Source organism: Enterococcus sp. HY326 (assembly GCF_026157065.1).
Classification (GTDB): domain Bacteria; phylum Bacillota; class Bacilli; order Lactobacillales; family Enterococcaceae; genus HY326.
The window spans coordinates 402,941-460,611 of record NZ_JANLGQ010000001.1 but is presented as its reverse complement, the minus strand read 5'-3'; the positions used below and the strand labels follow the sequence as shown (position 1 = coordinate 460,611).

At 40.4% G+C, this 57,671-nt stretch carries 51 protein-coding genes, 1 tRNA gene and 1 pseudogene (2 of these 53 running past the window's edge); 38 read left to right on the top strand and 15 right to left on the bottom strand.

Annotation, left to right across the window (positions count from 1 at the left end; all coding sequences use genetic code 11):
* Together ORH16_RS02240 and ORH16_RS02235 are read right to left on the bottom strand one after the other, a co-directional pair.
* Nucleotides 1-54 carry the 5' end (the start) of a toxic anion resistance protein gene (locus ORH16_RS02240; RefSeq protein ID WP_265455841.1) on the bottom strand. It extends 1,137 nt beyond the left edge of the window, so only the first 54 of its 1,191 coding nucleotides appear in the window; its start codon is at nt 52-54; its stop codon lies off the left edge, out of view.
* A gap of 120 nt (nt 55-174) precedes the next feature.
* The gene (locus ORH16_RS02235) at nt 175-819 is read right to left on the bottom strand and encodes a 5-bromo-4-chloroindolyl phosphate hydrolysis family protein (protein WP_265456653.1); all 645 of its coding nucleotides are present in this window, start codon (nt 817-819) and stop codon (nt 175-177) included.
* A gap of 261 nt (nt 820-1,080) precedes the next feature.
* On the opposite strand from ORH16_RS02235, the gene ORH16_RS02230 reads away from it, so the two are divergent.
* The 7 genes from ORH16_RS02230 (at nt 1,081) to lepB (ORH16_RS02200) (ending at nt 6,061) form a co-directional block, all read left to right on the top strand.
* The gene (locus tag ORH16_RS02230; RefSeq protein ID WP_265455839.1) at nt 1,081-1,653 is read left to right on the top strand and encodes an NUDIX domain-containing protein; all 573 of its coding nucleotides are present in this window, start codon (nt 1,081-1,083) and stop codon (nt 1,651-1,653) included.
* 24 nt (nt 1,654-1,677) lie between these two features.
* Entirely contained in the window at nt 1,678-1,995 is a 318-nt protein-coding gene (macP, locus tag ORH16_RS02225; protein ID WP_265455838.1) for a cell wall synthase accessory phosphoprotein MacP, read from the top strand.
* Between the two features lie 50 nt (nt 1,996-2,045).
* The gene (locus ORH16_RS02220; protein ID WP_265455836.1) at nt 2,046-2,738 is read left to right on the top strand and encodes a 5'-methylthioadenosine/adenosylhomocysteine nucleosidase; all 693 of its coding nucleotides are present in this window, start codon (nt 2,046-2,048) and stop codon (nt 2,736-2,738) included.
* A gap of 54 nt (nt 2,739-2,792) precedes the next feature.
* On the top strand, nt 2,793-3,332 hold the full coding sequence (locus ORH16_RS02215) for a cysteine hydrolase family protein (RefSeq protein ID WP_265455834.1): 540 nt from the start codon (nt 2,793-2,795) through the stop codon (nt 3,330-3,332).
* Nucleotides 3,333-3,445: 113 nt separating this feature from the next.
* Nucleotides 3,446-4,186, top strand: coding sequence for an HAD family hydrolase (locus ORH16_RS02210; protein ID WP_265455832.1), 741 nt, complete (start codon nt 3,446-3,448; stop codon nt 4,184-4,186).
* Nucleotides 4,187-4,240: 54 nt separating this feature from the next.
* On the top strand, nt 4,241-4,852 hold the full coding sequence (locus ORH16_RS02205) for a hypothetical protein (RefSeq protein WP_265455830.1): 612 nt from the start codon (nt 4,241-4,243) through the stop codon (nt 4,850-4,852).
* 285 nt (nt 4,853-5,137) lie between these two features.
* Nucleotides 5,138-6,061 (top strand): signal peptidase I, encoded by a 924-nt coding sequence (lepB, locus tag ORH16_RS02200; RefSeq protein ID WP_265455829.1) that lies wholly within the window; start codon nt 5,138-5,140, stop codon nt 6,059-6,061.
* 99 nt (nt 6,062-6,160) lie between these two features.
* Here the strand turns inward: lepB (ORH16_RS02200) and ORH16_RS02195 are convergent, their stop codons facing one another.
* Complete coding sequence (locus tag ORH16_RS02195; protein WP_265455828.1) at nt 6,161-7,687, bottom strand: helix-turn-helix domain-containing protein; 1,527 nt, start codon at nt 7,685-7,687, stop codon at nt 6,161-6,163.
* A gap of 1,179 nt (nt 7,688-8,866) precedes the next feature.
* Here ORH16_RS02195 and ORH16_RS02190 point away from each other — a divergent pair.
* The 10 genes from ORH16_RS02190 (at nt 8,867) to ORH16_RS02145 (ending at nt 19,747) form a co-directional block, all read left to right on the top strand.
* The gene (locus ORH16_RS02190) at nt 8,867-9,631 is read left to right on the top strand and encodes a winged helix-turn-helix domain-containing protein (protein WP_265455827.1); all 765 of its coding nucleotides are present in this window, start codon (nt 8,867-8,869) and stop codon (nt 9,629-9,631) included.
* A 34-nt stretch (nt 9,632-9,665) separates the two neighbouring features.
* The gene (locus ORH16_RS02185) at nt 9,666-13,604 is read left to right on the top strand and encodes a pectate lyase-like adhesive domain-containing protein (protein ID WP_322597284.1); all 3,939 of its coding nucleotides are present in this window, start codon (nt 9,666-9,668) and stop codon (nt 13,602-13,604) included.
* Nucleotides 13,605-13,617: 13 nt separating this feature from the next.
* Nucleotides 13,618-13,872, top strand: coding sequence for an LPXTG cell wall anchor domain-containing protein (locus ORH16_RS02180; RefSeq protein ID WP_265455823.1), 255 nt, complete (start codon nt 13,618-13,620; stop codon nt 13,870-13,872).
* Nucleotides 13,872-14,582: a WxL domain-containing protein gene (locus tag ORH16_RS02175; protein WP_265455821.1), complete on the top strand. Its 711-nt coding sequence runs from the start codon at nt 13,872-13,874 to the stop codon at nt 14,580-14,582. The genes ORH16_RS02180 and ORH16_RS02175 overlap by 1 nt, the downstream gene beginning before the upstream one ends.
* A 29-nt stretch (nt 14,583-14,611) precedes the next feature.
* A complete protein-coding gene (locus ORH16_RS02170; protein WP_265455819.1) occupies nt 14,612-15,415 on the top strand; it encodes a WxL domain-containing protein in 804 nt (267 codons plus the stop codon).
* An 87-nt stretch (nt 15,416-15,502) separates the two neighbouring features.
* A complete protein-coding gene (locus ORH16_RS02165) occupies nt 15,503-16,324 on the top strand; it encodes a WxL domain-containing protein (protein WP_265455817.1) in 822 nt (273 codons plus the stop codon).
* An 18-nt stretch (nt 16,325-16,342) separates the two neighbouring features.
* Entirely contained in the window at nt 16,343-17,149 is an 807-nt protein-coding gene (locus ORH16_RS02160; RefSeq protein WP_265455815.1) for a WxL domain-containing protein, read from the top strand.
* A 305-nt stretch (nt 17,150-17,454) separates the two neighbouring features.
* Nucleotides 17,455-18,624: a DUF916 and DUF3324 domain-containing protein gene (locus tag ORH16_RS02155; RefSeq protein ID WP_265455813.1), complete on the top strand. Its 1,170-nt coding sequence runs from the start codon at nt 17,455-17,457 to the stop codon at nt 18,622-18,624.
* Nucleotides 18,625-18,636: 12 nt separating this feature from the next.
* Complete coding sequence (locus tag ORH16_RS02150) at nt 18,637-19,395, top strand: hypothetical protein (RefSeq protein WP_265455811.1); 759 nt, start codon at nt 18,637-18,639, stop codon at nt 19,393-19,395.
* A gap of 121 nt (nt 19,396-19,516) precedes the next feature.
* A complete protein-coding gene (locus tag ORH16_RS02145; RefSeq protein WP_265455809.1) occupies nt 19,517-19,747 on the top strand; it encodes a hypothetical protein in 231 nt (76 codons plus the stop codon).
* A 260-nt stretch (nt 19,748-20,007) separates the two neighbouring features.
* On the opposite strand, the gene ORH16_RS02140 is transcribed toward ORH16_RS02145, so the two are convergent.
* Genes ORH16_RS02140 through ORH16_RS02130 form a run of 3 tightly spaced genes read right to left on the bottom strand, consistent with a single transcriptional unit; the run spans nt 20,008 to nt 24,162 of the window.
* Nucleotides 20,008-20,859, bottom strand: a complete 852-nt coding sequence (locus tag ORH16_RS02140; protein WP_265455807.1) for a PRD domain-containing protein — start codon at nt 20,857-20,859, stop codon at nt 20,008-20,010.
* A 16-nt stretch (nt 20,860-20,875) separates the two neighbouring features.
* Nucleotides 20,876-22,276, bottom strand: a complete 1,401-nt coding sequence (locus ORH16_RS02135) for a glycoside hydrolase family 1 protein (RefSeq protein ID WP_265455806.1) — start codon at nt 22,274-22,276, stop codon at nt 20,876-20,878.
* A gap of 11 nt (nt 22,277-22,287) precedes the next feature.
* Nucleotides 22,288-24,162 carry a beta-glucoside-specific PTS transporter subunit IIABC gene (locus ORH16_RS02130; protein ID WP_265455804.1) on the bottom strand — a complete coding sequence of 625 codons (1,875 nt, stop codon included), beginning with the start codon at nt 24,160-24,162 and terminating at the stop codon, nt 22,288-22,290.
* A gap of 517 nt (nt 24,163-24,679) precedes the next feature.
* On the opposite strand from ORH16_RS02130, the gene ORH16_RS02125 reads away from it, so the two are divergent.
* From ORH16_RS02125 to ORH16_RS02100, 6 genes are all read left to right on the top strand, one after another.
* Entirely contained in the window at nt 24,680-25,855 is a 1,176-nt protein-coding gene (locus ORH16_RS02125) for an MFS transporter (RefSeq protein ID WP_265455802.1), read from the top strand.
* Nucleotides 25,856-26,257: 402 nt separating this feature from the next.
* Nucleotides 26,258-27,190 carry an NPCBM/NEW2 domain-containing protein gene (locus tag ORH16_RS02120; protein ID WP_265455800.1) on the top strand — a complete coding sequence of 311 codons (933 nt, stop codon included), beginning with the start codon at nt 26,258-26,260 and terminating at the stop codon, nt 27,188-27,190.
* 426 nt (nt 27,191-27,616) lie between these two features.
* Nucleotides 27,617-28,273, top strand: coding sequence for a hypothetical protein (locus ORH16_RS02115; RefSeq protein ID WP_265455798.1), 657 nt, complete (start codon nt 27,617-27,619; stop codon nt 28,271-28,273).
* 31 nt (nt 28,274-28,304) lie between these two features.
* Entirely contained in the window at nt 28,305-29,369 is a 1,065-nt protein-coding gene (locus tag ORH16_RS02110) for a hypothetical protein (RefSeq protein WP_265455796.1), read from the top strand.
* Complete coding sequence (locus ORH16_RS02105) at nt 29,366-30,625, top strand: hypothetical protein (protein ID WP_265455794.1); 1,260 nt, start codon at nt 29,366-29,368, stop codon at nt 30,623-30,625. The genes ORH16_RS02110 and ORH16_RS02105 overlap by 4 nt, the downstream gene beginning before the upstream one ends.
* Nucleotides 30,622-31,308 carry an ABC transporter ATP-binding protein gene (locus tag ORH16_RS02100; protein ID WP_265455792.1) on the top strand — a complete coding sequence of 229 codons (687 nt, stop codon included), beginning with the start codon at nt 30,622-30,624 and terminating at the stop codon, nt 31,306-31,308. Before ORH16_RS02105 ends, ORH16_RS02100 begins: the two co-directional genes overlap by 4 nt.
* 147 nt (nt 31,309-31,455) lie before the next feature.
* Here the strand turns inward: ORH16_RS02100 and ORH16_RS02095 are convergent, their stop codons facing one another.
* Together ORH16_RS02095 and ORH16_RS02090 are read right to left on the bottom strand one after the other, a co-directional pair.
* Nucleotides 31,456-31,938, bottom strand: a complete 483-nt coding sequence (locus ORH16_RS02095; RefSeq protein WP_265455790.1) for a DNA-deoxyinosine glycosylase — start codon at nt 31,936-31,938, stop codon at nt 31,456-31,458.
* Nucleotides 31,939-31,948: 10 nt separating this feature from the next.
* Entirely contained in the window at nt 31,949-33,289 is a 1,341-nt protein-coding gene (locus ORH16_RS02090; protein WP_265455788.1) for a sigma-54 interaction domain-containing protein, read from the bottom strand.
* Between the two features lie 223 nt (nt 33,290-33,512).
* On the opposite strand from ORH16_RS02090, the gene ORH16_RS02085 reads away from it, so the two are divergent.
* The 6 genes and pseudogenes from ORH16_RS02085 (at nt 33,513) to ORH16_RS02060 (ending at nt 39,030) form a co-directional block, all read left to right on the top strand.
* Nucleotides 33,513-34,868 carry an acyclic terpene utilization AtuA family protein gene (locus ORH16_RS02085; protein WP_265455787.1) on the top strand — a complete coding sequence of 452 codons (1,356 nt, stop codon included), beginning with the start codon at nt 33,513-33,515 and terminating at the stop codon, nt 34,866-34,868.
* A gap of 2 nt (nt 34,869-34,870) precedes the next feature.
* The gene (locus ORH16_RS02080) at nt 34,871-35,170 is read left to right on the top strand and encodes a hypothetical protein (RefSeq protein WP_265455785.1); all 300 of its coding nucleotides are present in this window, start codon (nt 34,871-34,873) and stop codon (nt 35,168-35,170) included.
* A gap of 10 nt (nt 35,171-35,180) precedes the next feature.
* On the top strand, nt 35,181-36,473 hold the full coding sequence (locus ORH16_RS02075; RefSeq protein WP_265455783.1) for a CitMHS family transporter: 1,293 nt from the start codon (nt 35,181-35,183) through the stop codon (nt 36,471-36,473).
* 24 nt (nt 36,474-36,497) lie between these two features.
* Nucleotides 36,498-37,676, top strand: coding sequence for an acetyl-CoA C-acetyltransferase (locus ORH16_RS02070; RefSeq protein ID WP_265455781.1), 1,179 nt, complete (start codon nt 36,498-36,500; stop codon nt 37,674-37,676).
* A gap of 9 nt (nt 37,677-37,685) precedes the next feature.
* A complete protein-coding gene (locus tag ORH16_RS02065; RefSeq protein ID WP_265455779.1) occupies nt 37,686-38,369 on the top strand; it encodes a CoA transferase subunit A in 684 nt (227 codons plus the stop codon).
* Nucleotides 38,370-39,030: pseudogene (locus ORH16_RS02060) on the top strand (3-oxoacid CoA-transferase subunit B).
* Nucleotides 39,031-39,103: 73 nt separating this feature from the next.
* Here ORH16_RS02060 and ORH16_RS02055 read toward each other — a convergent pair.
* The 3 genes from ORH16_RS02055 to ppdK all read right to left on the bottom strand — a co-directional run bounded on the left by ORH16_RS02055 (nt 39,104) and on the right by ppdK (nt 43,785).
* Nucleotides 39,104-40,309, bottom strand: a complete 1,206-nt coding sequence (locus ORH16_RS02055) for an MFS transporter (protein ID WP_265455777.1) — start codon at nt 40,307-40,309, stop codon at nt 39,104-39,106.
* 95 nt (nt 40,310-40,404) lie between these two features.
* Entirely contained in the window at nt 40,405-40,947 is a 543-nt protein-coding gene (locus tag ORH16_RS02050; RefSeq protein WP_265455776.1) for an NUDIX hydrolase, read from the bottom strand.
* A 231-nt stretch (nt 40,948-41,178) separates the two neighbouring features.
* The gene (ppdK, locus tag ORH16_RS02045; RefSeq protein WP_265455774.1) at nt 41,179-43,785 is read right to left on the bottom strand and encodes a pyruvate, phosphate dikinase; all 2,607 of its coding nucleotides are present in this window, start codon (nt 43,783-43,785) and stop codon (nt 41,179-41,181) included.
* Nucleotides 43,786-44,097: 312 nt separating this feature from the next.
* On the opposite strand from ppdK, the gene ORH16_RS02040 reads away from it, so the two are divergent.
* The 3 genes from ORH16_RS02040 to ORH16_RS02030 are packed head-to-tail and all read left to right on the top strand — an operon-like array spanning nt 44,098 to nt 47,910.
* Nucleotides 44,098-45,630, top strand: coding sequence for an ABC transporter permease/substrate-binding protein (locus ORH16_RS02040; RefSeq protein WP_265455773.1), 1,533 nt, complete (start codon nt 44,098-44,100; stop codon nt 45,628-45,630).
* 2 nt (nt 45,631-45,632) lie between these two features.
* Nucleotides 45,633-46,613, top strand: a complete 981-nt coding sequence (locus ORH16_RS02035; protein WP_265455772.1) for an ABC transporter ATP-binding protein — start codon at nt 45,633-45,635, stop codon at nt 46,611-46,613.
* Nucleotides 46,600-47,910 (top strand): dihydrolipoyl dehydrogenase family protein, encoded by a 1,311-nt coding sequence (locus ORH16_RS02030; protein ID WP_265455770.1) that lies wholly within the window; start codon nt 46,600-46,602, stop codon nt 47,908-47,910. The genes ORH16_RS02035 and ORH16_RS02030 overlap by 14 nt, the downstream gene beginning before the upstream one ends.
* Nucleotides 47,911-48,029: 119 nt before the next feature.
* Here ORH16_RS02030 and ORH16_RS02025 read toward each other — a convergent pair whose 3' ends face one another.
* Nucleotides 48,030-48,893: an aldo/keto reductase gene (locus ORH16_RS02025; protein WP_265455768.1), complete on the bottom strand. Its 864-nt coding sequence runs from the start codon at nt 48,891-48,893 to the stop codon at nt 48,030-48,032.
* Between the two features lie 141 nt (nt 48,894-49,034).
* Between ORH16_RS02025 and ORH16_RS02020 the strand changes: the two genes are divergently transcribed.
* Entirely contained in the window at nt 49,035-49,286 is a 252-nt protein-coding gene (locus ORH16_RS02020; protein WP_265455767.1) for a hypothetical protein, read from the top strand.
* 303 nt (nt 49,287-49,589) lie between these two features.
* Here the strand turns inward: ORH16_RS02020 and ORH16_RS02015 are convergent.
* A tRNA-Leu gene (locus ORH16_RS02015) sits at nt 49,590-49,671 on the bottom strand.
* 529 nt (nt 49,672-50,200) lie between these two features.
* Between ORH16_RS02015 and ORH16_RS02010 the strand changes: the two genes are divergently transcribed.
* Genes ORH16_RS02010 through ORH16_RS01990 form a run of 5 tightly spaced genes read left to right on the top strand, consistent with a single transcriptional unit; the run spans nt 50,201 to nt 55,088 of the window.
* Nucleotides 50,201-51,439: a hypothetical protein gene (locus tag ORH16_RS02010; protein WP_265455765.1), complete on the top strand. Its 1,239-nt coding sequence runs from the start codon at nt 50,201-50,203 to the stop codon at nt 51,437-51,439.
* A gap of 42 nt (nt 51,440-51,481) precedes the next feature.
* Nucleotides 51,482-52,798, top strand: a complete 1,317-nt coding sequence (locus tag ORH16_RS02005) for a hypothetical protein (RefSeq protein ID WP_265455763.1) — start codon at nt 51,482-51,484, stop codon at nt 52,796-52,798.
* 12 nt (nt 52,799-52,810) lie between these two features.
* A complete protein-coding gene (lepB, locus tag ORH16_RS02000) occupies nt 52,811-53,308 on the top strand; it encodes a signal peptidase I (protein ID WP_322597278.1) in 498 nt (165 codons plus the stop codon).
* A 3-nt stretch (nt 53,309-53,311) separates the two neighbouring features.
* Nucleotides 53,312-53,686 carry a hypothetical protein gene (locus ORH16_RS01995; RefSeq protein WP_265455761.1) on the top strand — a complete coding sequence of 125 codons (375 nt, stop codon included), beginning with the start codon at nt 53,312-53,314 and terminating at the stop codon, nt 53,684-53,686.
* 52 nt (nt 53,687-53,738) lie between these two features.
* A complete protein-coding gene (locus ORH16_RS01990; protein ID WP_265455759.1) occupies nt 53,739-55,088 on the top strand; it encodes a glucosaminidase domain-containing protein in 1,350 nt (449 codons plus the stop codon).
* A 185-nt stretch (nt 55,089-55,273) separates the two neighbouring features.
* Here the strand turns inward: ORH16_RS01990 and ORH16_RS01985 are convergent, their stop codons facing one another.
* Both ORH16_RS01985 and ORH16_RS01980 read right to left on the bottom strand, forming a co-directional pair.
* The gene (locus ORH16_RS01985; RefSeq protein ID WP_265455757.1) at nt 55,274-56,689 is read right to left on the bottom strand and encodes a glycoside hydrolase family 1 protein; all 1,416 of its coding nucleotides are present in this window, start codon (nt 56,687-56,689) and stop codon (nt 55,274-55,276) included.
* 42 nt (nt 56,690-56,731) lie between these two features.
* On the bottom strand, nt 56,732-57,671 hold the 3' portion of the coding sequence (locus ORH16_RS01980) for a PTS sugar transporter subunit IIC (protein ID WP_265455755.1). It continues 374 nt past the right edge of the window; only the last 940 of its 1,314 coding nucleotides appear in the window; its start codon lies off the right edge, out of view; its stop codon occupies nt 56,732-56,734.

Sequence of the window (57,671 nt, the reverse complement as noted above, 5' to 3'; positions counted from 1 at the left end):
TAAATCCTCTAGGGTATTTGTCGGTTGCGATGTTGGTAACTTGTCATCTGCCATATCATTTTCCTCCGTGTTTCTTCAATTTATATTTAAGTTGGTGCAGGTTGCTTTTGAAAATCAAGCCTGATTGAAAGAAAAAGCTAGCTTCGAAAAGCTAGCTTAATTATTTCAGCAGGTCTACTTTAACTCGCTCTTCAACTTATTATCCCTGTTTAGACTTTGTTTTGCAATGGAAATTTCAACATCTAGCTCTTCTAAATCATCAGCGACAAATTGTTGATAGTCCTGAACGATTAACAGCGACAGTTGATCAATCACTTGGGCACTTTCTTCAAGTTTTGCAAAGGCCTCTTTACTTTTGACTTCATGCTGATTGATTTCCAAATACTTGTCAGTCAAATCTGCCATGTTTGGCAAATGGGTATAAAGGAAATGACTGGCATCATGCAGGCGTGTTGGTTCCTTCACCAATTCTTTAAATAGAGCTTTGGCGGCTTTAACCGTGTCATGACGCAAATCAATGGCTTTTAATTTCGACGACTGGGCGGTGTTTCTTTGAACCCGATCAATTTGTCCTTTGGCAACGTTCATCGTTGACCGGAACAATTCGATTTCGCTAGTGGTCATGCCTAATTGTTCATAGCGATCTTCTTTTTCCTTGGTCATGATGGGCATTTCCTCTGGTTTTCGTTTTCCTTTATTGCCAATCCGGGTACCAATCCAGTATAAAACAGCTAAGACTAAGACACCGGAAAAGATGAGTCCTAACAATTCATCTTGGAAGATAGCCACTAGTGGCACAAAGACGATTAATATTAGAATGAGCCTGAAAGTTCCAAATTTTTTCAATAGAATCCCCTCCTTTATTCTGCCTGTGGGAATCGTAAATCATCTTTTATTTCACATAATTGTCATGAGAAATTCATGGCAATGATTCCCTTTAATGATTATATTTTAGCATAGATAGCTTAAGAAATAGTATCAGTCTAAAGGTTGATTTTTGGTATTTAGGAAATTTATAACAATTTTCTGTGGTAAACTATGGTCAATAAGAAAAGATTTGAAAAGGACAGGTGACAGCTTGTGTTAAACTATCAGGATTTTGAAGAAAAGACGCTGGAACGAAAAGAAATTTATCACGGAGCGATTATTGATTTATACTTAGATACAGTCAAGGTACCCAACGGGGATACTGCAAAACGGGAGCTGGTGTTCCATCCCGGCGGTGTTGCCGTGATTCCCATTTTAGAAGATGGTCGCATGCTCTTAGTGCGCCAGTTCCGTAAGCCCTTAGAACGGATTATGCTGGAAATTCCAGCTGGAAAAATTGAGAAGGATGAAGGTCGTCATCCCGATGAGACGGCTAAAAGGGAATTGGAAGAGGAAACTGGTTTTCGGGCCCACAGTTGGCAAAAGTTAGCGGAAATGGCTTTGTCGCCAGGCTTTGCGAATGAAGTCTTACATATCTATTTAGCAGAAGACTTGGTTAAAGTAGAAAATCCACTACCCCAAGATGAAGATGAAGTGATTGAATTAGTGGCGATGACGCTAGCAGAGTTAAAAGCCGCTGTAAAAAGCGGCGCCATCTATGACGCCAAAACGATTTATGCGGTCACTTATTATGAACTGCAATTATTAAAAAAGCAGCACGCTTAAACTATCAATGAAGGAGGTCTGGCTGTGGCCAAAGAACCACTTATTACCCGCAGTGAACTGCGCAAGCGGCGGGAGTTAGAACAACAGGCGGCCGAAGCACGTCAGCAGGCCGCGCAACAACAACAGCAGCAGGTTCGCAAAACGGCGGCTAAAGAATATCAGCGGGAAGAAAAGCAGATTAAAAAGTTTTACCGCAAGGAAAGCAAAAAAAATCAACCCATCACGAAAACCCGCAGCGGTGAGAAAGCCAAATCCCGTGAACGCAATCATTTTTTAAATAAAGCGATTGTCATCGTCTTTATTTTATTGGTGATTGTTATGGCCTTTGTCTTTTTGGTTTAGGTTGACTATTTAGTTGAAAAAAACGATTTATAAGAGATAGGAGAGTCACGATGAAAATAGGAATTATCTGTGCGATGGAAGAAGAAATTAAAGTATTGCGAGAAAATATTGAACGGCCGATTTCATGGGAAAGAGGCGGAGCCTTGTTTATTTCCGGCTCAATTGGTCAGCATGAAGTAATTGTGGTCCGCTCGGGCATCGGCAAGGTGCTGGCGGCGGTCACCACCGTTTTATTGATTCAGCAATACGGCGTCAATATGGTGATTAATTCCGGTTCGGCTGGTGGCATCGGTCAGGGCCTTGCCGTTGGCGACCTAGTGATTTCAGATAAAGTTGCCTATTATGATGTTGATGTCACCGGCTTTGGTTATCAAAAAGGACAGTTGCCGGGGATGCCTTTATATTATGAAGCTAGCAAGTATTTAATAGAAGAAATGACGAAGGCTGCTAATGCGACTCAGCTAAATGTCAAAACAGGTCTGATTGTGACGGGGGATAGTTTTATCGATGATACTGCTAAAATTGAACAGATTTTAGCTGACTTTCCTGATGCGCTAGCCTGTGAGATGGAGGGGGCGGCGATTGCTCAAGCGGCCGCTCAATTTAAGATTCCCTTTTTAGTGCTGCGGGCGATTTCTGATACGGCCGACCAAGCAGCCACGCAAAGCTTTGATGAGTTTATTTTAGAGGCCGGTAAGCGCTCGGCGGAAATGGTCCTAAAATTTGTCCACACGATTGTCTAAAGGCATTCACTTGATTGTTAAATTTTATTAGACTTATAATTAGGAGGATTTTTTATGAAGGGTTTAGTAGTCATTGATTATACCTATGATTTTGTTGCTGACGATGGCGCTTTGACCACCGGAGTGGCGGGACAAGCGATAGAACCGGCACTTGTTAAAGTAACCGAAGATTTTATCGCTCAAGGTGATTTTGTGGTGATGGCGGTCGACCGACATGATATCGGTGATTCCTACCATCCTGAGATGAAATTATTTCCACCCCATAACCTAGCTGGTACCAAGGGACGGGAACTGTTCGGTCGATTGCAGGAGCTTTATAATGAGCAGCAAGATAAAATTTATTGGACAGACAAGCGTCACTACTCGGCTTTTAGCGGAACCGACTTGGATATTCGCCTGCGGGAGCGGGGGATTACCGAGTTGCATTTAGTTGGTGTTTGCACAGATATTTGCGTGCTCCATACGGCAGTTGATGCCTATAATTTAGGCTATCAGCTTGTGATTCATCAAGATGCTGTGGCTAGTTTTGATCCGGTTGGCCATGAGTGGGCATTGAAACATTTCAAAGGAACGCTTGGAGCAGACTTAGTTTAATAAAAATAAAAAATAGAGACTGCAGCATAAATAATAGCTCCCGCAAAAAAAAGATTGTGGGGCTATTAGAAATGACGCAGTCTCTATCTATTTCACAATAGAAGGATGTTTAGATGAGCTTAAATTTAGTTTTTGATATTGATGATACAGCCTACGACCAGCTGGACCCTTTTCGTTTGGCCTTTGAGAAAAATTTTCCAGCATTGGCAGCGCAAACGGATAATGCCAGCTTAGAAGAATTGTATAAGCTGCATCGACATTTTAGTGATGTCGTCTTTGAAGACTTTGAAAAAGGTCGACTAGGTCTCTGGGAGATGCGGGTCTATCGCATCACAGAAACAATGGCTGCAATTCAGCAGTCGATTTCTGAAAAGCAGGCGTTGGCCTTTGAACAAAGCTACAGCCAATTTTTACAGCATATCCAATTAGCACCGACAATTCGCCAAGTCTTACAATTGGGCAAAGATCGGCAGTTGACCATGGGGGTAATTACCAATGGCCCCAGTGAACGGCAACAGGCTAAAATAAAACAGCTGAAACTGACTCGCTATATTCCGGCAAAAAATTGTTTCATTTCCGGTGAAGTCAAACTGGCCAAGCCTGACCGGCGGATTTTCATATACGCCGAAGCGAAATTAAACATTCGAGCTGCTGAAACGATTTACATCGGCGATTCATTTGATAATGATGTCATCGGCGCCAAGGCTGCTGGTTGGCGGGTGATTTGGCTCAATCACCGCCGGCGGCAAGCGGCAACTCAAGAGGTTTCAGCCGATTTTACTCTGACAGATGTCGCAGACTTGCTGCCTCTTATCAAAGAATTATTAGCGAAGGAATCGCTAAAGCACAAATAGTCGTAAAAAATGCCAAAGTAACTTATAATTATCGAAATGAAAGGGGTTCAGAAGATGAACGCAGTTGATGAATTAGAAGTAATTGGCGAAAATTTAGCCACCCAATATGCAGAAGAAATCTATACCCGCCCGGAAATTATGCAGCCTTTAGCTCAGGCGATTGCCAAAGATACGCAGGCAATTCCTGAAAAATATCCAAGCGCCGAAGCGCAGCTGGATTATGTCAGTAAAGAACTTTTGAGCGTTATGAATGGTGGCGTGATTTTAATTAACCGTTTTGTGCAACGAATAAAAGATGGTCAATATGATGAGGTCAGCGAACAATTTTTACTGGAGGAGCTGGATCATTTTACGGTGGATGAAAAAGCGACAGCGCCAGTTTTAGCTGGCATGAAACAAACCCTTGGCGAAGTGGTCAAGCAGGGTTTGCCGATTCAAGTGTTGTTATATGATAATTATTTAAGCGAATATGCTGCCAATTTGATGGTGATACATGTTTTATCCCGTGTCAGCCAACGGCAGGAATTGTTAGCAAAAATTCACACTGAAATTCAAGAAACAACTCTTGAAAAACAGCTCTATCAAAATTTCAAACAGCTGACTGAGCAATTCAAAAAAAGCTTAAACCTGCAGCCTTATCAGTATGAAGCGATGCTGAAGGACTAGTTAGCTTTTGGGTAAGAAAATCAAAATAAATTGCAGCGGCCTCAAAAGTTAGACAACTCTACTAACTTTTGAGGCCGATTTTTTATTAAGTAATAGCTAAATTTTTCGTATCAATTTTCAAAAAGCAATAAATAAGAAACTTTTTTGGTTTAAACCCTCTGCTATATTATAGATTCCAGCAAAGGTGGCTGTTTTGAACTTTAAGGTGGGCTTGCCAATTTTCCTTCATCTAGGGCATAATGAGAGTAAGAATAAATCTATGCAGATAGAAAAGGCGGCAAATGGATGTCTGAAAATCAATCAACGAAAAAAAAGCGCCCAGCTGCTAACAAGGCTGAGCCTAAAGAAAAAAAAGCGGGTCAAAAGCCAAATGCTTCAAAAAAGAAAAAACCGAATTCAAAAAAAGGTTCCGGAAATAAGACCAGCAGCCAATCAGGCAGACCTGTAACGGCTAAACCCAAAAAACGGCCAACTTCAACCGCTGTTGAACCGCAGTCTTCAAAAAAACCTAAAAAACCCAACGCTAAAAAATCAGCTAGAGACCAAAATATTAAGAAAAAACCAAGAAAAACTAACAAACAGCGACTAGCTCCTCGAAAAAAACGCCGCAGCTGGTGGAAAATTATTTTATCGATTTTCTCTACTCTGTTCTTTTTGGTTTTGATTGCTGGTTCAATTATCTTTATGATTTTCTTTGGCCGTGGTGAAATCGCCGGTGATGATATGAATCCGACTTTGAATAATCAAGAGTCGATTATCTACCGCAAACTAACCGCTGATGAAACAGAGGAGACGAACAGCTTAGGCCTAGAGCGCTTTGATATTGTCCTTTTGCAAAGTCCAGAAGATACCTCACAGATTGGTATGAAGCGGGTGATTGGGCTGCCGGGAGAAACCGTCCGCTACGAAAATGGTCGGCTCTACGTTGACAATCAGTGGGTAACAGAGGATTTCTACGAAGACGTGAACAGTAGTTTTTATCTAGCGCCGGAAAATAATTTCACGATGAGTGAGATTATTGAAGCGACACCAAGTTTAGCTAATAGCAACGCTGCGGAGATTATCCCAGCCAATTACTATTTAGTTTTAGGCGATAACCGCACGATGGCTGTCGACAGCCGCCAATTTGGTCTAGTTCCTGCTGACAACATTGTCGGCAAAGTGGAATGGATTTTATTCCCCTTTGACCGCTTTGGGAAAATCGAATAATAAGACTGAGATTCTACACATCAGAAAAGTCCTCCACAGGTTAACTTGTGGAGGACTTTTCTAAATCGTATCTGAATCTCAGTCTTTTTTTGTCTCAATTTACATCTCACCATAACCTAGTGCTAAGTAGCGCTTATTATGCTCTTCAATCAAGATTTCATAGAGCCATTCGCAGATTTTTTCAGTATCTGGCATGGTGTTTTGAATATCAATGATAAAGCTATCTTTAAATTTATGGCGATTTTCCTCTGCAAAGAGGGCATCATTCGTAACAAGATAATCACAGGAGTGCTCCTCTTGTAATAAATTATAAAACTGCAATCCTGGATTTATTTTCAAGCGTTTTTTCAAAAAGTTGAAGATTACTTGGGCGTAATAAATGTCTCTGCCAAAAAATAAGCCAACATTAATTTGAGTATTGGTATACATGTCCGCTTGGAAAATTAGAATCCCCAATTTTTCCCGTAAATACAGCAAATTAATCGGATGGAGCCCTTTACTGGCAACAAATTGATTAATTTGGTGAATGCTGACGGTTAAAAACTTCATCAGTGGCAAAGCTCCGTTATCTTGGATATCCTCTAGTGTCCCTTCGATATTGTTTTGTACCGTCAGTTTACTGGAAAATAAAAGCCCCGTATTGAGAATGCTAAAGAGCATATTATGGAGCCGTTTGCGGTACTCAACGTCTGTCACTGTTTGAAAAAGTGGTGCCAATATCTTTAAAGAATATTGGTAGACCTGATAAATCAAGGTGTCTTTATGGGATTGATGACGGACAAATTTTTGATACAGTCGCCCATCATGGGAAACTAGCGGTAGGCAAAAAGTAAACTGCAAGAGCAAGCCCAATTCGTGCTGCGTCATCAATTTCGCTGGAAACTTATCCTTATTTGCCAATAAAATTTTCCGTAAATAAGGCGAGTGCTCTGGATAAGGCAAGTCAACAATCTCTTGATAATCCTGTTCCTCTTTTTGTTGGAAAAAGGAACGGTAATAGGAGATATATAAAATTAACTCCAAACGATATTGATTGTAGGTGCTTAATTTCATTTTATCCTGGCGTTCAGATAATTCCGCAATCCCTTGGCGAAAATTCACGACCTGCTGGTTATATGGGAAAATCGTGGCTGTCGGACTATAAATTTCTTCAAGATAAGCCAGATAGAATAAGCGAATTTGTAACTCCGGTCCGACAATTTTCAAATGCTTTAAGGATAATTTATAGTCTGCTAACAAGCCTCTAAGCTTCGTCAAGCGTCGGTTAATACTGGAGGTGCTCAAAAAAAGCTGCTGATTTAATTTTTCAATCGTCAGTTTAGGATCCAGCAGCATCGCCAGTAAAATTTGATGGCTGACGGAATGTTGGAAAATTTTTTGTTTTAAGGCTAAAAAAGAAGAGTCAGGCTGATAAAGAACCTGCAGTTCCTGCAATTGATTGACACAGATAATATCGCCATTGAAATCCTCTTGAATCATCTGAATCAAGTTGCGCAAGCTCTTAGTTGAAATATTTAGGGCCTCACAGACATCCTTTTTCTTCACAGCACCATCCTGCTGCTCCAAATATTCCAATAAGCGCATCAACTCAAAGTCACGCACCTTTAAAATTTGCGTTAACTCCATTGGAATCCCTCCCAAAAAGAATTTTTTGATTACCTGACTGCTTTTAGTAAAAGTACTCAGTAGGATAGTCTACCCCTCCCTCCGTAAAAAGACTAGCCATTCAATTGGTGGAATGGCTATAAGTTGACAAAAAATTTATCAATTTTCTGCTCTCCTTAAAATAAAGTTGGCGACTGCTTATTATTTGTTAGAAGAAAATGCCAAATCCTCATTTTTAAAGAATTTCTCGTAGATAATTAGTAAATTTTCAGCTACTTTCCATAATAAGTTAGGTAAGGCACCTTATTTCTTCCATTTAAGGTCAGCTAATCTGCCCTTTTATGAAAAAAATTCAGAAAAAATTCAATTAGAATAAAAATAGACGGAAGAAGTTAATAAAATTAAAAAATAAGGGATGGGATTTTTTAGTTTGTGCATAAAGTTAACAATTTTTTTCTGATATTAGTTTTTTTATTTTGAGCGAAATAAGAAATGCCGCAAAGTTTAAGTAGCTAAAAAAGAGTTTAATTTCTATTTTCATGAAATTTCAAAAAAACGTATTTACTTTCGAAATTAAATGAATAAAAAAAGCTGAATTTTTACATAATTATTTTTTGACTTGAAAGGAGGGGAGTTGTTGGATTATAGGCTGTGTCGTCAGAATTATTACAGATAAAACTTTGCGATTAGAGGAATACTTCAAGGATGCGATAATTTATCGTCCTACAGCTGCAGTATTCCACTTTGCTTGCTGCATATTACTCACGAAGTTTGCTTCTGTTTCAATTTTTAGACACAACCTCCTATTTAAAATAGGAAAAGCGAGGTGTTCCTCAAAAAGAGCATTAATTTGCTGGCTAAAAACTTTTTTCGGCAGCGACTAATGAAAACTATTTGTTTAATTTCCCGTTTTTCAATTTTTTATCATGACTTTTGCACACCCATCACGCTCACAATAGAAATTCTGAGGCTATGCCATTAGTTAAGACAGAACCGAAATTTACGAACCGTATCTAATAAGAACTACAAAATATTGTCAATTTGAAATAAGGACCGACTGGACTGTTGAAGCACAGCTTTTTCTGTCCTGCGGAACTCCTAGACCACAGCGACATATGCAAGATAGTTCGGGATTTCATCTGTTGAATAGACAAATGTCACAGTCTCACCAATAAATTACAGAACAGGTGGCGTTAACGAGTGAAACAAATAATAATTTTGACGCAAAATTACATGATCAACCAAGAATTGCGGGAAAATTTGACGACTTTGGGTTACGAGGTGCTGTGTTCGACCGATATCTTACATCAAATCCTCTATCAAAATGATTTTCGTTTTTTAAATCTCGTCAATTTAGTTTTCTTCAGTGAATCAATTGCAGATGAAACATTAAGTGCTGCGTTGGCTCATCGGGAAGTTGCTGGAAAAGTAATTTTTCGGATTGATTCTGAGGTTCCTTCAGAAGAAACGACACGTTATTGGCAAGAAAGAGGCGTTGATGCTTGGCTAAAACCTGACAGTTCTTTAAAGGAATTGCGGGAAGCCTTGTCTGAAACCTTAAAGGCACAGCGTTGCTCGCCGGAGCTGTCAGGAATTAATGGACAGAATGATTTGTCTCAAGGGGCGACTCTTGAAACGTCAATCGAGGCCATCCAAGACAGTCTTTCTAGTCGTGAACGAAAACTTTTCAAATTGCTGTATCAAGAAAAAGGTCAGTTTCTGACACGGAAGGAAGTCGCCGCTCGTCTATGGCAAAGCGGTCCGACCGAATCACATTTAGCCCAGCTATCCCAATTAGTGAGCCGGATTCGCCTAAAAATCCATGCAGCCGGATTTCCTAGCGGTTGTATTGAAACTCATTGGAAAAAAGGCTATCGGATTTCCGATGAAATGTTGGGGTATTTAAGCCAAAACAATCAAGCAGCACCAAATAGCGGCAGCAACTATTTGGAAATATTTCCCTAATGCTGTGTTTTAAAAGGAGGGAAGAGTGAATGAAATGAAGAATAAAAATAAGAAAGCTTTTCTGTTAGTCAAATTGCTGGCGCTAATGTCAATTGTCTCCGTCATCGGCTATCAATTAGCCTTTGGAATTAGTGGGATTTTTGCCCAAGAGCAGTCATTATCTTTAACGACTGAGTTTGATTCTGAGGAGTTAGCTGCCGATGAGCAATTTACAGTAAAAATTAGCGATCAGCGGTCAATCAGTGAGATTGTAACCACTGAAAATACCGACCTTCCGTATGTTGATCAATCTCAGGTTTTAACAGAAACCAGCTCAAGCGAGGTTTCCATTAAGCGGGAATATACGATGGTTTTACCAGAAGGTATCAGTTTTGATCAAACCATTCAAAATGATTGGCAGACTGGAACTGATTACACCGGGGCATTGCCAGAATTTTCCTTTGATGAAGACAGCCGTGAGCTGAAAATTTCCGTTGATGCCTCAGCAACAGAAGTCGGCGTTCGTTTAACAGCTACGGCAGCTGGCAGCTATCAACTGCAGGTCAAAGATGCTAATTTGACTGAAAGTTCAGAAGCGGTGACTGTTGAGGTAGGTGAGGCGAAGGTAGACGGACAAGCTTCAGAAGAAAGTACAGAAAGTGATGAAGAAAGCACTAGCAGACTTAGATCCGCATCAGTTTTGGCAGACACAGGAACCAATGTGACAAATTGGCAAGAGTTTGTGACTGCGTTGGCTACACCTTCTGTTAGCCAGATTAATTTGGCAAATGATATTAGTTTATCAGGGACACTAGCCAATTACAGTAGCTTGTTCAGTGTTGATTCGATTAATCTTGATTCTGCGCAAAATAGTTACTTGTATGTTAGCAAAAATGGTGTCGCTCGAAAATTAGCCATTAATGGTAATGGTTATACCTTTGATTTTGGTAATTTAGCAATTGGCTTTTTGAATTCCTCTAGTTATGTTTCCGGATCTTCAGGGACAATAGCTGGCTATTGGAATTTGTCATTTGCGAATATCAATTTTGTCTCTTCAAATTATTCTGGACCGTTTAGTCTCACATCCCATACGGGAGCAGAAGTTGCGGCAGAAGGATTGACAGGAGCGCCAAGAACGAATGCGGCGATTTCGTATGATAAAACTTCAACAACAAATACGAGATTAGTTTCTGATTTCTTAGGATATTCGATTGCGATTAATGATTTTTCTGTTAGTAACGTCCGTTTGACTAGTGATTTAATTGCTTCCACTACCACGTACTCTTCAAACTACTATATCTATTCACCGTATACAAAGGCGGCAGCAAATGTTTCTAATGCAACCTCATACGGGAATACTAGCGGTGGTGAAACGCATGTGTATTTCTATCTACAAGGAAATGCCAGAACAGTTGCCATTGATGGGCAAGGCTATACGATTGATTTTGGTGCTATCTGTTTTGATTTTACTGCTTACAATAATTATGGCAGTGTCAATTGGGACCTAACTTATAGCAATATGAATGTCTATCATGGAAATTATTACGGCACGATGATTTTCAGTAATGGTGCAAATGGTGGAACGATGCGTTTTGACAATTATGTAGGTATTGGAAATCAATTTTTAGAGTCTACAAATGCAAATGTTGTTATGAAGAACACTGTTTCAATGACCCAACAAAATAATTGGACATCAAAGAAAAAAGATGGTACTTCCATTCGGACTTGGGCATTGAATAACCAGTATCAACAAAACCTGAATGTATCTAACGTCACCATTGAAGACAACGCTAATGTTCACATCGAGTCACGGGGAACGAATGTTATTACAGTAAATAATGGTGGTAATTTTACGGTTGGTGAAAATGCAACAGTCGATATAATTCGTGGTTCTGAGATTAATACCACTGAAGGATATGCCGTTAACTTAGATATTCGGGGTGCAGTAACAGTTGGCAAGAGTTCAACGGTTAATTTAACCAACCATAGTGGAACTTATGGAGCGGCTCTACAGCTATATTCATCGACTGCCAAACTAACAGTGGCAGAAGACGCGAATTTAAATGTGGTTGTCGATAATTATAGCGGCTCAACGAATGGTACCTTGCAATATAATCCAGTTTATCTATATGGCGGGTCGATAAATGTTTCCGGTAACTTTTCAATAAAAGGAACGAATATGGGAGCCTCTGCAACGAGTCTACTATATGGAAATAATAATGTGTCATTTGTTATTGCGTCCGGTGGCTCATTTGATGTCCAGAGTGACAGTACTTCAACTTCACAATATTTGTTGTATATGTCAGGCTCTGGATCCACTTTCCAATTTACTGATGCAAAGAGAGTTAATTTGCAAAGAACGGCAACTATGACGTCAGCCACTGCTACAAACAATGGATTAATTTATTCTGGTGGTAACTTAGGTGTTTCTGTTCAAAATGTTTATCAGTGGGCCTTTGGTAATAAAGCCAGCGGCACAACAGGTGATGGCGGCTACACTTATGGCTATGAGCCAATGTCCAGTATGAATTTATCTTATTCTGGGATTACACCAACGATTACCGCAGCCAACTCAATGACAACGGCAACGTTAAATAGTTTTAAAGCTAACTTTACAACTAGAGGACAGCAGCGGGTCTTATTTACACGGATTTTAGATCCTAGCGTAGCTATTCACAATGAACCAAATGATAATCCGACTAGTGCTGATTCTCATACGGTGAGCGGTTATGCACTTCCAGGAACGTATATCAGAGTGTGGGAAGAAGCCTTAAATGGTACCACGTCAGCGAAAGCTAATGGGACTGCTGATAATGTTGCTTCTCCGGTTGAAGATACGACAATGCCAGCTACAACTAGAGCAAATTATACGACTATCGCTGACTCAAACGGAGATTGGTCTGTTGATTTGACGACGTTGGGCATTGATAAAACCTTCACTGCGGAGAATGTGATTCATGTCTATGCTTTTAGCAATTTGAAATCAGAAGAAAAAACGGTAACCGTCCTAGACAAGACGCCACCGACTGGAACAGTTTCAGCGCAAACCACTTACAATGATGTACCTATTGCAGCGTCAGCCTTTGTCGATTCAGCTTCGATAGCAGATACGAATCCAACATTAACCTTGCCGACTGACATAACGATTAGTTTTGACCAGGCAACTACTAATGCGGATGCATACACTTGGTTGACCAATGCGACTGGCACCTTAACAAAAGGAGAATACGCTGTCGGAATTAATTTGACAGACCCGGCTGGGAATACAACCACCTATGCAACGACGTTAACGGTTAAAAATTATTCCAAAGACATCGTGATTTCGATGGTTAATGAAGCGGGCGCGACAATTAATGCAGATTTAGTACCAAATCAAGCAACAACCTACACAGCTACTGTACCAGAGGATGACACATCTCTGACCATTAGCGACGATGCAGATTTGGTGAGTTTTATCCAAGCGATTATTGCCACCGGTTATTATCAGTTAGCCGACGAAAATTGGCAGGCGGGGACCATTAATTTTACGGATTTAACAGCAACGTTTGCCTTCCAAGGAGTCTTGAAATTTGGTGATGTGACATCTGCCTTGAAATTTGAAGATACTCGCATCTCCTTTATCGATCAGACGGTTTTACCAGAGGATGATTTTGATATGGGGATTGTCGATACCCGTGCAGCGGGAACGACCGCACAAGGTGGCAATTGGAGTATCACGGCCAAAATGTCCAGCGACTTTACCAATGGCACCAATACCTTGAAAAATATTTTGTATTATCAAGGGGCTTCTGGCAGTCCAATAGCGATTGATAGCACGAATGATACAACGATTTTCACCCAGACGAATCCTTCTGAAGGTACTGTACCGGTGACGACAGCGATTAATTGGTCGGCTAGTGGCGCAATTGGCCTACGGTTACTATTACCAACTGGCACGACAACAACCGGTGATTATCAAGGAACAATTCAATGGGGCTTGAACGATACTTATTAAAGGGGGAGTGTAAATGAAAAAGCGGTTTGCTAAATTAATGGCTTTGGCAACAATCTTTTGTGGCATTTTCCAATTGCCGCTAACTGCCAGCGCCACAAGTATGGACAGCAATATCGGCATTACTTTTACCTCTCCTGGAAAAGTATTGCCAGGCACCGGTGGTAAATTGCCGAATACTGGAGAAGTCACCTTATCATTATTATTTTTGATTGGAATAGCTTTGGTTGCCTTTGTCTTGTACCGCTGGTGGAAGAGGAGGAGTGCATGATGAAAAAAAGATATCTAGTGCTTTCTCTAACTGCGGGACTGCCATTTTTAGTGGCAGCCACACCAGCACCGGCTACTAATGAAACAACGACTGACGGATTTATCGAATTTACGACTGGAGCAACTGACAATGTGACAGCTGTTGATCCGCTCTTTCCAGATTTGCCGATTCAAACTGACAAAGCAGCAACCAGCGGCGATTACAGCATTATTTATGCCAGCGATTTTCAATTCGGTAGTCATGAAATTGCCTCAGGTGATGCGACTTATTATGCCAAAAATCCAACGGTCACTCGAGTAGATGGCACAACCAATGAAGTACCGAATTTTGTAGAAGTTTTAGACCGCAGCGGCAGCAAAAATGGCTGGCATTTAACAGCCAAGTTTAGCCAGTCGCTTGCTAGTCAAAGCGGCAATAAAATTGCGGGTGCTACGATGACCTTCAAAAATATCCAAGCCAATTCTACGGGAGGCTTTAGCGAAGAGGCGATTACTTTAGGACAGCAAGTGACCATTGCTGCTGACACCCAAGAAAGTGCCACGATTGCTAAAGATGCCGAAGGAAAAACGGCCGGTTTTTGGATTATTACCTTTGGTAGGTCTGTTTCAGAGGCAGCTCAAAGTGTCAGCTTATTCATTCCAAATACGGATAAAATTCAAGCGGGCAGCTATTCGACAAGTTTAACTTGGAATTTTGAAGCAGCTTTATAAGAGTTTAGAAAAGTTAAGGGGAGATTTACATGAAGAAAAAAGTTTTAGGCGGGCTTGCTGTAGTGAGTCTTTTGACATTAGCTGGTGGCGTGAATGCCTCAGCTGCAGCAGCAGGTAGTACAACAACAAATGGTTTTGTTGAATTCAATGCAGATACTAGTGGCGGCGGTGGCGGCACCACTGAACCTGGTGACCCCGGCGATGGCGATGGCGGTAGTGAAAAACCAGTTGACCCAGGTAACCCTGGCGGCGGCGATGGCGGTTCAACAACCGGTGCTTTGCGTTTAGCTTATGTGCCAGATTTTGATTTTGGTAGCCACACGATTAGCTATAGCAGTGCAGGTAACACTTACTACGCTAAATACCAAACAGTGACAGAACAAGATGCAAGTGGTGCTAATACTACAGTCACTCACACTCGTCCAAGTTTCTTTGTAGTGCGTGATTTGCGTGGGGGCACACAAGGTTGGAATGTGACTGTTTCTAACAATCAAAAATTAACCAATGCAGCAAATAGTGCTGACCAATTAAACGTGGTCTTTTCCATCCAAAACATGTTTGTGACTAACACTGAAGGCTTCAGCACATCAGCAATCACTTTAGCTAATACAGGAACAACTGCTTATACAGATTTGACTAGCTCAGCAACAACTTTAGTTAGTGCACCTTCTGGTAGCGGGGCAGGTAGCTATAACGTTCTTTTAGGAACTTATGCAAACAAAAATACGGATGAAACTAATCCAGGAGTTAAATTGTTTATCCCAGCTAACCAAGTTATTTCGAATGGTAAATATGAAACCACTTTGAACTGGGCAATTAACGACACGCTTTAATCGGCGTTAATCAGGGCGGCTAAATTTCTAGGTAACACAGGAAGTTTAGCTCTCCTGTCTAACAATAAATCAAACGGAGGAAGAAAAATGAAGATCAAACATTGGGTTACTGCTTCAGCTGCTTTATTGATGGCAGTTAGCTTTGCCTTACCAGCTGCAGCTGCAGAAGTTGGCAAGACAACGACAGAAGGCGACGTTACTTTTAAAGGCGCCGATAGCGGTACAGAAGGGGGCAATCCAACTGCTCCAGACGATAAAGATGGCGGCAATACAGTTACACCAGATCCTGGTGAAAACAGTCATACAAATGGACCATTGAGAATTGAATCTGTGCCGACATTACATTTTGGTACACAAGACGTCAGCACAAAGGATAAATATTACAATTCACTTTGGAATACTGGAACCGTTGACGGTGGAACAAGCACCAACATTCCTGTCTTTGCCCAAGTCAGAGATGAAACGGCCCAAGCAACCAACAGCTGGACCTTATCATTACAACAAACGACTGCTTTTTCACCATCTGATACAGCAAGTACAGCACCAGACTTAGCAAACACTCGCGTACAAATTTACGCAGCAACGGCTTATAACTCATTAAAAGCTAACACGAGTTCAACAGCAACGGCAACAGCTTTAACAATTGGTTCAACAGGTTACACAACTGTCTCAGCTACTTTGGGAGAAGATTTAACTATCATGACAGGCGCTAACACAAACGGTTCTGACTCTAGTTTAGTTTTTTCAAGTACGTCACAGTACAATCCAAATGACACGACAGCTACAAATCCATATGCTGTTACAGGCGCAGACAATGAAGGCTTGAAACTATTTGTTCCAGGAACAGATGTGGCCTACGCTGAAGAATACACAGCAACCTTCACATGGACATTAGCAGACGCATTATAAAAAAGGGGAAATGAAAAAATGAAAGCAAATAAAATTATGACAGGCTTAACTTTAGGTGTACTGGGCGTTGTCGCTTTTGCACCAAGCGCTTTGGCTGCTTCAGCTGATAGCCAAACAACAGACGGTAAAGTGACCATCACTGCCGGTACTGACCCAACTTTTGAGGGCTTTATTAAACCAGGAACCTACAATGATAAAATCGGGATGGACGCAACTTACGGTAAAAATGGTTCCACTACAGCGACTTTACGCTTTAACTGGGTGCCAAATTTTGATTTTGGCACAGTTGCTGCAACAGCCTATGACCAAGTAATTGATTCAAAAATTCACGCTTATACTTACGATGACACTTCTGTTGGTACCGGCGGAAATATTTATCAATTTGTGCAAGTTCAAGATATGACTGGTAACGCAAGCAGTAACTTTAAAGTGAACTTATCTGCGACAACTTTTGCAGATGATCCAACTTCACCGACCACATCTTTGACAAACACACGGATTCGTCTATCTGGCTTCACAACAACAAATAACCAACAATACAATACAACTGCAACTAACGGCAGTCTATTGTCAGCTTTGGCTATTTCTGGTGACTACGTAGAATTAACACCAGGCAGCTCTTATGAATTAATGAAGACCACAACTTCTACTGGCAATACGTCAAACGGTTCTGTTTCTTCATTAGTATTCAATAACGCCTATGCAGCTGCGACTGATACTACAGCGACAACAAATGACCAAGTTCAATTGTTCGTGCCTTCAAATGAAATGATTGCCGGCAATTACAGCTCAACGCTGACTTGGAGTTTAGACGATACTTTATAAAAACAGATAGAAGATAAGTTTTCCGCTGAGATTTTAATCTAGCAATGGAATAAACAGTCTCTCTCACTTATTTTTAAAAATCTGCGAAATGGGATTGCCGCTATGAGTCAGTGCTTTCCATCAGATAAGTAACTAAATTTTCTTGAGCTGAAAAGCATTTTTTCCTTTGACAGAAAAAATGAGGCTGAGTTATTAGTTAAAACAGAACTGAAATATTATCTGTAAAAAAACAAATGACACAGTCTCATCTGACTCAAGTGCAATCTCTTTGTACATACTAGTGATTAACTTAAGGAGCATTCTACATGAACAGCAAAATTTTTAAGGCCTTTGCAGGAATTTTCTTTTTGGTGCTGCTTTTTGTCAGCTGGCCGCAATTAGCCCAAGCAGCATCTGATAACTTACAAGTTTCAGTAAAAGCAATTCTGCCGGAAAATCAAGCATCAGATGTCACCTATTATGATTTGCGGATGACACCAGGACAGCAGCAGGATTTAGAGCTGCAATTAACCAATAGCTCAGATCAGGAGCAGACGGTTTCTTTGACGATTACCAATGCTACGACTAATTCGACCGGTTCGATTGATTACTCCTTGCGGGGAGAGGAATATGAACGGGACAATACTTTGCAGATCGGAATGAGCGATTTGGTAACGGTACCTGAGACGGTTACCGTGCCTGCTAACAGCACGGTCTCAACCCAATTGTCAGTCAAAATGCCGGAAGAGTCTTTTGATGGTATGATTTTAGGCGCAGTGCGGGTCTCTTTGCCAGAAGATGAAGAAAGCGAAACGGCTGATTCAGGTTCGGGTGTCTCCATAAAAAATCAAATTGCTTATACTGTTGGCTTGAAATTACAAGAAACAGATACTGAGGTACCGGCAGAATTGGATTTACTCAATGTAGCAGCCGGCCAGACTTCTGGGAGAAATGCAGTTTTGGTGACTTTGCAAAATAATCAAGCCAATGTTTTAGAAGACATTACTTATTCTGCGCAGGTTTACCGTGATGGCAGTGATGAAGTGTTACATGAAGCCAATGTTACTGGATATCGCTTTGCACCTAATTCACATTTTGATTACGTGATAAGCTGGGAAGGCCAACGTTTCCAAGCGGGAACTTACCGCTTGCGGATGACGGCCGATTCAGAAGCAACCGGCCAGCACTGGGAATGGGATCAGACCTTTGAAATTACAGCAGATGAAGCTAAAAAATTAAATGAATCAGCGATTGATTTGGATGAAGACAATACGCTATTGTACATTATTATCGGATTGTCCATCTTAGGCTTAGTAATTCTTTTGATTGTTTTATTAGTTTACTTGAAAAAACGTAAAGATCGTCGTCGCCGGGAAGAAGCGTTGCGGAGACGCAAGCTGCGGGAACGCAAAAAACGTCAACAAATACAGGGGAAAAAAGGACCGCAGAAAAAGCCGAATTCCTCAAAAAAACGCCCCCCAAGAAATGATGTCTAGGAGGGCTGACAAATGAAAAATGACGAAAACAAATCATTAGAAGAATTAGCAAAAGACCAGCAAAAACAAGCAGAACTTTTGCAAGAGGAAAAGACAGCTGCAATCGATTCTACAAAGTCTGATGAAACAACAGCTGAAAATGACAGCCCGCTAGATACAGAAGTAGTCGAAGAAATATCAGAAGATGAAGAACTTATCTCTGATGAGAACTTGGCTAAGCTACCGACTGTTTCAAAAAAAGTCTATCGCTTGATTTATGGGGCGATTGCCGTGATGCTATTGCTCTTGGCGTTTGGCATCTATCGTTTTTATCCCTTTCATAACAAAATCATGGGAACGTGGACTGCATCTGATAATCCGACTTATCAGCTAGATGTTAAAGAGGAGCAAACTAGCTTTACCATCAAAAATGTTCAAAATACCGATTATATCAATATGGTTTTTGAAGGTGATTTGAAGGCAACTGGAACGAATCGTTATCGTTTAGAAAATGTTTCGGTCTATCTAGACGTGGACAAAGAAGGACTTTCAGAAGATGAGCTGACAACTGTTAAGGAACAGGAAAATTTATATACGGTTGTCGCAGAAGATGATGAGACCTTGAAGCTGCAATACACAGATGAAGCCCTTGCCTCAGCTTTTACCAACGATTTAGAGCGGATGTTTTATTTCACCTTAGAAGATTTCAAATATCAGCTGTTTCCACAGGACTTGCGGGTCCGCAGTGAAGCTTTATCACAAACAAGTTTTATTTTGGAACGTCAGACTTAGATTGTAGAAAAAAACATTTTAAAATAGTCTGTTTATCATAAAAGAATCATATTATTTAACACATCTACACAGAAGCGTTATACTATTTTGTGTAGGATAACCAATTTGAGGAGGCTTTATCATGACAAATTATGATGCAAAAGAAGAAAAAGCTTTAGAAAAAATTGCCGATACAATCGACAAATTGGATGTTACTTTAGAAAAATTCGAAGACACTGACAGCAGAATCAAAGCTTGGGCTGAACAACGCAAAGCGATTTACGAAATCAAAAAGATTTTACATGAAGCTGGTAAATTCGAAAAATATGATCAAAAAGAATACGATGATTTTATGGATGAATTTTTTGGTTAACCATATGTAGCGGTTTTGGTGTTGCATGAAGGAAATAAAAAGGTTGAACAGCCACTTAAAAGCAGGTCAGGTTACTGATTAAGGCTTTTGAGTGGTTTTTTTTTTTGTGTTTATCGAAGTTTTAGCAAACGGGGGATTGGGAGAAGGCATCTTCAATATTAATTAAACAAAAAACTCAGCAGTTCTTTCAAGATGGTCAGCAAACTATTCGGCTAGTTTGCTAATGTGTCTGAAAGATGCTGCTGAGACTGTTTATTTATTCAAGTATGGCTATTGGCTTCACTGACAAGCCGGTGTAAATGAACTAGTAGATAGATTTTTTCTTGCTGGGAAAGCTCTTGGTGATATTTGGTTAAGATAAACTGCTGAATATTTTGAATGGCGACGCTTTCTTGAGGCATATTTTCCTGCAAAGACTTAAAAAGGACTTCGGATTCTTTATCTTCAAAAAGTTTTTCTTCGTAGACTCGTTCGGCAAAATAAGTCAGATGAGTTAAGAATCGGGAATAAGAAAAACTATCTTTGTCAAACTCAAGATTTAAGGAGCGGGCGACAAGCCGTTCGATATTTTTTACGAGGGCGGCAACCTCCTGCTCTTTTTGGAAAGCCGATGAGTTGAGCTTGGCATTGACAAAATGAAGACCGATGGCTGTAGCTTCACTTTCCGGAAGCTGAATGTTCAATTCTTGATTGATTAATTGAACGGCATACTTACCAATCAGATATTCTTCTCGATGATGATTGATTACTTCGATATAAGTAAAGTTTTCGCCGATATTTCCGTTTTCCAAGCGACTGACCACAAAGGCAATGTGATCAGACAAGGAGAGGTAGAGATAGTCCATGACTTCCATCCTAAAAGTGTCATGGGCATAAGCGACAATCTTTTGCACCAGCTGAAAATAAATGTCATCTAATTCACTGGCTAGCTGAACAAAATTCAGCAGGACTTTTTTATCTTTTAATAGGAAGACTTTTTCTATCTTCTCATCGTCAACGGGATTGCCGATGGACTGCTTAAAGCCAATGCCTTTACCCATTAAGACACATTCAGTACCGGTCTCATCGAGGGCGAGGACTAAAGAATTATTCATAACCTTCAGTATTTGCATCGCGTGTTCTCCATTTTTATTCTAAGCCGTTGTGTTTGATTACCTCTTGATACCAATAGAAGCTATCTTTTTTGATGCGAGCCAAGTCCTTCAAATCATGGTCTTCTCGATTGACAAAAATGAAACCGTACCGTTTTTTGAAACCTTGATGGGAACTGAGTAAATCCATAACAGACCAAGGACAATAGCCAAAGAGTTCAACGCCATCTTGAATGGCATCATAACAAGCAGCAATATGGTCACGAATATAGTCAATGCGATAATCGTCGTGGATTTTTCCATCTTCTGTTAAGACGTCAGGAGTGCCTAAGCCATTTTCAGTAATAATCAATGGTAAACGGTATTGACGATAATATTCATTTAAGACTAGGCGCAGACCCATCGGATCGATTTGGGCACCGTATTTTGAAGATGCCAAATGTTCGTTGCGTTCCACTTTAAAGAAACCATACAAATCAAAATCGATATCTTTTTCTTTTGTGCCATAGGGATGCTGTTCATCGACAGGCAGATAGCTGGCAACAAGCGTCCGATAATAATTTAAGGCAATAAAATCCGGTTTGGCCGCTTTTAAAATAGCGGCGTCCTCTGGTTGTGTTTTCGGATAGATACCACATTTAGTTAGATACTCTTTATAATATCCGGGATAGTCCCCAAAGCAATACATCTCTAAACCGTAATTGGTTTTGAAATTATCGTTCATTTTTGCAGCCCAGACATCCTCAGGTCGATTGGAACTAGGATAGGTCATTGTTGAGGAAACAGCTGGTCCAATTTTACCATTTTCCACCAGTTTGTGACAGTCGTTGGTGGCTAAGGCGTGGGCGACAAACATATGATAATCCATCTGCGCTCGAACTCTTTCAGCGTCTTCCGGGGCTACATCATACATGTTCATCCGCTCGTTGACCCGAATCATTAAATTCTGTTCATTATTGACCTGCCAGTCCTTCACCCGGTCACCAAAAGCTTGATAACAAACCTGAGCGTAACGTTGAAAAGCTTCCACACAGCGACGATCTTCCCAGCCATTGTATTTTTCAACTAATGCAAAGGGTAAATCAAAATGATACAGGGTAATGAAAGGCAAAATATCTGCTGCTAATAAAGCATCAATCACCTGATTATAAAAGTCAATCCCTGCTTGGTTGACTTCACCATCACCATCAGGAATAATGCGGGCCCATGAAAGGGAAAAACGGTAAGTCTTCAAACCCATTTCTTTCATTAACTTAATATCTTCTTGATAGTGATGATAAAAATCACTGGCTACTTTACTATCTGCTTGAACAGCAGAGCGTTGGAAAGAATTATAGTCGGCAACGCTCATCCCTTTGCCATCAGCGTCCCAGCCGCCTTCAATTTGAAAAGCGGAGGACGAGGCACCCCATAAAAAATTATCTGCAAAACGTTTCATCTTAAAATCTCCTATTCTCGAATAAATAATAAGTCTTCATCAAAATCAATGGTTGCCTGCTGGCTTGAGCCAACTGCTTGATACTGCGCTGTATTGGTGACAATAATAGAAGTTGTCGGATCATAGCCGGCCGCTTTGATTTTATCAAGATCAAAGCTGACAATTTTAGTTCCTTTGGAAATGTGGTCACCCGCTTTAACAAAGCCTTCAAAAAATTGCCCGTTAAGCTCAACGGTGTCAATGCCAACATGAATCAACATTTCAATACCATTATCTAATTTCAACCCAATAGCGTGCAAACTTGGATAAAGGACTGAGACTTCGCAATCCATCGGAGCTAAAACTTCACCGATTTCTGGATAGACGGCAATTCCTTGACCCATTGCACCAGAGGCAAAGACTTCATCTTTAACTTCAGTTAAAGGAATTGTCATCCCTTTAACAGGTGACAAGGTTTTTAAATCTGTATCTGAAATAGTATACTCTGAAGTTGCTTCTGTTACGGTTGCCGCTTTTTTCTTTTCGTCTTCTGGTAAATCTTTAAAGCCTAAAATAACTGTTAAAGCACAAGCACCGAAAAAGGCAATTGCTGAGCCTAGTAGGTAACAAACAAAAGCTTTCGTTCCCGCATCTGCATAAACCGGAATGGTTAAAATTCCTTGATTAGCAAAGGCTGTTCCATATGAACCACCCCAGCCCATCAAAGCTCCACCTAAAGCCCCGCTGATTACTGCGTAAATCATTGGTTTTTTCAAACGCAGGTTGGCTCCATAAATCGCTGGCTCGGTAATTCCAAAGAGGGCGGTGACTGTTGCAGAGGCTGCGACAGTTTTCAAGCCTTTATTTTTTGTTTTCAAAAAAACTCCTAAGGCTGCACCAGCTTGTGAGAAGTTCGCAGCACCAGCAAAAGCCAAAAGATTTTGGCGACCAGTTTGGGCCACATCATTAATCCCGATTGGAATAATCGCCCGGTGAGCACCAAAGATAACCAAGACACACCAGATACCACCGATAAAGGCGCCTAATAAAATCGGGCTAAGTCCCATAATATAATAGTAGATAAAGTTGATAAATTCACCGATGTAAATGCCAATCGGTCCAAACATCAACAGCGTGGCTGGAATCATAACTAATAGTGAGAAGGTCGGCACCATGATAATTTTTAAAACTTCAGGAATAATGCGATCCAAAAAGCGTTGGACATAGGACAAAATAAATACTGCAATAATAATCGGAATCACTGAAGAAGTGTAGCTTGCTTGTGTCACGGGCAAGCCGAATAATGTGACGGCCGCATCGCCAGTCATTAGCGCAACAATCGCTGGATAACAAAGAGTTGCTCCGACAATCATGGCAATGTATTCGTTACACTTGAAGACTTTTGAAGCCGAGTAGCCTAAGATAACTGGCATAAAATAAAAGAGGGCATCAGACGTCGCATTTAAAATCGTATAGGTTGAAAAAGTCGTGATATCCGTCTGATAAAAATTATTGGCAATAATCACCGCTACCGATAAAATCCCTTTTAACATCCCTGAAGCGGCAATCGCTGGGACAGTCGGTGTAAAAATCGCCGCCACCGCATTTAAAATGCGGGTGCCGAAACCGACTTTTTCTTCCGTCGCCGGCATCTGGTCTAAATCACCTAAAAGAGGTTCTAATTCCTGATAGACTTTTTCGACTTTATTGCCTAAGACCACTTGATATTGACCGCTGCTTTCGACAACTGAGATAACACCTTCGATATTGGAAATCTGTTCCTTATCAGGAATTGATTTATCCTTCAAATTAAACCGTAAACGGGTAAAACAATGGGTCAGGCCGCTGACATTTTCCTTGCCGCCAACTTGCTGTAAAATTGTTTGAGCTGTTTCTTTGTAGTTCATTTGGGTTCCTCCTTGTTTTCAGAGACACTATTTGTAAAAACATGAACTGTTTTCTTTTTAGACTGCTTGAATAAGTAAAACATTGCTGAGATGCTTTCGAGTATAGCATTTGCTGAAATTGGTAAGCCTTCTCAAAGATTGCTACAACTTCTGTTGCTGCAAAATAGTAAGCGCTTTTGTTAAATAAAAGCAAAACAACATTTTTCTAAAAAAATAAAATCAGGTTTGCTCCGTTGGCCAGCGGAAATGATGTCAGCTAACAAAAAAAGATCAAACATACTTAAATAACACCATTGGTCGCCCATGGATATCATTCAGGTACATTCGATCTTGCCTGCTTTACCAGTAACATGTCAAACTGCATCTTGTTTTATTTGATTCAAAATTAACACGCTTACAAAAAATAGTCAAGATTTTTCCGAAAAAATTTTTTCGTGAATTTTTCCCTAAAAAAAGATTTGCAAATTCTTTTTCTGACCGTTAAGATAGTCACTAGTTTATTGAGGAGGAATTTGTTGTGAAAATCACAAGTCAAAAACAGCCCAAATTAATTTTGTTGATAGTTATTTTATTCTGGTTTGCCCAGTATGTTTATATTCCTTATCAAACCCCATACTTAGCAGCTATCAATGTGTCGACAAATTTTGTCGGTATGATTGTTGGCGCTTACGGAATTTCGCAATTATTATTACGTTTACCCGTCGGAGTTATGGCTGATTTGCGGGGCAATCATAAGTTCTTCATCACGATAGGTGTTTTATTGGCGGGATTTGCATCACTAATCCGAATAATTAGTCCAGACGGTGTCGGTTTTTTAGTGGCAAATATTTTATCTGGATTTGCCAGCGCTACTTGGATTTCATTTATGGTTTTATATCTGAGTTATTTTTCTAAGCTGCAGCAAACGAGTGCAACAAGTAAAATCATTATGGCGAATAATCTAGGCATGTTGTTAGGTTTCATTACCAGCACATTGTTATTTAACATGTTGGGGATGCAAATCATCTGTCTCTTTAGTTTACTAGCCGGTCTCATCGGTTTTGGCTTTTCACTTTTTATTATCAATCAAAAAAGTCAACCTTCGGCTATCAAATTAAGGGAATTATTGCAGATTGGCAAAAATCGCCGTTTGTTATTGTTTTCTTTATTGGCACTTATCCAACAAGGGATTCAGATGTCAACGACAATGTCTTTTACCAATCAGATTATTCAAACATTGAGTGGTTCAAGTCTTCTAGTGGGAATATCTTCAATAATTTACATGGTTGCCGCCGTCTTTTTTGCCCGCTTAGCATCGACTGATTTCATCAACAGATTACCAAAGAAAAATTGGATTATTCTCAGTTTCATTTTGTTAGCGGTTTATTGCGTTGCCGTTCCTTTAAGCCCCTCGGTTGGCTTGATTTATGTTTTACAGTTGATTCCAGGTATGGCTACCGGTATTTTATTCTCACTCTTGACTTCCGAGGCCATGATGGAGGTTCCAGCTGAAAAGAAATCAACGGCAATGGGATTTTTCCAAGCCATTTACGCCATTGGCATGACCTTGTTTCCCATCATTGCGGGTACGTTAAATGATTCCTTTTCCATGACAACTGCTTATTTCTTTTTAGGATTTATGGCCTTACTGGCGGGCAGTTCATTTTATGTGTATGGAAAGGTTGGCGAGAAGTTGGGCTGGGAGAGTTATTGAGAAATTTTGAGTTGATTTGAGAGAAGAATACGAAATCATTCAACAGTAGTTTTTGCTGATTGTTGAATGATTTTTTTGACATTTAAAGTTTAAAAAGTTTGCTTACAATTTAGTAATAATTCAAAGTTAAAGAAAGACTAATACAATTTGACTGCAAAATTGTTAGAAATTATTTCGATATTTTTTTAAGCTGTTGCAAAAACTGAGATCGCTGATTAATTGGTTCTCATTCAAAGAAGTATTCTGAAGTAGAAGATATCTCTAAAGTTATAATTGTTTATTTTTATTTGAAAAACATTTTAAAGTTAAAATAGCTGAAAAATAGTTTTGAAATAATTATTCATCTTGGTATAATTAATATTGTAAATTTCTTTATTCTATCTAAAGTTAAGGAGGTAAAGTATGGCAAAGTATGTTTTGATTGGAGTTGTGGTTGTTAGTTTGATATTGTCAGTTTACGTTTATAGTAAAATTGAAGACAAGCAAAAAAGTAAAAAAGAAATTGTTGCATTAATTGCAGCGCAGCTAGTTCCTCTAGCAGCATTGATAGTTCCGATGATTGTACCTGAGGAAGGAACTAAAATATTTTTTCCAGAAGTTGAGGCAAAAATTGATGAAAATAACGCTTTAAAAGAAGAAATCGGTAATAAGGATGACTTAATTGTAAAAAATACGGAAGAGATAGAAACGCTAAAAGCTAAGATAAGTGATTTAAATGAACAGAATTACGCGGATCTTAAAAAAGCAGACTTAGTTGAGAATGACTTACAAAACAGTAGTCAAGCATCAATTGCATTAATAAACGATACAGTATATGTAAATCAAAATTTGCTTAGCTCTTCATTAGATACTGATGTAACTTATGATGAACTGGACAATATTCTCTACATTGGAGGAACTGGTCAGCAAGTTACTAAAGAAGCATTAATAGATGATTATTCCATTCTTTATAGTGGTGAAAGTTATGTGAATTTAGGTGTGGACAATGATTCATATTCTACAACTGAATATAAGGTAGGGGGAGAAGAATTAGCTAACGGATTTGTTATTGAGAATTCAAATTACAGTGAAGCTTATGTGCTTATAAGATTGGATGGTAAATACTCATCAATAGAGTTTGATGTAGGTAAATTAGATAGTTCGACAGGTTACCAAATAAAAGATGCAACACTTCAAATTTATCTAGATGGTACACCGAAAGACAAAGAGACCGTTCAGGCTCAAATTACTTCTCAACATTTTCAATTTGATGTAACAGGAGCTAAGACATTGAAAATTGGGCTAACTAAAAGCTCTTCTGAATTTGGTTTTTATAACGTTATTTTTAATAAGTAGAAATCAAATTCTTCTATCTATGAGTGATAAATGGTTATTTTATTAGAAATAAAAACCACAGAACCAAAAGACAACTAATCTGAGTCATTATCCATCAAAAACTCATACTAGTTGTTTTTTTGTACATTTGAATAAATGGATATTCGCTAGAACGACCCAAATGATGAACAATAAGTTAGTTCACAATATATTTCCTGTCGAATTTCTCCAAAAAACTAAAAAAATATTACTTATTATTCCCATTGTGAGTTTTTACGACCTTTGCTAAACTATTTATATAAGATAGAAAAACAGTTTCAACATAATTTTATTAAGGCAAAGAAGTATTTATTGCTGAGTTTTCGCCGCATTTTGGTGAAAGTTTGTTCGCACTCTCGCCATTGCCATGTCACAGTCTGAACTTAATTATTTAATTGGAGGGGTATCATGAAAAGAAAAATAATCGTTGGTGTTGTTGGTCTGATTTTTGTTTTGTCAGCTGCGGTATTCTTTTTAAGAGATTCTACACCAGAAGTTGAGGTTAAAACCTATCCGATTGATGAAATCATTAGTACTCAGGTAAACAGCCCTAAAATGACTTATGATGAATTTGTTACGAATACTCTCAAGGTGAGTTTAAAAGGTAAAAGTGCTTATGAAGGGACTCTGCAAGGAGAAGACAAGGAGTTACGATTTATTCAAGCTGGTGAAATCTTTGAAAGTTTTATGTATTTACCAGACTCCAATAGCCAGCCGGAATCAGCAGGGGTCACAGATGCTGACGGGATTACGACGTATACTTATTCTGCTGACACAGATCTACCCTTCAGTTTCTATGGCGAAAATGAAGGATGGAATCCAATTCCCGTCTATTTGGTGATTCCTGGAGATGTTGAAGCAGCCGAAATGGCTTATAAAGCGACGGCTCTTTTTAATAATCAGGAGTTGGAATTGTGGGAGGAATATACTGAAAAACCAGTCTATGATGCTGAAACGAATTCTACAAAAGGCTTAATTGTGTTTAAGATGCCATTAGATGAACATCCAAACGCAGAAATGGAAGTAGATTTAACAGTCTCTATTAATGATGAAACATTTGCTTAAATTCTGATACTTTTAGTTGGGGCGGGATAAGATGATGACACGGTTGAAGAAAAATAGTTTCGTCTGGCTGATTATGGTAATTACCTTTGCCATTTTTATGTATATTTGTGCTTTGGTAAATAATCAGGTGCGATTTTTTACTTCTTATCAAGATTATTATAGTAAAAAAGGGGTTAGTCTGGATGTCCTTAATCTGACGATTGACAGTGAAAGCTTTTCCGATCAGGTAGTAAACGAGACGGCGGCTACGGATTTTTTCTTATTTTCACTACCCGCCTACAACAATGCATCAGGAGTTAAAATTTATTTTCCTGAACGGTTTCCAAAACAGATGGAGATGTTGGAGGGAAGTTTTTCCTCAACCAAGGCTGCTGAAGATACGGTATTAATTGGTAAAAATGTTTTGGCGACTCTAAGCCCTTCTGAGAAAAGCAGTCGGTCTGTAGAAATTTACGGAAAGCAATTTGCTATTCAGGGGATTTTGGCTGATTCGCCCTTTGACAGTGACATTCTGCTGAAGGCTGATTCGGCACTAGCGGTGCCATGGATTTCAGCAAATATTGTGGACGCGGAATTGCTGAGCGATTCTTCTCAAGAGGCAACGACAAAGATTAGTAAGCTACTATCCTATGCTGAGAATGAAGAGACCTACATGGGGAAGATTTTAGAATTTTCCCTCAGTTTTGGCAACAATATCTTTAATGAAATTATGCAACAGTATTATGGTATTTTTCTGCAATTGTTTTTAGTGGTCTTGTTGTCTTTGGGAATTCATTTTTATCAGCGCTTTGAATCATGGCAGTTTGAGCTGGGCATTCGCAAAATGGTTGGTGCCAACACTTTGCAACTGGTTGGTGATACCTTTAAAAAATTTTTCCTGCTGATTACAACAGCTTTTGTTTTTGCCAGTCTGATAATCTGTGTCGGGCGAATGGCCTTCAGCAGTTATTTTAGCGTTTCTTGGAATGCTATTTTTCAAGGGCTGCTTCAAGTTTTTGCTGTATATGCTTTATTGCTTAGCCTGCTCTTTATCTTTTCCGCTGTTTATGTCAGAAAAGTGAGTGTGGTTGACATTTTAACGGGGGTAGAGGAATGAGAAAACTAAATTATCTCGTGACTGAAATCACCTCTCAATTTTTTATAAAGCTGTTGTTGGTACTGATGATTGGCATTGTTTCCCTTTGCTCAGTGCAATTTTTTCAAGCCTTTTTTGAGTATCGAAATAATACAGAAGCCTTAAATGAGAGTATTGGACAAAATTCTTCTTTTCGTTTATTTGAAAACTCCTATGAAGCAATCCCCAGTAAAAATATTACGCAAATTATCAGTCGTGCAGAAGAGCTTTTTTCAACAGAAGCCTTTTATTACTTGGGAAATCCAGGAAAGCTAGCAGCTGAGTCAGAAGGATTAATTCCAGCTGAAGGACAACCGACATCTGTAGCTGAAACTGGCGAGAAGTTAATTCATCCTAATCTCGCAATCATGAACCGAGCTCTTTTAGCGAAGGTTGGGCTACCAATTGTAGAAGGAGAATTTTTTTTAGAAAGTGATTTTTCTGGAGAAACTCAAGGGATTTTGCTAGGGAGTTCTTATCAGAATTCCCATGAAATTGGTGATGAAATCACCTTAGAGGAAGTTGTTGGTGCATCAGCTGAAAATTTATTAGAAACGGTGAAGAGTCACTATCAAATCAGAGGGTTTATTTCAAAAGATTTTGAAATGCTGAATTATTGGCAGGGTAGCACAAATAGTATTTCACTCGATAGCATGTTAATTTTACCCCAGACAACCGCTGCGCTTCACGGGGAAAGCTCGTCAATGGATGTGCAAACCACCGGCTTTTTCTTTTTAGTGTCTCCAGAAGAAGACCAAGCATTATCCTATCTGACCCTCGCTGAAGAAATTCGGGAAATCGGCCAAGCTAATGGGTATCAGCTTTTAGAATTTCAAAATGATCGGAACATCTATAATAGTACAATCCAAAGTTATCAATATCAATATCAGAATAAATTGTACCTGCTAGGTCTATTATTAGTGTTTTCCTTTATTCAGCTGGGGGTAATCATTAGTTTCACCTTCAAAAAAAGACAGTCAGTCTATGAAATTTATTTTTCAATCGGTTCTACCAAGTTAGAAATTTTTCTGTTTTTAATTTTTGAATACTTGCTATTATTTGTGATGGCTTGGGCGCTGATGTTCCTTTTCAACAGCTTTTATCTTCAAGAAATTTGGAGCAGGCAAGCGCAGATTGCTGGGGGACTATTTTATTTCTGCGGCTTTTCAGTGGTCACTATTGCGACGTTAAGCAGCAAACTTTTCAAGAATGGCAGATTTTTTAGGAGAGAACAATGATTACTTTAAATGGGATTCAAAAAGTTTATCGAAGTGGTGAGACTGATTTTATAGCGTTGGAGATTGCCAACTTTACTTGCTCAAAAGGCGAGATGCTTGCGATTGTTGGGGAGTCTGGCAGCGGTAAGACAACGCTGCTGCGGATTCTTGGTTTATTGGACAATTTTGAAGCGGGCAGCTACCAATTTAATCAACAAGAGACCGCACAGCTTTCAGCCAAGGAACAAGCTAAGCTTCGGAATCAGGAAATTGGTTTTGTCCTGCAAACCTTCGGACTGATTGAAGATTATACTGTCAAAGAAAATATTTTATTGCCGGCTAAGTATCTGCCGAGAGGTGAACGAGCAGCTAAAATCAATCATCTAGCTGAAATTGCGGAACAGCTTAATATCAGCGAACAATTGAAAAAATATCCCCGCCAGTTGTCTAGAGGTCAACAGCAACGAGTGGCCTTTGCTAGAGCTTTAATCAACGATGCCAATTTAATTTTGGCAGATGAGCCCACTGGCAATTTAGATTCCAGCAATTCACAACGGGTCATCGATTTATTGAAGCAAGAGCATCAAAAGGGCAAAACGGTTATTTTAGTGACCCACGACCAAGCCATCGCCCAGCAATGTGACCGAATTGTGGGGATTAAAGACGGGAAAATCAACGAGAATAGACACTTTGAAAAAGAGTAATTGACGAATCCAATTACTCTTTTTTTGAATGACTGCTTGGCATATATCTTTTGCTTATTTTTTTAATCAACAAAGTTTGCTTTTCACCTGTGAAATATTCGGTGAAGTTATGAGATAGGTTAAGTGTTAAATTCTGCCAAGCCATGCTCACGCAAACTTTCTCCTCAACACCTCAAACCACTGCGCTTTTCGCGCCACCGCATTCCCATTATTGGCCCCACTAGTAGAGTGACAACTCACCACTGGCAAATCAGGAAATAAATCATGGGCTAAAATTTCGTTGTAGGCTTTTTGACCATTGGCAACAATAAGACGCAAATGCGGAGTTGCTTTCCGCAATTTTTGAAAGTCATTGAGCTGAGTTTCTTTAAAGGAGCTGTCCAAACTGCCAGCTCGATTAAAGCTGGCATAGACATCCCACAGGCCCAAGTGATGCTTCAAAAGTTCCTCTACCCGTAGATTGTAGTCGGTCGATAAAGGTATGTCAAAGTATTCAAAGAGAATTTTCCAAAATTGATTGCCGTTATTACCGTAATACTGCTTTTTTTTTAACGAAATTTGGCTGGGGGCACTGCCGAGAATTAGTATTTCTGTTTGTTGATTATAAATCGGTGCTAGACCTTGTTCCATATTAAACTCCTTACATGCCTAATTTATTGTACAAAGTCGCCAGCGAGATGCCTAATTGCTTGGCGGTTTTTTTCTTGCCTTCAATATCAGTGCCGTTGCGTTTGAAAAGCTCTGCGATGTAGTCATTTTCCTTCTGCTTAACATATTGCTTTAAAGGAATAATGTCTTCTTCGGCCAATTCGGTAGTTGGCGTGACAGTATGCTGATAATTGGCGAGATATTTTGGCAGCAAATCAGTAGTCAGCTTATCATTGGTGGTCATGACGCTGCAATATTCAATCACATTTTGCAGCTCACGGATATTACCAGGCCATTCATAGGCTTTCAGAAAGCCTTCAAAGGCGCTGTCCATCATGATAGCAGAGCCTTGTCGTTCTAAGAAAAATTCGGCCAGCGGGATGATATCTTCCTTGCGTTCTCTAAGAGCAGGAATATTTAAAGTAAAAGTTGCCAAACGGAAGAAGAGGTCATGTTTGAATTTTTTACTTTTTACTAACCCGTCTAAGTCTCGATTGGAGGCACAAATAATTCGAACGTTGATAGGAATCTCCTTGCTGCTACCAAGAGGACGAATCCGCCGTTCTTGAAAAAACCGCAGCAATTTAGTCTGAACAGATAAATCCATCTCACCAATTTCGTCGAGAAAAACCGTGCCCCCTTCCGCTTCGACAAAGACACCGTTCTTGCCTTCTTTTTTTGCACCAGTAAAAGACCCGCTAGTGTAGCCGAACAGTTCGCTCTCCAGCATTTCAGTGTTCAATGAGGCACAGTTAATAGGAATAAAAGGCGCATTTTGCCGCTCACTGCTATTGTGAATTGATTGGGCGAACAGTTCTTTTCCGGTGCCGCTCTCTCCTTGAATCAAGACGGTGGAATCTCTTTTGGCAATTTTTTTGGCCAGTTGAATAGTAGCTAAGAGGGCGGAAGAATGCCCTTGAATACTGTCAAAGGTGTAGCGGGTGGCATAGACTTTATTTTTTAATTGTTTAATGGTGACTTCTGATTTTTGCAGCCGTTCTTTATACATTTTTAAATCAGTCGATTCAATTGAGCTGGAAATCGCCCCAATGACCTGATTATTTTCGATAATCGGCACGAGATTGGTGAAAAATTCTTTGCCTTTAATTTCTCTACGAATCGTCAGCAGGGGATGCTTTAAATCTAAAACTTCGGTTAAACGAGAATCAGGGCGGACATCTTTTAATTTTTTGCCGATAATTTCAGCGGGAATTAAATCGGTCATTTTTTGATAGCCTTGGTTGGCAAAGGTTATCGTACCTTCAGGGTCAATCATCAACAAAGGCGAATAAATCGCATTTAAAATTAATTGGGTTTCTGGTGAGACTTTCATTTGGGAACCACCTTTCCTAAAATTCTAGAATTTTAGAATTTTCTACTCAAACACCTACTATACTTGGTTTGAAAAGGATTTCAAGGTAATCGCTTCCATTTCGTTCTAATTTTTTAGAAATTATAAAAAATTCTTTTCGTTAAAACCTGATTTCTATTCAAAAAAAGTTGGCACGCTACTTGCTTAATAGTGAAGTGTAGAAAACTTGAAAGGAAGTAACTAAATGAAAACAATTAGAATTGGCTCAGGAGCAGGCTATGGTGGCGATCGGATTGAACCGGCCTTGGATTTAATCAAGGAGGGCAACTTAGATTACATTATCTTTGAATGTTTGGCTGAACGGACCATTGCATTAGCGCAAAAAGAAAAATTGGCCGACGAAACAAAGGGCTACAATCCATTATTGGAATACCGCTTTGAAAAAATCTTACCTCTACTAAAAGAACATCCAGTTAAAATCATCACCAACATGGGGGCAGCAAATCCGATTTTTGCCGCTAGAAAAGTTAAAGAGCTGGCAGAGAAGCATGGAGTCGGCGGCTTGAAAATCGCCGCATTAATCGGCGATGACATTGTTGAAAAATTGTCTGAATTCAAAAATGAACCGGTGATGGAAACTGGTCGCCCATTGGCTGAATTAGCAGAAAACATTTTATCGGCAAATGCCTATATCGGCGGTGAAAAAATTACGGAGGCTTTAGCAGGCGGTGCGGATATTATTATCACTGGTCGGGTTGCTGACCCTGCTTTGGTGATTGGCCCAATGATGCATGAATTTGGTCATGAATTTAATGATTTTGATTTTCTCGGTAAAGGCACGGTCGTCGGCCATTTACTAGAATGTGCTGGTCAAGTGACTGGCGGTTACTTTGCTGACCCTGGATACAAAGATGTTGCGGATTTGTGGAATTTAGGGTTCCCAATTGCCGAAGTGAGCGAAAACGGCGATATCGTAATTACAAAGCTGTCCGATAAAGGCGGCGAAGTGACCGTTGATACGGTCACAGAACAATTATTATATGAAATTCAAGACCCAACGAATTACCAAACACCAGATGTAGTCGCTGATTTCTCTAAAGTTACGCTGACGGAAATTGCTACAGATCGAGTTGCAGTTGCTGGGGCAACGGGTAAAGCTCGTACTGGCAGCTTAAAAGTTAGCGTTGGTTATACCGATGGCTTTATCGGTGAAGGAGAGATTTCATACGGCGGTCATAACGCCTTAAAACGGGCCCAATTGGCAGCGGAAATTATCGAAAAACGCTTTGAATTATTAGGCTATCACTATGAAGAATTGCGGATTGATTACATTGGCGTCGATAGTCTTTACAAAGACAAATTAGGCAATAAATTCTTAGGTAGTGACCCGAGCTTTTCTGAAATTCGCTTGCGAATTGCTGCTAGAACCCACGACAAAGCATTGGCCGCTAAAGTTGGTCAAGAAGTTGAAGCACTATATACTAACGGACCAAGTGCTGGCGGTGGCGCCCGTGGCAAAGTAACCTCAATTGTCTCAGTGGCCTCTGTCTTAGTTCCGGAAGATTTACCAAGTTTAGAATTAGTTTGGGAGGAAGTATAAAAATGAAATTATATAATATTGCACATTCAAGAACTGGTGACAAGGGAAACATTTCAACAATTTCTTTGATAGCCTATGAAGAAAAAAATTATGAAGTGATTAAAGCCGTGGTGACGAGTGAAAAAGTTATGGAATGGTTTAGTGAATTTGGCACAACTAAAGTCGATCGTTATGAGTTACCGCAATTAAACGCTTTGAATTTTGTGTTGGACAATACTTTGGGAGGCGGGGTTACCCGTTCACTGGCAGTTGATACCCACGGTAAAGCCCTCAGCAGTGCTTTATTAGAAATGGATATTTAGGAGGTTCCTTATGTTAGCAATTTGGGGAATAATTACAATTGTCGTCTTATTACTGTTAATCATGAGCAAAAAAATGATTCCAGTTATGGCTTTAATTATCGTACCGGTTCTAACAGCGCTGTTTGCGGGCTTCGGCCCGCAACTCGGCGAGTTTATGCTGGATGGGATTCAATCTATATCCGGCACCGGTGTTATGTTTATCTTTGCGGTCTTATTCTTTGGTGTTTTAAATGATGCGGGTACCTTTGACCCAATTATTCGGGGAATTTTAAAGGTGGTGGGAAAAGATCCCGTCAAAATTGCAGTCGGTATGGCCATTTTAGCTATGTTTATTCACTTGGATGGCTCAGGTGCCGTGACTTTCTTAGTTGTAGTACCAGCCTTCTTACCAATTTTTGAAAAATTAAACATGCGTCGCTCAACATTAGCGACAATCGTCGCAATTGCAGCCGGTGCGAATATTTTACCTTGGAGTGGACCGGTCATCCGGGCAGCGAGCGCTTTGGAAGCTGACTCGCCGATGAGTTTTTACGGCACGATGTTTATCCCAGTGTGTATCGGGATGGTTGCGGCCATTGTAATTTCTGGCTATTTAGGCCTGCGGGAAAAACGCCGCCTAATTGCAGAAGGCGGCTTTGAAGAAATTGAATTCGATCACACCGAATTTTCTACGGCTAGTGAATTTGCTCGGCCTAAAATGTTTATCCCAAACTTGATTTTGATTATTGTTGCGATTGCTACCATTATTTCCGGCGTGTTACCACCAGCAGCTGTCTTTATGATTGCCTTCTGTTTAGCTTTATTAGTGAACTACCGCACACCTGCTGAACAAAATCAACGAATTAAAGCCCATGGCAATGAAGCTTTGACGATGGCCAGCGTTTTATTTGCGGCTGGTTCCTTTACTGGTATCATGACCAATAGTGGCATGATTACAGCGATGGCAGATGGTTTAGTTTCAATCGTTCCTGCTTCAATGGCCGGTTCTCTGCCGTTAGTTGTCGGAATTTTAGCGATGCCGATGAGTTTACTCTTTGATCCAGATTCCTTTTATTTCGGAATTTTACCAGTTTTGGCATCAACCGCCGCTCAAGTTGGTGTTGATCCGTTAAGCGTTGGTCATGCGGCAATTGTCGGTCAAATGACGACTGGTTTCCCAATTAGTCCATTAACACCTGCAACTTTCTTATTGATTGGTTTAGTTGGTATCGACCTTGGGGAACATCAGCGGAAAACCATTCCGTGGGCTTATCTGGTCTCGATTATTATCTTAGTATCAGGGCTTATCACTGGTGCCATTTAGTTGGTACTTAAAGGAGAAATTTAGATGACTGAAGTTTATATTGTAGAAGCTTTACGCAGTCCCATTGGATCTTTCGGCGGTGCGTTAAGTAGTTTAAAAACCGTTGATTTAGGGACGGCAGTTCTTAAAAAAGTTTTAGAAAAAAGTCAGGTGCCAGTTGACGCTGTTGACGAAGTCTTTTTCGGCGCAACTTTACAAGCAGGACAAGGCCAAAATGTCGCACGGCAAATTGCCATCAAAGCCGGCCTGCCGGTAGAAGTACCAGCGACCACAATCAATATGGTCTGCGGTTCCGGTATGAAAACAATTATCGAAGGCCTGCGTTCAATCTTAGCTGGCGACAATCAGATTGTTGTCGCCGGTGGCGCAGAGAGCATGAGCAATGCTCCCTATGTTTCAGAAACGGCCCGCTTCGGTGCTCGAATGGGCAATACGGAGCTTGTCGATACGATGATTCATGATGGTCTCTGGGATGCCTTCAATGATTATCATATGGGTATCACCGCTGAAAATATTGCCGAACAATGGCAACTTTCCAGAAAGGCAATGGATGATTTTGCCCTTAATTCGCAAAATAAAGCTTTTGCGGCGATTGAAGCTGGCCGTTTCAAAGATGAAATTGTCCCGATAACTGTTAAAAATCGACGGGAAACAATTGTCGTCGATACCGATGAACACCCCCGCAAAACAACAGCCGAAAAATTAGCCAGCCTAAAGCCAGCCTTTAAAAAAGATGGCAAGGTGACCGCCGGCAACGCTTCGGGCATTAATGACGGGGCAGCAGCTTTAATCATTGCTTCAAAAGAAGCCGTCGAAGCCCACGGACTTAAACCGTTGGCAAAAATTATCAGCTGGGGGCAGGGGGGAGTCGATCCTTCGATTATGGGCATGGGTCCAGTACCAGCCACTAGAAATGCTTTGAAAAAAGCTGGCCTGACGGTGGCGGATTTGGATTTAGTTGAAGCCAATGAAGCTTTCGCAGCGCAAGCATTAGCGGATTTACAGGAATTAAAAATCAATCCGGAAATCACCAATGTTAACGGTGGCGCAATTGCCATTGGTCATCCAATCGGTGCGTCAGGCGCAAGAATTGTTGTGACTCTCGTGCATGAAATGCAAAAACGACCTGAGGCAAAAAAAGGTTTGGCCACTTTATGTATTGGTGGCGGCATGGGGACGGCGCTGATTGTAGAAAAGGTTTAGGTGAAACGAATGAAGAATAAACAAATTTCGATTGCAGAAGTCGTAGCAAAAATTCCTAGCGGTGCCACACTGATGATTAACGGTTTTATGGGGTGTGGTAATCCCCATAAAATTATTGAAGCGTTGGCAGCTAGTGGCGTTAAAGATTTAACCGTGATTGCCAATGATGCCTCAATGCCCGTTGGCCCTCAAGGAGAAGATTTTTACGGCATTGCGAAATTAATTCACAATCATCAAGTCAAAACTTTGATTGCGTCTCACGTTGGTTTGAATCCTGAAGTGGCACAACAGATGAATGCCGGTGAGCTAGAAGTTATTTTAATTCCACAAGGCTCTCTAGCCGAAATGATTCGCGCAGGCGGTGCCGGTCTTGGTGGGATTATCACGCCGACTGGAGTTGGCACGATTGTCGAAGACCAAAGTTATACCATCGGCAAAACGGAAATAGATGGCAAACAATATTTAATTCAACGACCATTAAAAGCGGATATCGCTTTAATCAGCGGCTTTCAAGTAGATGAAAGCGGCAATGTCTGGTATCGAGGAACGACAAGAACCTTTGGCCCGTTGATGGCATTAGCGGCTGAAACAGTAATCGTCGAAGCAGATCATCTCGTGTCTGCGATTGAGCCGGAAAATATCGTGACGCCGGGAGTTCTAGTAGATTTTGTCACAGCAAAGAAGGTGAGCTAAATGGAAAAGCAATTGACAACAAAACAAATTATCGCCAAACGAGTGGCAGAAGAATTTATCGATGGTGCTCTGGTGAATTTAGGTATTGGACTGCCGACAATGATTCCTAGTTTTTTACCTGAAGGCGTCGACGTGACGATTCAAACGGAAAACGGCATTGTCGGTGCCGGCAATGCTGGCGATTTTGATCCAGCCTATGTCACCGACGCTGGTGGTCAACCGGCACAGGTTTCTTCATCAGCAGCCTTTGTTGACTCCGCCACATCATTCGCCTTAATCCGTGGCGGTCACGTTGATTTTACCGTCTTAGGTGCATTACAAGTGGATGAAAAGGCCAATCTTGCCAATTGGATTATTCCTGGGAAAATGGTGCCGGGTATGGGCGGGGCCATGGATTTAGTTTCTGGTGCCAAAAAAGTCATCGTAGCCATGGAACATACCGCAAAGGGAAAAGTCAAAATTTTAACTGATTGTACTTTACCTTTAACGGGAATGAATTGTGTCAATATGATTGTCACCGAATTAGCGGTGTTTGAATTTATCAACGGCGAACTGACTTTAACAGAAATCAATGACAATTCCAGTTTTAGAGGAAATTCAAGAAAAAACAGCAGCCCATTTTACGGTAGCTTTAAAAAATAAGCTGACAGCTATCAGCTAAAGAAAAAGATTTACCCAGCCTTGCCTGAGATGTTTTCGGCAGCGTGAGGTAAATCTTTTTTTTGTAGAAAATTTTAAACTTTTTTCAACACAACACCAGCCCGCCGACGATTCATCACACCAACTAAAAAGACACAGGCAACTAGCATAATTGGGAAAATGCTGCCGCTGAGAATCCCCATCTGTAATGAATTACCAGAATTTTGAGCAACGGTTCCCACAAGCGCCGGTCCAATTGAGCAGCCTAAATCTCCCGCTAAAGCCAGATAAGCAAACATCGCTGTTCCGCCGTTACGAATATATTTTGAAGAAAGACTGAAGGTTCCCGGCCATAAAATGCCAACTGAAAAGCCGCTTAAAGCGCAGCCGATAAAACCAAATAATGGATTGCCGCTTAGTCCAACGAGTAAGTAGGCTGCTAGACAGAGAAAGCCGCTCGCCTGCATAAATTTATTTAATTGGAGTTTTTCACCGTATTTTCCATAAAGTAAACGGGAAAGCCCCATCATAATTGCAAAAAGCATTGGGCCAGCCAAATCTCCCAGCGCTTTGGAGACACCTAAGGCCTGCTCGGCAAAAGTCGAGGCCCACTGACTGATGGATTGCTCGCTGGCTCCGGCGGCTACCATCATCACTAAAAAGAGCCAAAAACTTTTCAAACCAAACAGCTGCCGGTTGCTTAAGCTGACTTCGCCCTCAGGCACAACTGGAGCTAGCGGTACTTTGGTAAAAATAAACATATTGGCTAAGGGAATCAAGGCCCAGAGCACTGCTAAAATCGGCCAGTTAGCAATGCCGAAAATCGCAAAAAAGATTGTCGAGACTAAAACCACGGCAACATAACCCCAGCAATAAAAGGAGTGGAGTAGACTCATAGCTTTTTCCTTATTGTCAGTCGGACAGGCTTCAACTATTGGGCTGACCAAGACTTCCAATAGACCGCCGCCAATCGCATAAATTAAAACGGATAATAATAAGCCAATAAATGGATCTGGCAACAGGTTGGGTAAAATGGCCAAGCTTCCTAGTCCGATGAAAGCAAACAAATGGGCTAAGACAATTGAAACCCGATAACCAATCCGATCTACAAAAAAGATTGCTGCAAAGTCCACCGCCAACTGCAATAAAAAATTACCTGAAATCAGCAATGAAATTTGTGTCAGAGAAATTCCGTATTGACTGCGGAAGGTCAAAAACAACAAGGGAATAAAATTATTTAAAATAGCCTGAACAATATAGCCGGTGAAACAAGCATAGAGCGTTTTTTGATAATTTTTCATAGCAGCCTCCAATAACTTTATAAATTTTGTTAATAAAGTTATTTTAAGGGAGTCACAAGAAAAACTCAATTGCATGTTGCACAAAAAATGCAGATTTATTCAGTCAAATGTTGCAAATAGAGTAATAAGGCTGTCAGAGTCAGCCCGTCAGTAATTGTATTTTGTTTAATTAATTCTTTGACTTTGGTAGTAGTCAGCCATTCGACCTGCTGCACTTCATTTTGATCAAAGGCTTTTTGTGGTAGTTCTTCTTGCAAATAGCCTAAATAAATAGCAAATTTTTGATTGGTGATGCTGTTACTTGGATAATACTCGTACAATTTTTCAGTAATTGTCACTTGATAGCCGGTTTCTTCTAGACATTCCCTCGCCAATGCCCTTTCGGGAGTTTCATCCGCTTCAAGACTGCCAGCGGGAATTTCCCAGCTAAGAGTGTCCAGTAAATAACGAGGCACTGCCACAAATAAAATTTCTTGGCGGGCATTTAAAATAATTCCCGCTACAGATTCGTTGTGCATATCAATGACAAAATAATTCAACCTTTGTCCGGTTCTTTCCTGACTGATAGCATCGAGATAAAGGGTATACCAAGGATTTTCTAAAATAATTTTGCGGTGCTGCCGGTGAAAGAGTGACATCATAAAACTCCTTTTTGAGAACTTTTTCCTTTATCATAGCAAAAAGAATGAAGAGGCTGTGTAATTAGTTAAAGCAGAACCGAACTTTACGAACAATATCTAGAAAATTCCTAAATATTGCTGATTTGCGCCAAGGAGCTACTGGACCGCAGAAGCAAATATAATAAAGTTTGGTTTTAGTTCTGCTTAAAGACTAATTAGACAGCCTCTTCAAACTCCTGTTGCTATAAATTAAACGCTGCTTTGGGCGACTGCCAAAATAGCAGCGGGAATCCGATAAGGAGAGCAAGAAACGTAATCGACGCCGATTTCTCTTAAAAAGGCGATTGAAGCAGGATCACCACCGACTTCTCCACAGACGCCAAAGGAAATTTTTTGATTCAGCGGTTTAACTTTATTCACCGCTGTGCGCATCAACTCACCAACTCCTTGTGTATCTAAATGTTGATACGGGTCATTAGCTAAAATATGTTTTTCCATATACTCGGGAATAAACTTAACGGAATCATCCCGGGAAAAGCCATAGGTCAGCTGGGTTAAATCGTTTGTGCCAAAGCTAAAGAAGTCGCTGTTTTCTGCAAGCTGATCTGCTGTCAAACAGGCCCGAGGAATTTCTAGCATCGAGCCGATTTTATACGGCGTCGCAAAATTATATTCGTTGAAGACTTCCTGAATTGTTTTTTCTAAAACCTCCCGCAGAAAATCCAACTCACGTTTTTCACTGATTAGCGGCAGCATAATTTCAGGGATGATTTGAATATTTTGTTCCTGAGAAACTTCTAGAGCAGCTTTGATAATCGCTCTGGTCTGCATCTCATAGATTTCTGGGTAGGTAACCCCCAAACGACAACCCCGATGACCGAGCATTGGGTTGACCTCTTCTAGTTCACTAATTCGCTGACGAATATCGCTTAGGTTTTTGCGGGTTTCTGTAGCGGCCCGTTTCAAGTCTTCTTCCTTTGGCACAAATTCGTGCAGTGGCGGATCTAACAGGCGAATGGTGCAGGGCAGGCCAGCCGTCAAACTAAAAATTTCCCGGAAATCTTGAATCTGAAAGACTTCTAAATTGGCTAAAGCCTGTTCACGACTGGCTTTAGTGTCAGCTAAAATCATTTTGCGCATTTCCCAAATGCGCTCTTCACCGAAAAACATGTGCTCAGTGCGGGCTAAGCCGATGCCGGCAGCGCCAAATTTTAAAGCTGTCTGAATATCTTCAGCAGTTTCAGCGTTGGCCCGCACTTTTAAATCACCAAGCGCTAAGCCCCATTCCAAAATCTTCGATAATTTTGAAAAATCATTGTCTAAGGTTGTCGGAATTTTGCCGAGATAAACTTTGCCACTGCTGCCGTTCACGGAAATAACGTCACCTTCTTCTAAAACAACGTCACCGGTTTTGGCCCGTTTCATAAATTCATCCACCTCCAAGGCCTCACAGCCCACAATACAGCAGGTCCCCATTCCACGGGCGACCACGGCCGCATGGGATGTCATACCGCCTCTGGATGTGACGATGGCTTCACTGACCACCATGCCTTCAATATCTTCTGGAGAAGTGTCTTGCCGCAGCAAAATAACTTTTTCGCCGGCGTCATGGGCATCCTTCGCCGCTGCCGCTGTGAAATAAATTTTTCCGGTAGCAGCACCGGGACTTGCTGGCAAACCGCTGACTAATGGTTCGGCGGTTTTTAAGGCTTCTTCATCGAAAACAGGGTGGAGAGATTGATTAATCATTTCTGGCGTAATTCGATTCAAGGCCTCTTGTTTTGTAATCGCTCCGCTTTCAGCTAAATCAATCGCAATTTTCATGGCGGCTTTGGCAGTCCGCTTGCCGTTTCTAGTTTGCAAAATAAATAATTCACCATTTTCAATCGTGAATTCGATATCCTGCATATCCCGATTATGGTCTTCTAAAATCGTACAAATTTTTTCAAATTGGTGATAGACCTCGGGCTGCTCTGTTTGTAACTGACTGATTTCTTTCGGCGTTCGAATCCCCGCAACGACATCTTCCCCTTGGGCGTTGATTAAATATTCTCCAAAAATACCAGTCTCACCGGTTGCGGGATTGCGGGTGAAGGCCACGCCTGTGCCGCTTTGCTCGCCAGTATTGCCAAAGACCATTGCTTGGATATTGACGGCAGTACCCAAATCATCAGAAATTTGATGCAGCCGGCGATAGGTTTTGGCTCGAGGATTATTCCAAGAGGCAAAAACTGCTTGCACCGCTGCGGTTAATTGCTCAAAAGGATCCTGTGGAAATTTTTCTTTAATATGTTCCATATAAATTAACTGATAGGCTTCTGTGACCCGTTGCCAGTCAGCCCCTGTTAATTGATTATCTTCTGTATACTCATGTTCCTTTTTGTAATGGTCTAAATAATTTTCAAAATAACTGCGGTCAACGCCTTTGACAACATCGGCATACATTTGAATTAGCCGACGATAGCAATCATAGGCAAAGGCTGGATTGCCGGTAGCTGTTGCCAAAGCTACTACGGTTTGATCGTTTAAACCTAAATTTAAAATAGTGTCCATCATGCCGGGCATCGAAAATTTTGAACCGCTACGGACCGACACCAAGAGGGGATTACGAGTAGCACCAAATTGTTTATTTGTTTTATTTTCCAGTAATGTGACATACTGTTTGATTGTCTCAAGTAAGTCTTGGGAAAGGCAAAGGGTATCTAAATAATCCATGCAGGCGCCAGTGGTGATGGTGAAGCCGAAAGGCACAGGTAATTCTAAGCTAGTCATCTCCGCTAAGTTTGCTCCTTTGCCGCCTAATAAGTCCAAATCTTCCTTCGTTCCCTCTGAAAAATCATAAATAAGTTTGCTCATCTACTGCTCTCCTTTTAATGTGATGTTCTTATCAATCTAAAAAAAATATATAGTACGTCATAATAAATGTCAATAGTATGTTCTAATAAAGAACAATTTCCCACTCGTGGAAAGTCAAAAATTTATTTTAATTTAAAAAAATGAAGAGAAGTGGCACATTATAAAGTTAGTTGGCGGGTAGGGGCTTCTAACGCTTTCATAAAAGTATCAGCCTTTAGCTCTTTTCGCTGGAACAAGTCAACCTGCTTGGTGGAAAAGGTGGCTTTCGCTATACTTAAAATAAATTTAAAAGAGGAATGGGTTACGTTTATTATGGATAATTTAATTTCTACGTTTTTAGAACGGAAGGACGATTTATTAACCGCCACCTTCCAGCATTTATCGATTTCAATTATTGCGTTGTTGATTGCAATTTTGATTGCGGTGCCGTTGGCCATTTGGCTGGCCAACCATAAACGAATGGCGGAAGTGATGCTGCAGATTACCAGTGTGCTGCAAACTATTCCGTCGCTCGCTTTATTAGGATTATTAATTCCCTTTGTCGGGATTGGGACAGCGCCAGCGTTGATTGCGTTAGTGGTCTATGCGCTTTTGCCAATTTTTCAAAATACTTATATTGGTCTTTCGGAAATTGATCCTTCAATTGAAGAAGCGGCAACAGCCTTTGGGATGTCGCGGATGCGCCGCTTGATTAAAGTTGAACTACCGATTGCTTTACCGGTGATTGTTTCGGGTATTCGGACAGCACTGGTTTTAATTATCGGAACAGCCACATTGGCAGCTTTAATTGGCGCTGGTGGTCTCGGAACCTTTATCATGCTAGGGATTGATCGTAACGATCCGACGTTAACCTTAATTGGTGCAATTTGTTCGGCTTTACTGGCAATTATTTTCTCTGGTCTAATCAAATTGATGCAGTATTTGAAACCAAAATTTACTGTCCTCACCTTAGCCGTGTTGGTCTTAATTTTTGGTGGCTTCTCTGTTTATCAAAGTGGCTTTTTTGCAAAGGACACCATCACGATTGCCGGAAAACTAGGAGCAGAACCAGATATTTTAATCAATATGTATAAAGAATTGATTGAACAGGAAGATCCAGATGCTAATGTTGAACTAAAAGAAAACTTTGGGAAAACGAGTTTCCTATTTAGCGCATTGGAAAATGATCAAATTGATATTTATCCAGAGTTCACTGGAACAGTTTTAGAAAGCTTAGTCACCTTGCCTGAAGATGATCAAGGGGTGAAGTTCTCTGCTGAGGATACTTATACCGAGGCTAAAAAATTACTGGATGAACAATTCCAAATGAGTTTCTTAGAACCGATGGCTTACCAAAATACTTATGCCTTAGCGGTCAAAAAAGATTTTGCTGAAGCCAATGATATTACGACAATTTCTGATTTAATGAAGGTTCAAGATCAAATCAAAGCCGGTTTTACTTTAGAATTTATAGATCGGGAAGACGGCTATAAAGGCATTCAAGAATTGTACGGCTTGAACTTCCCAAGCGTCCAAAGTATGGAGCCTGCGTTGCGTTACCAAGCGATTAATAATGGTGATATTAATCTGTTGGATGCTTATTCGACAGATAGTGAAATTGCGCAATATGATTTAGTAGTCTTACAAGATGACCGGGCTTTATTCCCGCCATACCAAGGGGCGCCGTTGATGAAAACGAGCTTTGCCGATGAACATCCAGAGGTGGTAACGGCCTTGAATAAATTGCAAGGATTGATTACAGAGGAACAGATGAGCAATATGAATTATCAGGTCAATGTAGAAGGTGCCGATCCTGCCGATGTGGCCCACGACTTTTTAGTAGATCAAGGCTTGTTGGAGGAATAAACATGGAAAAAATAATTGAATTTAAAGAGGTCAGCAAAGAATTTAATGGCAATCGTGTCATTGAAAATTTAAATCTGACAATTAATAAAGGTGAAATTTTTGTGATGGTAGGTCCTTCCGGTAGTGGAAAGACCACCACGATGAAAATGATTAACGGTTTAACAGTACCGACCGATGGCAATGTCTACTTTAAAGAACAGCGGATTAAAGACTACGACATCAAAAAAATGCGCTGGCAAATGGGCTATGTGCTGCAACAAATTGCTCTTTTTCCAACGATGACTGTCCGCCAAAATATTGAAGTCATCCCGGAAATGTTAGGCTGGGAAAAGGAAAAACGCCATGCACGAGTCGATCAATTATTGGCTCAAGTGGATTTAGATCCAGAAGAATATCGTCACCGCCTGCCGAGTGAATTATCCGGCGGGGAACAACAGCGGATTGGTATTTTGCGGGCGCTGGCTGCCAGCCCAGAAGTTATTTTGATGGATGAACCCTTTAGCGCCTTAGATCCAATTTCTCGGACAGCCTTGCAGGAGCTTGTTTTGAAAATTCATCAAGATTTAAAAACGACGATTGTCTTTGTTACCCATAACATGAAAGAAGCGTTAAAATTGGGTGACCGAATTGCCGTGATGCGGGAAGGTAAAGTGCTGCAATGCGATACTCCGGAACAAATTTTGGCTCATCCGGAGTCTGATTTTATCGAAGCCTTTTTTGAAGAAGAGGGTGAGATTCAAGCTGATTTTATCTCCATTGGATTGTTGGTGGAGGATGGCTTTTACGAAGAGGCGACGGCTGCTGAGACATTGCCGCAAATCTCTTTGAGCGAGACGTTAGATCAGGCCTATGTTTTATTAGCTGATGCAGAAAAATTGCAAATTGTTGATCACACGCAGCAAGTGATTGGTCACTTAACTAGTAAAAATGTTTTCCAATACCTCAGTCAAAAAAAAGGAGGAAAAACCCATGTTGAAGTTTGATGCTGTTGTCATTGGTTCCGGCGTCGCTGGTCTAAGCGCTGCTTATAAATTAAAGGATGCCGGCAAAAATGTCGCCATCATTGAAGATGATCTTTGGGGAGGCACCTGTCCAAATCGCGGCTGTGATCCCAAAAAAATTCTAATTGCCGGCGTGGAAGCCCGTGATCGGGTGAATCAATTAGTTGGCAAAGGTTTCAGTGAACTAGCGCCGATGAATTGGGAGGAGATTGAAGCCTTCAAGCGCAGTTTTACCGACCCGGTGCCTGAAAGCCGTCAAAAAGGATTAGCCGATTACGGTGTTACAACTATTTATGGCCAAGCTCGATTTACAGATGCTAATCACATCACAGTCAATGAGGAAGAGATTGAAGCTGCGCAATTTTTAATTGCGACAGGTCAGCGGGCTAATCTGTTAAATTTGGATGGGCAAGAATATTTAAGCAATAGCACTGATTTTTTGGCCTTGTCACACATGCCAAAGAGGATGGCCGTTATCGGCGGAGGCTATATTGCCTTTGAGTTGGCAACAATTGCCAATGCGGCCGGTTCAGAGGTGACGATTATTTTGCATAATCGCCGGCCATTAAAAGAATTTGACGCAGAACTAGTTGACGAAATGGTTGCTCAATTAAAAGAGCGGGGCATCCGCTTCATTTACGATACAGATATCAAAAAAATAGTAAAAACCGCCGATGGCTACCACCTTTCGGCTGATGATACAACTTTGGATGCTGATTTTGTCTTGTGCGCTACTGGTCGGATTCCTAATGTCGAAGAGTTAAATCTCGAAGCAGCTCAAGTTGAGTATTCAAAAAAAGGCATCAGCGTCAATGACTATTTGCAGACTTCTGCTAAAAATATTTATGCCTGCGGAGATGTTTTAGCAAAAACACAGCCACGCTTAACGCCAGTTTCAACTTTTGAAGGTGAGTATGCAGTCTCTGCTATGCTAGGCAATCAAACTCCCATCAACTACTCAACAATTCCGACCATTGTCTATGGCAGTCCTAAATTAGCAAAAGTTGGCGTTACCGATGAAGGGAACGGCATTAAAATGGTCAAACAGGATTTGACTGCTTGGTTTACCTACCAACGCTTAAATGAACCAACTGCCAAAGCGAAACTTTATTTTGATCAAGAGAATCAGTTGGTAGGGGCGACGACTTTAAGTGGTCAAGCTGATGAATTGATAAATTATCTAGCCCTTGTAATCGACCAAAAAATTTCCCATGACACTATGAAGGACTACATTATCGGTTATCCAACCGTTGCCAGTGATTTAACGTATTTAGTTTAAAAAGAGAATTTAAAATAAAAAAATAAATTTGCATCGGCCTCCCTTTACGAGGTCGTGCAAATTTATTTTTTTCCTGTTGTTTACTACTGTCAGAAAAACTGGTTGAGACTTTAAAACTATTATTTTGATGCTCGTTTAAAGACGGGGATTTCACTGTTTACACCGTAATCAAAGTCATTGATGGCTTTTAAAATCGCCATGTCAGAATCTGAAATGTCAAAAGCAACATCCGCATTATTTTTCATGTGGTCAACACTTTCAGTTTTTGGTAATGGCAAAAGATTCAATTGCAAACAATAGCGAATTGCTAATTGGGGAATGGAGACACCATATTTTGCAGCCATGTCAGTAATTTGCGGATTGCTCATCATTTCGCCATGGGCAATTGGCGAATACGCCTCTACTAAAATATCGTGTTTTTGCGAAAACTCAATAACATCAAAAGGTGTATGCCCAATATGAGCCAGTACTTGATTGACCATCGGTTTGATTTCGGCATGGTCTAAAAGATTTTGCAGGTCAGCTTCTTCAAAGTTTGAAACACCAATCGCTTTGATTTTCCCCGCTTCATAGGCTTCTTCTAAAGCCTTCCACGCTGCTAAATTGCCTTCAAAGAAGCGATCTTGGTCATTTTGAAATTCTGCCCAAGGCTTTGGACTGTGGATAATCATTAAATCAATGTAACCGAGGTCTAATTTTTTTAACGACTCCTCAATTGCGGCCACTGCCTGATCATAATTTTTAATTTCGGCTGCGAGTTTAGTGGTCACAAAAAGGTCTTCTCTCGCCACACCTGAATCTCTAACGCCTTTTCCAACACCGACTTCATTTGCATAAGCTTGTGCAGTATCAATATGGCGATAACCGACTGCAATGGCATTTTTGAAATCATCAGCGACCTTTTCGTCATCAATCATCCAAGTTCCAAAACCAATTTTAGGAATGGATAGGCCGTTTGCTAAGGTATAAGTTTCATTTAACATCTGTATTCCTTCTTTCTAAGTTTGTAAACTCATCATACAACTTAGAGCTGACTTTAAGGCAAGTAGAAAGTTTAAAAAATTTTTTTCAATAGCATGTTATAATTAAAGGGAGCTAGGACTGTTAAAGGAGATGTGGTGAAAATGCAATGTGTTTTATATTTAGGACAGCTAGGATTACCTTCAGCTCGTTTGTTGCTACTTCTGGCTGGGGCTGTTTTGCTACTATTAGCTGGAGTGGTTTATTTTACGAAAGCGGAATTTTTGGTTCGCATAATTAATGTGCCAATTGGCGCTGGTCAAAAGGATACTCAATTAATTAAACGTCGCCAACTAGCAGCCATCACTTGTCTGGTGCTTGGATTAGTCTTTATTGTTGCAGGAATTACCAGCTGACACACAGAGATTTTTAGTTGATAGAAGTTATTTGCGGAAACAAAAGCAGATACAGACTAATTTTTTCAGAGTGCAATCCAGTGAGGTAATTTGGCTTGCCTCTAAGTTTCAGTCAATTTAAAGGATGGAAATCCGAGTGTTTCCACAAATTAAAAGTTTTGAGTCGTAATTGAGACTATGTAGTAAATCTCATTGATGAGGATGGGGCCATTAATTCTGTGCTAGCTGAAGGTAACGGGGCCAGTGTATTTAAACAAAAAAATGAGGGTACCTGAAATTTCAGGTGCCCTCAATCGATTCTTATGCGGAAGATGGGAGTTGAACCCACACGAGCTAAGCTCACACGCGCCTGAAGCGTGCGCGTCTGCCATTCCGCCACTTCCGCTTGACTAGCAATAGGATAGTCCAAAATATCGAATAAAGCAACTAAAAATTTTTTTCTAGTCAATAAATGAGTAAAAGCAAAAAAATGAATAAAAACTTTTTTTATTATTTTTTAATTAATATCCATTATTACCCGGCAACTAAGTTATAATTAGTAGGGGATGATGTTCACGATTTGATGTCGTTTTTTGCCATCTAGAAGCTCAGCTGTCTGCACAGAATTTTAACTATGATGCAAAGTTGTTAAATGCTACAAAAAATCAGGCGCTACAAGAAAAAGTCTCTGATTTATGTAACTAATAATTTTCCTGTGAATAGGTTAAAAGGCTATTATTCTGCTTTTTTAATAAGTCATTTTCTTATATCTGAAAAATTCATAATTAAATTGACCAGAAAGCCGATTAATACTATAATTTAATATATATAGCAATTTTTCGGATAATTGCTTACATCAGCATTTTCTTAAGGGAAATTATGGAAAGAACTTATTGTATATATGAATAGAAAATTAAAAACCTTGGAGGGTCACTATGTTTGGTAAAGGGAAAAACAAAAACAAAAAAAATAAAAAACGTCGTTACGATGAAGAGTTTGAAGATGAATATGACGAATATGATGAAGAAGATTGGGATGACGAAGACGAGGAAGACTGGGATGACGAAGATGATGAGGATTACGATGACGACGATGAGGACTGGGATGATGACGAGGACGATGATGAGGACTGGGACGACGAAGATGATGACGAACCGGTAAAGAAAAAGCGCGGCTTCTTCGGTTTTGGTCGTAAGAAAAAAGATGACGACGACTGGGACGATGACGACGAGGACGATGATGAGGACTGGGACGACGAAGATGATGACGATTGGGATGAAGACGATGACGACGATGACTGGGATGATGATGACGAAGAGGAAGAGTATGAAGAACCTGTTCGTAAGAAAAAACCAGCAGCTAAAGCTGGACCTAAAACCAGCCCTAAGAAAAAACAGTCCGGTTATGAAACTCCTGATCAAGCTTATTATTCTGAAACAGCACCGGAACCGCAGTCTACAGCAGAAATTGATCGCTTAGAGGAAACCGTAGCTCGTTTGAAGGAACAATTAGAATTAAAACAAGAAGAAGTGACCAGAATCGCAACGAGCTTTGCTGAGAAAGCACCGGTTGCTTCACCAGTACCAGAACCAGCCCCAGCTGCGGTCACACAAGAATTTGAAGCGATTGTTTCCAAGTTACAGGAACAACTGTCCCAAAGAGATCAAGAGTACGCTCGAATGGCTGAAACAATCAGCCAGCAGGAAAAACAGTTGCAAGCTGAGATTACGAATAAAAATGATGAATTAGCTAAATCAGTTGAAATGCTACAGCAACAGTTGGCTGAAAAGGAAGCTCAAGCGATACAAGAGCCAGTTTCAACTCCGGTGGAGACTGAACCTGTAGTGGTAGAGCCGACAGTTGAAGCGGCTGTTGAAGAAATGGATGTTGAATTTGCTGCAGTTGAAGAACCGGTTACCGCACCGACAGAGCCTGTAGTCGTACAACCAACACAGGTTGCTCCAAAATTATCTGAAGCAGAAGAAAATATGATTTTTAATGCCAGAGCAGAGAGTGAACGGATTATTGCCGATGCCCAATTGGAAGCTCAGCAGATGATTGCTGAAGCCCAAGCACGGGTGCAGGAATATGAAGATGAAATCAACAAATTTAAAGAAACTTTAGCTAAAATCAAAGGCGAAACAATGGAAGTATTTGATCAGTATTTAGATTAGACTTCTAACAATCAAATCAAACCATTGGAAAGGAAGGATAGCTTGAAAAATCAAATGATTCAAACCGCTATCTATCCAACGCCAGCACCGGCGGTTGGAGTAACGATAATTGAAAAAGATAAGTTTCAGAGTTTAACAGCAGCTTGTCGTCAGATGATTGAAAACAAACAGCTGACAGAAGCACCTTCTGATGAAGCGATTCGTGACTATTTTCAAAATATTTTTCAACTTACAGATCCAACCTACCATGTGGAAATTATTGCTGATCAGCCGCTGTCAATGACTCAAGAGCTTTGGCAGCAGCTAGAAGCAACCTTTCCACAATTCGCCTGGATTTTTTTGAAGGAGACGGAAAGCCGCCAGCAGTATCTCTATTATGCGTCTTTTGTCCCGTTGGCTAGCACAGAGAAACTATTCCCTTTTGAGATCAATTTTCAAGAAAGTGTGCTTCAGCAATTTGCGTCAGTTTCCGGCAAGGCGATGGCTTTGGTGGAGGAAAAAATTTCCGAGATTATTCGTCAGGTTCAACAGGCGGTTCAAAACAGCGGTGACATGGCCTCTAGTGAGGAAATGATTTCTCTAGAGGAGCTGCAGGCAAAAATTGATCCTCTGGAGGAAACAGAGGACGTTGAAGAGCAACTAGCAGAAACAGAAGTGGATGAGGCATTTGAAGAAGTCATTGAAGCAACACTAGATGAAGAGGAAGTTGAAGAGTTTGCGGAGGAAGCCGAGGCAGAGGTACTAACCGAAACACTTTCGCTTACTGAAGAGGAAGCTTTTCCAGAGCTAGCGTCAAAAGTTGAGGATTTACAAAATCGACTGAAGCATGAAAAACTTAACCGCCAAAAGGTGAAGAATACCAATAAAAAATTAGAGCTGATGATTGAGCGCCTAGAACAATCATTGATAGCTAATAGCATCAGTTATTTTGGTGAAGCGGATGAAGCGGATGAGGATTGGGATAAGATTCTTAAAATTGATTTGCGGGAATACACCTATCTGATTCAGAAAACTAAATACTTGGAACAAATGTGGCAGATGAATGGTAAGATGCTAAATCGCTCTGAAAGAATGACGGTTTCTAGCGATCGAATTACCTATGAACGCAGTCAAGTGGATCATATTAAAGATAATTTTTCCGCCAACGAAATCAGCTTTGCGCTTTACGAATCGCAAATGATTGAGCAGCGGGTTAAGGTCCACGCCAGAACATGGTTTGGTATCGGCAAGCCTCATGTTAAAATCATGAAAATGGATTATGATAATCTAGTCAGCAAAGCCGCTTACTTCGACTTATTACAAGGTGAAACGATTATCCTAGAAAAAATCGCCAGTGAAGATAAGGCTGATATTGACTAAAGGAGCTTAATGGTGGAAAATAAAGTGGCTAACAAGTCAAAATTGATGATTAGTTTAATAATCGCTGGGCTAGTATTACTACTGGCAAATTGCGGTATGCTGCTTTATGGTTTTATTTTTCCAAAGTATATCGTACATGGCGAATCTATGGAACCCACGTTAGTAAGTAATGAAATTGTCCAAATCACCAGTCATGGTGAACCAGATCGGTTTGACGTTGTTGTTCTTCATCCCCCAACGGATGAGGAAGAAACCTACATCAAACGGGTGATTGGTTTACCAGGTGAAAATGTGTATTATGCAGATGGACAATTGTACATAAACGGTCTTCCAGTCGGTGATACATTTTCGACAATTACGAATAATTTTTCTCTTGAAGAATTGTTTGGAATTGAAGAAATTCCCGCCAACTATTATTTAGTTTTAGGGGATAACCGAGAAATATCTTTAGATAGTCGAATTTTTGGGTTGGTTTCCCAAGAGGAGATTATAGGAATTGTTGGAGGATAGTTAATGAAATTTAGCAAAGATGCACTGACAAAACAGTACAAGCTGTTGACATTAATTTACTTTATTGCCTCGCTTGTCTTTATGTTGTTATTTTTAATTCTGTTGATTGTTTTTTATCTCACGCCATTTCGAGATAACGTTACAATTAGTCACTTATTTTTCTTGCTGTTTTGTTTGTTAATGGTCTTTTATCTACGCTTTAACGCTTTTAATTATGAAAGAATGGCGAATCGCGATGATAAGGATTCAAGCAAAGAAGAGGCAAGAGCACCAGTGAAACTTAAAAGCAATTTGAATTCAAACCGCAATCGAATTAGTGGGGGCAGTAATCGTTCTCGTAAAAAAATCTCGGTTTCGGGTAAAAAAGAAAGATATTAGAGGAATAAGGGACTCTGTTTTATGCAAGTCTGCTAGGGAGGAACACTGAAAAATGAAATATAAAAAAGTTGTCAATGGTCTGTTGATTTGCAGCGCTGTGTTGGTCAGCGCTGGCACCTTTTATCTTCAGTCCCATTTATTTAATGAAACATCTGCCCAAGAGCAATCAGAAATAGTTGTGCAAAGCAGTGAAACTGCGGCGGTCAGCGACAGCAGTCAGGAGATTGCTGATGTTGTCAGCTCAGAGAGTTCTGCTGTGATAGTTGAAGAGCCTTCCGAAAGTTCACAGCCGGTTGTCGAATCCACAACACCGCCAGTGACAGAATCCACAACGGAGAGCAGTCAATCGACAGAGCCTTCCGTCAGCACCGAGCCAACTGAATCCACTTCAAGCAGCGAAGCACCGATAGAAAGTTCTTCAACTGAGCCGTCCGAAACGACTGATTCCAGTTCAAGCACTGCTACTGATGACTCATCGACTACCGACAGCTCGACGACACCAGCACCAGAAAATCCTTCGGGGGGTAACACAGAAACGCCGTCACCAACGCCAACACCGGCTCCAGAGGGAACAACAACCGCAACACCAGCAGAACAGCAGGTAATTCAAGCGATTCAACCGCCGTTAACGAGCGGTTCTGTTGAAAGTAATTATAATTATTCTGTCACTGCTAACAAAACGACGGCAGAATTTATTGAAGCCATCGGTAAAGATGCCCAAGAAATCGCTTGGAATGCCGATTTATATGCATCCGTTATGATTGCCCAAGCAATTTTAGAAACCGGCTCAGGAAATAGTCGCCTATCATCAGAGCCAAACTTTAATTTATTTGGTATTAAAGGCAACTACAATGGCGAAAGTGTTAGTTTCAATACTCAAGAAGATGACGGATCTGGCACCTTATATACCATTCAAGCCAGCTTCAGAAAATACCCTAGTTACCGCCAATCTTTAGAAGATTACGCTGAACTTTTGCGAGGGGGAATTCAAGGTAACAGCTCCTTCTACAGCCAGACTTGGAAAGTCAATGCTGACTCTTATCAAGATGTCACCGCCTTTTTAACTGGTCGTTACGCTACGGATACCTATTATAATTTGAAATTAAATGCTTTGATTGAAGCCTATAATTTAACTGACTACGATCAAAAACCAAACGCTGATGAAACCAGTTCTGCTGCTTCTGAGTCAGCTGAAGCTAATAGCAACTCAGCACAGCTCTCTGGCAATACAAAGGTCAACAGCGTTTCAACAAATAATCGAAGTAGCCAAGGTGCAACGATTGCTGCTACTAAAATTTCCGGCAACAGTTTAGCTAATGATGTTATTACCAAATCGATTATCCAAAGCCCAGCAAACCAAATTTTAGGTAGTCTTTCACCATGGAATAAAATTAATCAATAAACTTGGTCCACCTGATTCCTTTTATAGACGATTGTCTAATAGATGGAATCAGGTGGATTTTTTTATAAGCAATTAGTCAGGAGCAGAGATAGTTTCAAACAAAATGCTCAAACAAAAATCAGTCATCTTCAAGGCAGGTGCACCAAGAGGAGTGACTGATTTCTTTTAATTCTTTAGGTTGATAATTAGTTTAGATTTTCCATATTATACTCGAAGCCATTTGCAGCGCTCATTTTTTTATAGAAAATACCACTTTGTTTGATGGTTCGCTTTTGCGTGGTTAAATCCAAGGAAACTAAACCATAGCGATTTTTGTAGGCATTAATCCAAGACCAGCAGTCGATGAAGGTCCAGAGATGATATCCTTTGAGATTACAGCCGGCTTCAATTGCTCGCCAGACATAAGCTAGATGATCTTTTATATAATCAATGCGGTAGGTATCTTCAATCTGACCCACTTGATTCATAAAGCGTTCTTCATCTGCAACCCCCATGCCATTTTCTGAGATAAAGGCTTCGATATTTCCGTAATTATTTTTAATATCCAGACAAAGATCTAAAATGCCTTTAGGATAAATTTCCCAGCCTCGGTATTCATTCATGCGCCGGCCTGGCATAATATGGTGCTCAAAAAACCAGTCTGGTAGAAAAGGCCCCGCTTCATTAATCGCGGTCAAGCGAGCTTTTACTCGCCGTGGCTCATAATAATTTAAACCTAAAATTTGGGCGACGTTATTTTTGATACAATCGAGATCAGCTGGTTGAAAATCAAGCGGCATTTGATCGTATTGTTCAAGCAGCTGTACTAACTTGCTTGGAAAAACACCTTTCACCATCGGATCTAAAAAGCTTCTGGTATAAAATAAATCGGCAATCTCAGCAGCTTTGACATCTGCTTCATTTTTACTTCGAGGATAAGTTGGGCTTAGGTTTAGAATGACGCCAATCTTACTGGAAAGCTGATGGCGTTTGAAGGCTTCGATAGCCTTTGCATGAGCTAAGATTGTAAAGAAAGCAGCTTGGGCACCTCGTTTAAAATCAATCAGGTTTGGATAGTGAAAATCCTCTAGATAGCCACCTAAAATTGGTCCAAGGGGTTCATTAAAGGTAAACCAATGTTCGACTAAATCACCAAATTCTTTAAAACAAGTATCTGCGAAATGAACATAAGCCGCTACAACTTCCCGGGATTCCCAGCCGCCAATGTCCTGCAGTTTAGCTGGCATGTCGAAGTGATATAAATTAGCAAAAACTTGAATACCATTGGACTTCATTTCAGAAAATAGTGCTCGATAAAAGACAATGGCTTGCGGATTGACTTCTCCGGTGCCGCCATCAGGAAACATTCTAGCCCAAGAAATCGAAGTTCGAAATGAATTATGCCCCGTTGCAACCATCAATGCGACATCTTCTTTAAAACGATGGAGATGGTCATCTGTCACGGCGGAACTAATGCCTTGATAAAAGCGATTGGGTTCTTCTTTAAACCAACGCTCCCAAATGGTTTCAGCTTTGCCGGTTGTTCCACGCCCTTCAGCCTGTTCTGCTGACCAGGCTGAGCCCCACCAAAAATTTTCCGGAAATTTAAGTTGCTTATCCATAACATACCTTCTTTACAAAAATTAATTTCAATGGTTGATTAATTAAAAGTCACGCGCTAATTCTGCCTGTTTAATCGATACTTTTTCACTGATTTTTAGGAAAGGCAGATAGATGATAACCCCTAAGACAATCAGTAATATTTGAAGGACAGGAGCTCGCCAATCGCCGGCAGTCGCTAACCAGCCGCTGATGACAGGCGGTGTTATCCATGGGACGAGGACGACAGTCTTACTTACTAATCCAATCGACGTTGCAAAATAAGCGATTAAAGTTTGCAGGGCAGGCAAGCAAACGAAGGGAATCATCATTGGAATATTAAAGACAATCGGTAAACCAAAAATGATCGGCTCGTTGATTTCAAAAAGACTTGGTGCCGCCCCTAGTTTAGCAATTTCCCGGTAAGGCTTAAACTTAGAAAAGATTAAAATAGCAATTACTAGCGAAATGGTTGCGCCTGTACCACCCATTTGTGCAAAGGCAGTTTGAAAAGAGACCGTTAAAATATGTGGCGGCTCCATGCCATTGGCAAAGGCAAGCATATTGTCATTGATATTTTGTGTCATAAAAGGCTCAGTGAAGGAGCCGTTAATAACCGATTGATGAATCCCAAAGGTGAACAGGAAATTACCAAAGCTATACAAGAAAATATAGCCAAAGAGACTGGTGCTAATACCCCGTAAAGGTTCTTGGATTAAATTGACAATCAGGGTGATTAAATCTGTTCCTAAGGTGATATTCAGCACTAAAGCCAACACAGCAAAAACTGAGATACTTAAAATTGCTGGAATTAAAACGTTAAATGATTTCGACACTGCTGGTGGCACATCTTCACCTAAATTAATTTTTAAATGTTTTCTTTTGGAAAGGAATACTAATAATTCAGTTTCGACCAGTCCGATAATAATTCCGGCAAACATTGATGAAGTACCAAGATTAGAGAAAGAAAGAACTCCGGTTGCTGCAATTTCAACATCACCAGTT

Bases quoted from the DNA above. Each gene is read 5' to 3' on its own strand.
- ORH16_RS02220 (WP_265455836.1), top strand. From the start codon at position 2,046: ATGAAAATAGGAATTATCTGTGCGATGGAAGAAGAAATTAAAGTATTG.
- ORH16_RS02215 (WP_265455834.1), top strand. From the start codon at position 2,793: ATGAAGGGTTTAGTAGTCATTGATTATACCTATGATTTTGTTGCTGAC.
- ORH16_RS02210 (WP_265455832.1), top strand. From the start codon at position 3,446: ATGAGCTTAAATTTAGTTTTTGATATTGATGATACAGCCTACGACCAG.
- ORH16_RS02205 (WP_265455830.1), top strand. From the start codon at position 4,241: ATGAACGCAGTTGATGAATTAGAAGTAATTGGCGAAAATTTAGCCACC.
- lepB (WP_265455829.1), top strand. From the start codon at position 5,138: ATGTCTGAAAATCAATCAACGAAAAAAAAGCGCCCAGCTGCTAACAAG.
- ORH16_RS02195 (WP_265455828.1), bottom strand. From the start codon at position 7,687: ATGGAGTTAACGCAAATTTTAAAGGTGCGTGACTTTGAGTTGATGCGC.
- ORH16_RS02185 (WP_322597284.1), top strand. From the start codon at position 9,666: ATGAAGAATAAAAATAAGAAAGCTTTTCTGTTAGTCAAATTGCTGGCG.
- ORH16_RS02180 (WP_265455823.1), top strand. From the start codon at position 13,618: ATGAAAAAGCGGTTTGCTAAATTAATGGCTTTGGCAACAATCTTTTGT.
- ORH16_RS02175 (WP_265455821.1), top strand. From the start codon at position 13,872: ATGAAAAAAAGATATCTAGTGCTTTCTCTAACTGCGGGACTGCCATTT.
- ORH16_RS02170 (WP_265455819.1), top strand. From the start codon at position 14,612: ATGAAGAAAAAAGTTTTAGGCGGGCTTGCTGTAGTGAGTCTTTTGACA.
- ORH16_RS02165 (WP_265455817.1), top strand. From the start codon at position 15,503: ATGAAGATCAAACATTGGGTTACTGCTTCAGCTGCTTTATTGATGGCA.
- ORH16_RS02160 (WP_265455815.1), top strand. From the start codon at position 16,343: ATGAAAGCAAATAAAATTATGACAGGCTTAACTTTAGGTGTACTGGGC.
- ORH16_RS02155 (WP_265455813.1), top strand. From the start codon at position 17,455: ATGAACAGCAAAATTTTTAAGGCCTTTGCAGGAATTTTCTTTTTGGTG.
- ORH16_RS02150 (WP_265455811.1), top strand. From the start codon at position 18,637: ATGAAAAATGACGAAAACAAATCATTAGAAGAATTAGCAAAAGACCAG.
- ORH16_RS02145 (WP_265455809.1), top strand. From the start codon at position 19,517: ATGACAAATTATGATGCAAAAGAAGAAAAAGCTTTAGAAAAAATTGCC.
- ORH16_RS02140 (WP_265455807.1), bottom strand. From the start codon at position 20,859: ATGCAAATACTGAAGGTTATGAATAATTCTTTAGTCCTCGCCCTCGAT.
- ORH16_RS02135 (WP_265455806.1), bottom strand. From the start codon at position 22,276: ATGAAACGTTTTGCAGATAATTTTTTATGGGGTGCCTCGTCCTCCGCT.
- ORH16_RS02130 (WP_265455804.1), bottom strand. From the start codon at position 24,162: ATGAACTACAAAGAAACAGCTCAAACAATTTTACAGCAAGTTGGCGGC.
- ORH16_RS02120 (WP_265455800.1), top strand. From the start codon at position 26,258: ATGGCAAAGTATGTTTTGATTGGAGTTGTGGTTGTTAGTTTGATATTG.
- ORH16_RS02115 (WP_265455798.1), top strand. From the start codon at position 27,617: ATGAAAAGAAAAATAATCGTTGGTGTTGTTGGTCTGATTTTTGTTTTG.
- ORH16_RS02110 (WP_265455796.1), top strand. From the start codon at position 28,305: ATGATGACACGGTTGAAGAAAAATAGTTTCGTCTGGCTGATTATGGTA.
- ORH16_RS02105 (WP_265455794.1), top strand. From the start codon at position 29,366: ATGAGAAAACTAAATTATCTCGTGACTGAAATCACCTCTCAATTTTTT.
- ORH16_RS02100 (WP_265455792.1), top strand. From the start codon at position 30,622: ATGATTACTTTAAATGGGATTCAAAAAGTTTATCGAAGTGGTGAGACT.
- ORH16_RS02095 (WP_265455790.1), bottom strand. From the start codon at position 31,938: ATGGAACAAGGTCTAGCACCGATTTATAATCAACAAACAGAAATACTA.
- ORH16_RS02090 (WP_265455788.1), bottom strand. From the start codon at position 33,289: ATGAAAGTCTCACCAGAAACCCAATTAATTTTAAATGCGATTTATTCG.
- ORH16_RS02085 (WP_265455787.1), top strand. From the start codon at position 33,513: ATGAAAACAATTAGAATTGGCTCAGGAGCAGGCTATGGTGGCGATCGG.
- ORH16_RS02080 (WP_265455785.1), top strand. From the start codon at position 34,871: ATGAAATTATATAATATTGCACATTCAAGAACTGGTGACAAGGGAAAC.
- ORH16_RS02075 (WP_265455783.1), top strand. From the start codon at position 35,181: ATGTTAGCAATTTGGGGAATAATTACAATTGTCGTCTTATTACTGTTA.
- ORH16_RS02070 (WP_265455781.1), top strand. From the start codon at position 36,498: ATGACTGAAGTTTATATTGTAGAAGCTTTACGCAGTCCCATTGGATCT.
- ORH16_RS02065 (WP_265455779.1), top strand. From the start codon at position 37,686: ATGAAGAATAAACAAATTTCGATTGCAGAAGTCGTAGCAAAAATTCCT.
- ORH16_RS02055 (WP_265455777.1), bottom strand. From the start codon at position 40,309: ATGAAAAATTATCAAAAAACGCTCTATGCTTGTTTCACCGGCTATATT.
- ORH16_RS02050 (WP_265455776.1), bottom strand. From the start codon at position 40,947: ATGTCACTCTTTCACCGGCAGCACCGCAAAATTATTTTAGAAAATCCT.
- ppdK (WP_265455774.1), bottom strand. From the start codon at position 43,785: ATGAGCAAACTTATTTATGATTTTTCAGAGGGAACGAAGGAAGATTTG.
- ORH16_RS02040 (WP_265455773.1), top strand. From the start codon at position 44,098: ATGGATAATTTAATTTCTACGTTTTTAGAACGGAAGGACGATTTATTA.
- ORH16_RS02035 (WP_265455772.1), top strand. From the start codon at position 45,633: ATGGAAAAAATAATTGAATTTAAAGAGGTCAGCAAAGAATTTAATGGC.
- ORH16_RS02030 (WP_265455770.1), top strand. From the start codon at position 46,600: ATGTTGAAGTTTGATGCTGTTGTCATTGGTTCCGGCGTCGCTGGTCTA.
- ORH16_RS02025 (WP_265455768.1), bottom strand. From the start codon at position 48,893: ATGTTAAATGAAACTTATACCTTAGCAAACGGCCTATCCATTCCTAAA.
- ORH16_RS02020 (WP_265455767.1), top strand. From the start codon at position 49,035: ATGCAATGTGTTTTATATTTAGGACAGCTAGGATTACCTTCAGCTCGT.
- ORH16_RS02010 (WP_265455765.1), top strand. From the start codon at position 50,201: ATGTTTGGTAAAGGGAAAAACAAAAACAAAAAAAATAAAAAACGTCGT.
- ORH16_RS01995 (WP_265455761.1), top strand. From the start codon at position 53,312: ATGAAATTTAGCAAAGATGCACTGACAAAACAGTACAAGCTGTTGACA.
- ORH16_RS01990 (WP_265455759.1), top strand. From the start codon at position 53,739: ATGAAATATAAAAAAGTTGTCAATGGTCTGTTGATTTGCAGCGCTGTG.
- ORH16_RS01985 (WP_265455757.1), bottom strand. From the start codon at position 56,689: ATGGATAAGCAACTTAAATTTCCGGAAAATTTTTGGTGGGGCTCAGCC.